Consider the following 55,476-nt stretch of genomic DNA (forward strand, 5'->3'; position numbering starts at 1 on the left):
CGATGGCCTGTTTGCGTTGGCCGATGCCGCCGATATCGAGCTGGTCGGCGGCGATACCACCCGCGGACCATTGACCCTGTCCATTCAGGTTGCCGGGCATGTGCCGGCCGGGCAGGCAATGCGCCGTGACGGTGCCCGGCTTGGTGACGATGTCTGGGTGTCAGGCGCGCTTGGCGCTGCGGCCATGGCGGTCAGGCATCGCGCTGGCGAGATCGAACTTGATGCGCCAATGCTGGCCGCCTGCTCGGCGCGGCTGGATTGGCCGTCGCCCCGTTTGGCGCTTGGCGAGCGTTTGCTCGGCCACGCCAGTGCCGCGCTGGACGTCTCCGATGGCCTTATTGGTGACTTGGGGCATATTTGTGAGTGTTCGGGTTTGGGGGGTGATATCGACTGGCTGCAGGTGCCGGTTGATGTGGTGATTTCGCATTTGCCCGAGTCGGTGCGCCAATCTGCGGCGCTGGCTGGTGGCGATGATTACGAGTTGTGCTTTACCGCCGCGCCATCGGAGCGCGAAGCTATTGTCTCGCTCTCGGATTCGCTTGGTCTGCCGCTTTCCCGTATCGGCCGCATGCGGGCAGGGCAAGGCGTGGCCGTGCTGGATGCCGACGGGCAAGTACTGCCGCTGGCTCGTGGCGGCTTTGATCATTTCTCGGTGCCGTGATGCATTCAACCGGCAAGACCGTGCCCAGCATTCGCCCTGATTGGCGTTTTCTGTTGCGCCATCCGGCGCATTTCATCGCGCTGGGTTTTGGTAGCGGCCTGCCACGCCATGCGCCCGGTACTTGGGGGACGCTGGCCGGTCTACCCTTGTATGCGCTGATGCAGCTATGGCTGAACCCGATGCAAATCCTGCTGCTGTGTATTCCGGTCTTTGTGCTCGGCACCTGGGCGGCGGGGGTGGCCGGAAAGGCGTTGGGCGTGCACGATCATGGCGGTATCGTGATCGACGAGATCGTGGCGATCTGGATGGTGCTGGCCGTGTTGCCACAAACCTTGAGTGGCTTTGCCGCTGCGTTCGTGGTGTTCCGCTTCTTCGATATCGTCAAGCCATGGCCAATTCGTGTGCTGGATGCCCATGTGCCGGGTGGCTTTGGCGTGATGCTCGATGATGTGCTCGCGGCTGTTTTTTCGATCTGCTTGCTGCAGGCGCTGCTGTATTTCTGGCCGGGCCTGTTGAGTTTCTGATCCGGCGGAGCCGATTGAGCGCTGCGCTGAAATAAAAAGGCGACCCGAAGGTCGCCTTTTTCATGCTTGTGGTAGGGCTTGCTGCGTTTAGCGCAACTGGCCGAGCAGGGCAGACAGCAGCTTGTTGCGGCTGTCGGCATCCAGTGCGGCATTGTCCTTGCCGGTGAGGGTAAGGGTCGTTTGATTGACGCCTTCCTGCAGATGCACCTCGTAATCCTTCGACGGAGCGGCCTTTTTCTTCTCGTCTTTCTGCCAGAATGCCATCGACGAGAAGAAGCTGGTGGTTTCCTCCGCACCGATATCCTCGGCTGCGCGGCGAACGTAATAGACGCCCTTGCTGCGATCGCGATCGGTCACCACATAGCCGATACGATCAAGCGCCAGCCCGACACGGCGCCATGCACGGTCGTAGTTGTCGTTGATTTTCAGTGCCGTTGCGTCGTCGTTCAGCGATGCAAACACGGCGGCATTGGCCGGTTTCTTGACGACGGTGGCGGCCTGCTCCGGCGTCATGCCAAAGCGTTGCAGCATGAGTGCCAGCATCTCGGCCTCAAGCTCCGGATCGGCCTTGCGCGGCACCCAGATGGTCTTGCTGTCCGATGTTTCGTTGCCAAGGCGGCTGGTGTCGGTGCTGCCGTTGTCTTTGTAGACTTCCTGCATGCCGCGGTGCGACAGGTAGATTTCGGTCGTGCCCGGCTGGCTGCCGTTTTCGATGCGGGTGCGGAACTTGTCGAGTTCACCGGTCGAAATGAAGCTGTCCGCGACTTTGCGCAAGAGCTTGGTGACCCAGTCTGCCGGCAGGTTGGCGCGGTTTTCCAGCCAGTCGGTTTCCATGATGCCGAGCTGCGGGTTATCGATTTTCAGCAGGAAACCGTTGTCGAGCCAGAATTGGTGGATTTCGGGCCACAGCTTTTTTGCGTCGCCCTGAACAACCAGCCAGCGCTGGCCGCCGGCTTCGACCATCTTGGCCTTGGTCGACGCAGGCAGAATGCCGGTCGTTGCCGTGTTGGGCACCGGGGCGGCAACGGCTGCGGATGCGCCGCCCTTGGTTGCCGTTTGAGTGGCTAAGGAGACGGTGTTGCTGCGCTCGGGGATGACGTAGCCGGGGTTGGATGCCGGCGCGGTCAGATCCGGCGGCACTTCCAGCGTGTTGTTGGAGACATTGTCGCTACCCGAACGGTAGTCAACCTTGCGTTGCAGCATCATTTGATCGCTGCTGCAGCCGGCAAGGCCAACGGCAACGGCGATCGGGATCAGGCGGAAAAACGGTTTCATCGGCATCTTCGCGTATGGGTTGGGCGGTCTCAGAGCGCGCCGGCAGCCTGCATGGCTTGGCGGACGACAGCGTGAGCGCTGTCCGAGAGTCGGGTCAGTGGCAAGCGGATGCCGGAAGGGATCAGGCCCATTTCTTCGAGCGCCCACTTCACCGGGATCGGATTGGCTTCAACGAACAGGTGCTTGTGCAGACCCTGAAGTGGTTTGTTTAGTTCGCGCGCGCCCTGAATGTCGCCGGCGAGCGCGGCTTTGCACATTTGGGCCATCAGGCGCGGCGCGACGTTGGCGGTGACCGAAATCACGCCGTGGCCGCCTTGCAGGATGAAGGCCATGGTTGACGCATCATCACCGCTCAAAATGGTGAAGCCTTGTGGGGCGAGGCTGACAAATTCGGCCGCGCGCTCCATATTGGCCGTCGCGTCCTTGATGCCGACGATGCCGGGTACTTCGGCCAGGCGCAGCGCCGTTTCGGTCGACAGGTCGGCAACGGTGCGGCCCGGTACGTTATACAGCAGCGTCGGCAGGCCGCTTTCGGTCGCGATGGCGCGGAAGTGCTGATAAAGGCCTTCCTGCGTCGGTTTATTGTAATAAGGCACGACCGAGAGGCCGTAGTCGGCGCCGACTTCCTTGGCGCGGCGCGACAGATAGATGGCTTCGCGAGTCGAATTGGCGCCGGTGCCGGCGATGACCGGGACACGCCCGGCGGCTTGTTCGACGATCACGCGGATGATTTCGATGTGCTCTTCAACGTCGACCGTCGGCGACTCACCGGTCGTGCCGACGGCGACGAGGCCGTTGGTACCTTCGGCAATGTGCCAGTCAACGAGCTTGCGCAAGCTCGCAAAATCAAGGCTGCCGTCTTCAAACATCGGGGTGGCCAGTGCCACCAAACTACCTGTCAACATGCCCGCTTACCCGTTCTGGTCATTGAAACGATCAGTCGGCATTCTAACCCGGTGCGGGCGCGGGCGGAAACCCGCTTGTGGACCCTCAAGCGCGCGACTTGCGCAGGCTTCTTATGCACCATGCGCTGAGATCGTCGAGCCAGGTAAACACGACCGGCACCACGACCAGGGTCAGTAGCGTCGAGGTGATCACGCCGCCGATGATGGCGTGCGCCATCGGTGCGCGCTGTTCCGAGCCTTCGCCCAGCGCAAAGGCCAGTGGCAGCATGCCGACGATCATCGCGGCAGTGGTCATCAGGATGGGCCGCAAACGCACCCGGCCAGCCTCGGCAATGGCGTCCGCACGATCCATGCCTTCGCGGCGCAGATGATTGACGAAGTCGACCAGCAGGATGGCGTTCTTGGTGACGAGGCCCATCAGCATGATGACGCCAATGATCGAAAAAATGTTCAGCGTGCTGCGCCACATCAGCAGTGCCAGCAGGACGCCCACCAGCGACAGCGGTAGCGAGGTCATGATCGCGAACGGCTGAAGGAAGTGACCAAACTGCGAGGCGAGAATCATGTAAATGAAGATGACGCCGAGCAGCAGCGCGGCGAGGGCATAGCCGGCGGATTCCTGCATGCTCTTGGTGTCGCCGCCGGCCACGAAACGGTAACCCGGCGGAAGTTTGAACTCGGCTTGCAGTTTGTCGATGTCGCGCTGAACTTCCCCGGTGGTACGGCCGGCGACGTTGGCGGTGATGTTCGACTCGCGGAACAGATTGCGCCGGTTGATCTGGACCGGGCTTTCCGATGATCGAACCGTGGCGATTTCGGTGAGCGGCACCAGTATCGGCAGGCCGTTGGCGTCACGCAGGCTGCTGGTGAAATGGATGCTCTCCAGACTGCTGCGATTTTCGCGCGCATTGGCGGCCAGGCGCACATTGACGTCATAGCTTTCACCGTCCGGTGCCAGCCAGTTGCCGCTTTCTTCGCCGGCTACCAGTGGACGCAACGCGCTGCCGATTTGCGAGATGTCGAGCCCGAGGCTGGCGGCGCGATCGCGGTTAATGTCGATATCCAGTGCCGGCCGCGCAGCTTTCATGCTGGCCTCGACGTCGACCACGCCGGGGATCTGGTTGAGGCGGGAAGTGAAGTCGCCGCTCAGGGTGCGCAAGCGCGCCAGATCGGTGCCCTGCAGCGAGATCTGGATCGCCTTGCCTTCCGGACCACCGCCGCCCAGCGGCATGATGGACCGGATCGATACGCCGGCGATCGCGGCAAGCCGGGTGCGGAACTGGGCGATCAGTTCGTTCTGGCTGCGCGCGCGGGTTTTTTTCGGTGTCAGCATGATGGTCATGCGCGCACTGTTTTTGCCTTGAGCGCCGCCGGTGTTGATTGCGGTATAGGTTTCGCGCACCTCGGGAAAGGCCTTGAGCGCTGTTTCGACCTGCCGCGTTTTTGCTGCGGTGTATTCCAGTGACGAGCCGACCGGGGTTTCGAATTGCAGTGAAACCTTGGATAAGTCGGGTTTGGGTACGAATTCGGCACCGATAAAGCGCGCAAGCATAAAAGCGGCGACCAGACTGGCCAGGGCGATGCCGATCACGGCGAGGCGATGAGCAAGGCTCCAGCGGATCAGCGCGCTGTAGCGGGTGGATAGCCAATTCATGCCGTTCTCGAAGGTGTCGAGCAGGCGGCCCAGCGGGCGCTTGCCGCCATGGGTGTGCGGATCGGCCCAGACCGACGAAAGCATCGGATCAAGCGTGAACGAGACGAACATCGAAATGAGCACCGCCGCGCAGACCGTCAGGCCGAACTGGTGGAAGAACTTGCCGATGATGCCGCCCATGAAACCGACCGGCAGGAACACCGCGACAATGGTCGACGTGGTGGCCAGTACGGCAAGGCCGATTTCCCTGGTGCCGTCCATCGCCGCTGTGTAGTGGTCCTTGCCCAGCGCCGCGTGGCGGACGATGTTTTCACGTACCACGATGGCGTCGTCGATCAGCAGGCCGATGCAGAGCGAGAGCGCCATCATCGTCATGACGTTGATGGTGAAACCGGCGATATACAGTACGAAAAAGGTGCCGATCAGCGCCACTGGCAGCGTCAGGCCGGTGATGACGGTGCTGCGCCATGAGCCAAGAAAGAGAAAGACGATGGCGATGGTCAGCAGGGCGCCTTCGATCATCGTGGTTTTGACGTCGGACAGCGAGGCACGGATGCCTTCGGCATTGTCGGTCAGGAGGGAGAGCTTGATGCCCTCGGCCGCATACTCGCGATTGAGGGTGTCCATCTCGGCGTGAATCCGGTCACTGACCTCGACGGTGTTGGCACCATTGACCTTCTTGATGTCGATCGAGATGGCCCGCTGGCCATTGACGAGCGCAAGGCTGTCTTCCTCTGCCTGCCCGTCGCGCACCGTGGCGACGTCGCCAAGATAAATCGGCGCGCCACTACGCCAGGCGACGATGACCTTGCCGAAGTCGGTCGACGTTTTCAGCAGCCCCTTGATCTGCACGACCTCTTCGCGCCCGCGCGACTGAATCGTGCCGACCGGGACTTCGGCGTTTTGCGCCCGCAGCGCATTCATCACGTCGTTGATGCCGATTTTCAGTTCGGCAAGCTTTTGCGGCCGCAATATCACTTCGATCTGGCGTGCCGTTGCACCGACGAGTTCGGCCTGGCCGACGCCCTGGATGGTTTCAAAGCGTTTCTTGAAAACCTGTTCGGCACGGCTGGTCAGTTCACGCGGACTGAGCCGGTCGGAGCGCAGGACCAGCGAGGCGATAGGGAGGTCGTCCGGGCTGTAACGACTGATCGTCGGCGTTTTGACTTCATCGCGGAAAGTCGGCGTGACGGCGGCGACCTTTTCGCGCACATCCTGAACGGCGATTTCGGGCTCGACCGAGAGATCGAATTCGGCAACGACCACCGACAAGCCCTGATAGGAGTACGAATGCAGTTGCTCAAGGCCGTTGACGGTATTGAGTGCCTCTTCGATTTTCTTGGTGACGTCGGATTCGACGATCTCCGGTGCTGCGCTCGGATACTGGGTGCTGACCACTACCACCGGGAACTTGACGTCCGGCAGCTCCTCGACCGGCAGTCGCTTGATTGAAAACAGCCCGAGAACGAGCAGCGACAGCATCATCATGGTCGCAAATACCGGGTTCTGGATGCTGACGCGGGTAAACCACATCGGTGTTGCTCCTGGTGAGTGGCTTAGCGGCGGGCGGGGAGTTTGACCATGGCGCCGGGTGCGAGCTGTACGCCGCTTGCGAGCACGACGGCATCCTGTTTCAGGCCGTCGATGATTTCGATTCGGCCGTTGTGCTCGTCGCGGGCGCCGGTGCGCACGGCATGGCGAACCAGCTTGCCCGATTCGATGGCGAGTACGTAGCTTTGGCCGTTTTCTTCGTGCAGCGCGCTCAGTGGCAGGGCGAGTACCGAGGCGTGCTTCGCGATATCGATGATGCCCTGTGCAAACAGGCCGCTACGCAGTGCGTCATCGCGATTGTCGATGCGAACATAGACCTCGACGGCCTTGGATGCGTCGTTCACGCCGGGATTGATGCGGACGATGTGGCCTGTATAGCGCGCCGGAAAGCCATCGACCTGAAAGCTGACCGTCTGTTCGAGGCGGATTTCACCGATCCGCCGGGCCGGAATGTTGGCGATCAGCTCGAGGCTGGAAAGATCGATCAGCGTGAAGAGCTTGCCGTTGACGCCCAGATGCTGGCCGGGCTCGGCAAGGCGCTCGGCAATGACGCCATCGAACGGTGCGCGGACGACGGTTTTTGCCTGCGCCTGCCGTGCCAGCCCGAGCTGCGCCTCGGCGACGTGTGCATCGGCGGCGGCGGCCTGTAGCTGGCTTTGCGTTGTATCGAAGGCGTTCTTGGAGATGAAGTTCTGTTTGAGTAGGTTCTGGTTGCGTTCGCTCAAGCGGCGGTTGTAATCAAGCAAGTCGCGGCGTTTTGCAAGCTGGGCTTGGGCGACGGTGACTTGGCGATCCAGGTCGCTGGCATCCAGTCTGGCGATAATCTGCCCGCGTTGGACGCGCTGGCCGGGACGGACTTCAATCGCGGCGATCTGGCCTTCGATCTGCGCGGTGATCGTGGTCTGCTGCTCGGCCTGCAAGGTGCCGGTGACCGCGAGGGTATGCGTTACGTCGCTGCGGCTGACGGTAACGACATCTTCCTGCGCCAACTCCACCGCTGCAGCGCGGGCTGGCGTCGATGCCGGGGCGGGTTGATGAGTGACGGCGGCAATCAGTACGCCTGCGCCAAGGAGTGTCAGTGCGGCTATCCAGAGCGTACGGGGGCGCAGTTTCATCGGGCGTTCATCCTCGGCTTGAAGCGGTATCGCACCGCATTCTATCGGGCTGCGATACGGCAAACCACTGTGTCGAAGGATGGACGCCTTCAGGCGATGGTCAGGTCGACGAGTTCGGCGACAGGGGCGGCGTCGCAATCGGGGTCGAGGATGCGACGGATGAGTGCCTGTTGCTGGTGGGGGTTCAGATGCTGCGCGGTGTTTGCCTTGAACTTGTCGATCAGGTGCGGGCGTGCTTCGGTGCGGCGCAAACGATGTCCGAGCGGCAGCTCAACCGCTTGGGTGATCTCGCGGCTACCGTCGTTGAAGTGGATGCGAATGCCATTGGCGATGCTGCGTTTTTGCGGGTCGAGGTAGTCGCGACTCCATTGCGGATTCTCGATGACGGTCATCTTGGCGCGTAGTCGCTCGACGCGTGAATCACTGCCGGCATCGTCTTCGTAGTCGCCGGCATTCAAGTCGCCGCGCAGTAGCGCCACTGCGGTCATGTATTGCAGGCAATGGTCGCGCGCGGCCGGGTTGGTCAGCGGACCATCGCGAACGATGATGCGCATGGCCGCTTCGGTGGTGCTGATTTCGATCGAGGCTATGCTGTCAAACCGGCCGATCAGTTGCGGGTGCAACTGAATCGCGGCTTCGACCGCGGTTTGGCCGTGGAACTCGGCCGGATGGGCGACCTTGAACAAAATGTGCTCCATCACGTAACTCGTCAGTGGTTGCGCGAGGGTGATGGCCTGCCCGCGAAAGAGCGCATCCTGAAATCCCCAAGTCGGTGTGGTGATGGCGGTGGGATAGCCGAGTTCGCCCTTGCGGGTGAGTAGCACCAGCCAGACTGCGCGGCTGGCCGCATCGCCGGCTGCCCAGGATTTGCGCGGGCCGGCGTTGGGCGCATGGCGATAAACGCGCAGCGGCGTGCCATCAAGCCAGGTGTGCGAAAGTGCGTTGATGACGTCGTTTCTATCGCCGCCAAGCATGTGCATGGCGATGGCGCAGCTTGCGACCTTGACGAGCAGAACGTGATCCAGCCCGACCCGGTTGAAGGCGTTACCCAGTGCGAGCACGCCCTGGATTTCGTAGGCCTGAATCATGGCGATCAAGAGCTGCCGCTGTGTAACCGGGTGATCGTTGCGGCAGCGCCAGTCGGCTATCGCCAGTAACGCGCCGAGATTGTCGGACGGGTGAGCCCATTCGGCGGCGAGCCAAGTGTCGTTGTAGTCGAGCCAGCGGATCAGCGTCGTGGCGTCGAACGTGGCCTTGACCGGGTCGAGTATCTCGCCAGTGCCGATGACCCGTGCGCCCTTGGGGGTTTTGGTGCCCGGCAGGATGGGGCCGAGCAGCCGGGTGCAGGCGGGGTGGTCGAGTGCGGCAATCGCGCAGCCCAGGCTGTCGAGCAGGCAAAGCCGGGCAGTGGCGATGGCTTCCTCGCTGGGGGCGAACGGCTGGCAGACGTAATCGGCAATCGTTTGCAAAAGCGCGTCGGCATGGCGTTGGTAGTGGTTCACGCGGTGCGTTCCTCAATGGGCGGGACCATGCGTTCTGCTGGGCCGGTATAAATGGCGGTCGGCCGGATGATCTTGCCGCTGGCGCGTTGTTCGATCACATGCGCGGCCCAGCCGCTGGTACGCGCGATGACGAACAGCGGCGTGAACAGCTCGGTCGGGATGCCGAGCATGTGATAGGCCGATGCCGAGTACCAATCCAGATTGGGAAACAGGTTTTTTCGGGTTCGCATCATCGTTTCGATCCGCTCGGAAATCTCGAAAAGGCGCGGGTTGCCTCCGGTCTGGCAGAGCCGTTGCGAAATCGCCTTGATGATCGGGCTGCGCGGGTCGGACTGTGTGTAAACAGGGTGGCCGAAACCGATGACGATTTCGTGTTGATCAAGCCGCTTCGTCATATCTGCTTCTGCTTCATCCGCCGAGTCGTAGCGGGCCAGAATGTCCATGGCGACTTCATTGGCGCCGCCGTGTCTGGGGCCCTTCAGGGCGGCAATGCCGCCGCAGATGCAGCCATACAGGTCGGTGCCGGTGCTGGCGATGACCCGGTTGGTGAAAGTCGATGCATTGAATTCGTGTTCGGCGTACAGGATGAGCGACTGGTCGAGCGCGCGAACATGCTCGGGCGAGGCGGGCTGGCCATGCAGCAAACGCAGGAAGTGGCCGGCGATGCCGCTGTCACCGGTTTCGGTATCGATGCGGCGGCCGTGCCGGCTGAAGTGATACCAGTACAGTAGTAGCGATGGCAGAGTGGCCAGAAGGCGGTCGGCGATCTCTCTGGCGCCGGTCGCGCCGTGCTCTTCCTTTTCGGGAAGGATGCAGCCGAGCGCGGAAACGCCGGTTCGCAATACATCCATCGGGTGCGTGGCGGCGGGAATGTGCTCGAGGATGGCGATGGCTTCGCGAGGGAGGCCGCGGGCGGCGATCAGTCGTTGCCGGTATTGCGCCAGCGTTGCTTCGTCCGGGAGTCGTTGGTGGATGAGCAGGTGGGCGATTTCTTCGTAGGCACAGCCTTGCGCCAACGCAAAAATCGGGTAGCCACGGTAGTGTAAATTGTCACCGTTCCTGCCGACCGTGCATATTGCCGTCTCGCCTGCGGCGACCCCTGATAGCGCAACCGATTTTTTCGGGGGCGGTGGTGTCGGGATTTCTTCCATGGCGAGTCTCCTGTCGGGAGGGGGTAATGCTGAATGGGTTAAACCGTTATTCAATAATTCGTTAGTGTATTCATCGGGATAGGTGATTTCCCTTGCTGAATGATGGCAGATTGATTGCCATGGCCCGGTGACAAGTGGAAAAATCGGTCACGCCTCGCCATAAAGTACTAATTTATTTACGTTAGCCTTTAGGTTTATGTCACTTTATTTACCGTAAAGTCAGATAGGAGGCAGAATGAGCACTGCAAGCGGGTTGCAAAAATCCGGGTAGGGAAGTGGTAGGCGCTGTGGGCGAGCCTGTTGCCGCCTGTATTGGGGCTTCGATGGTGTTGGGCAGGGTCGCTTGGTGGCGTCCTGCATGAATGCGAAAAAAGGGGGTAGGTGTGAACGTTCTAGGATATTTACAAAAAATCGGCCGTGCGCTGATGGTGCCGGTGGCAACGCTGCCGGCTGCCGCAATCTTGATGGGTATCGGCTACTGGCTGGATCCGACGGGTTGGGGTGGTAATAGCGCTGTTGCGGCGTTCCTGATTACGGCTGGTGCCGCGATCATCGATAACATGGCCGTTCTGTTTGCGGTTGGTGTTGCTTACGGTATGTCCAAGGACAAGGATGGCGCTGCCGCGCTGGCCGGTCTGGTTGGTTTCTATGTACTGACCAAGCTGCTGTCGCCAGCTGCCGTGTCGATGATTCAAGGTATTCCGCTCGCGGAAGTGCCGGCGGCCTTCGGCAAAATCAACAACCAGTTCGTCGGTATTCTGACTGGTGTGATTACGGCTGAACTCTATAACCGCTTCAGCCATGTCGAACTGCACAAGGCTTTGGCCTTCTTCAGTGGCAAGCGTCTGGTGCCGATCCTCACGTCCTTCGTGATGATTTTCGTCGCTTTCGCGATGATGCTGATCTGGCCGGTGATCTACAACGGCCTGGTTCACTTCGGTGAAACCATTCAAGGCATGGGTAGCCTCGGTGCCGGTATCTACGCCTTCTTCAACCGTCTGCTGATCCCGGTGGGCCTGCATCACGCGCTGAACTCGGTGTTCTGGTTTGACGTCGCGGGTATCAACGATATCCCGAACTTCCTCGGTGGTGCCAAGTCGATCGCTGAAGGCAAGGCTGTGCTCGGTCTTACCGGTCGTTATCAGGCTGGTTTCTTCCCGATCATGATGTTCGGCCTGCCGGGTGCTGCGCTGGCCATCTATCACACCGCCAAGCCGCAGAACAAGGCTCGCGTTGCTTCGCTGATGATTGCTGCCGCGTTTGCCGCGTTCTTCACCGGTATTACCGAGCCGCTTGAATTCTCGTTCATGTTCGTGGCGCCGCCGCTGTATCTGTTGCATGCCTTCCTGACGGGTGTTTCGGTATACATCGCCGCCAGCATGCAATGGATCTCCGGTTTCGGCTTCAGTGCCGGCCTGGTCGACATGGTGCTCTCGTCGCGTAACCCGCTGGCGCGTGAGTGGTACATGCTGATTCCGCAGGGCATCGTCTTCTTCATCATCTACTATGTCAGCTTCCGTGCTGTGATCGGTGCCTTCAATCTGAAGACCCCGGGCCGTGAGGATGATGAGTTGGCTGAAGATGGTTCGGTAGCTGTTGCTGCACCGGTATCGTCGGATAACGCGACGCTGGCTCGTGGTTACCTTGATGTGATCGGTGGCAACGCCAATCTGACGTCGATTGATGCGTGCATCACCCGTCTTCGCCTTGGTGTGAAGGATTCGGCGCTGGTTGACGAAGCTGCGGCCAAGCGTCTCGGTGCTTCGGGTATCGTTCGCCTGAACAAGGAAAACGTTCAGATCATCATCGGGCCGAAGGCCGAGCTGGTTGCCGATGTGATGCGTACCCTCAAGGGTGGCGTTGCCCCGGTTGCTGCTGCCGCTGCTGCTCCGGTTGCCGCCGCTGCTGCACCGGCCAAGGCTGCTGCAGGTGATCTGGTGCTGGTTGCGCCAATTACCGGCGATATCGTGCCGCTGGAAGAAGTGCCGGATCCGGCTTTCGCAAGCAAGGCTGTTGGTGAAGGTGTGGCAATTCGCCCGACCGGCAAGCTGGTTGTGTCGCCGGTGGCTGGTACGATCGTCAAGATCTTCAACAGCAACCACGCGTTCGCAATGCTGGCCGACAATGGTGCCGAGCTGATCGTGCACATCGGTGTTGATACCGTGAAACTGGGTGGTCAGGGCTTCAAGCGCCTGGCTGAGCAAGGTTCGCGCGTCAATGCTGGGGATCCTGTGCTCGAGCTGGATCTGGCTTACCTTGAGCAGAATGCTCAGTCGGTCATCAGCCCGGTGATCGTCAGTAACGTCGACCAGTTTGCGGGTGTTACGAATGTCGCAACCGGCTCGGTAGTTGCTGGCCAAACCAAGCTGTATACGCTGAAAGCGAAGTAATTCAGCCTGATGATGGCCGCACTTCGAGTGCGGCCATCAGTAAAAAAGCCCCGACTTTGGTCGGGGCTTTTTTATGCGCTGGATGTATGTACGCAAGATGCGCAAAGATGTCGGGCGAAAAAAACGGGCTGCTTGAGCCCGTTTTTTTTTTAAATCGCAGATGGCTTAACCAAGCAGGTGCTTGATCGCATCGCGCTCTTCCGACAGCTCTTTCGCCGATGCATCCATGCGGACGCGGCTGAATTCGCTGATCTCCAGGCCTTCGATGATGCTGTACTTGCCATCCTTGCAGGTGACCGGGTAGCCGTAGATCAGATCGCTATAGCCGTACTCGCCATTGGCTGGTACGCCCATGGTGACCCAGTCGCCTTCCGGTGTGCCCAGCACCCAGTTGCGGATGTGGTCGATGGCGGCATTGGCGGCCGACGCGGCCGACGACAGGCCGCGTGCCTTGATGATGGCTGCGCCGCGCTGTTGTACGGTCGGGATGAAGTCGCTTTCGAGCCATTTTTGATCGTTGATCAGGCTGGCGGCGTTCTGGCCCTTTACTTCGGCGTGGAAGATATCCGGATACTGGGTGGCCGAGTGGTTACCCCAGATGATCATCTTTTTCACGTCGGTGACGGCGTTGCCGGTCTTCTGGCCGATCTGCGTCAGTGCGCGATTGTGATCGAGGCGCATCATCGCGGTGAAGTTGGCCGGGTTCAGATCCGGTGCGTTCTTCATGGCGATGTAGGCATTGGTGTTGGCCGGGTTGCCGACCACGAGCACCTTCACGTCACGGCTGGCGACTTCGTTCAGTGCACGACCCTGGGTGGTGAAGATTGCGCCGTTGGCTTCGAGCAGGTCCTTGCGCTCCATGCCCGGGCCGCGCGGACGCGCGCCAACCAGCAGGGCGATGTCGGCATCCTTGAATGCGATCTTGGGGTCGTCGCTCTGGACAATGCCGTGCAGTAGCGGGAACGCACAGTCATCCAGTTCCATGACCACGCCGTTCAATGCCGGCAGGCTGGGGGTGATGTCTAGCAGTTGCAGGATGACCGGCTGGTCCGGGCCGAGCATGGCGCCGGAAGCAATGCGGAACAGCAGGCTGTAGCCGATCTGGCCGGCTGCGCCTGTTACGGCGACGCGTACGGGTTTTTTCATTGGTTCACTCCGAAACTCGGCGGTTGTCCGCCGTCTACGACTACGGCAATGCGTCACAAAAGCACACTGCGCGCATGAAAGGGGTTCTTCTTGAAGCAGGCCAAGTTTATCACGCGATTTCAGCCTGTGTGCAGGCTGTAGCGCATTTGCCGGTAAAGTGTGATTCATCTGTTGTCTTATATAAGACTGTAGTAGACTGCGCTCCGACAACATGATAAAAAGCGTCTCATACACTTATGCGCAAGCTCACAGTTCAACCTCTCTACCGCCAAGTAATGCGGGAAGTGCTGGCTTCGGTCGAGGCCGGGACTTGGCGCGAGGATGAAGCCTTGCCGAGCGAAATCGAGCTGGGTGACCGTTTTGGCGTGAGTCAGGGAACGGTGCGTAAGGCGCTCGATGCGCTGGTGGCGGAAGGGCTGCTGTACCGCCGTCAGGGTGTGGGTACTTTTGTGGAGGGTGCCAATGATTTTCTGGCACGCGGGCGTTTTACCGGCTTGTCCGGTGAGGGTGCCGAGGTGCCGAAGTTCGAGTTGCTCGGTTGCGTGAAGATCCATGCCGGCGAGCAGTTGGCCGATATTCTCGGTCTGCGGCGCGGTGCGGCGTTGTGGCAGGTTCGTCGCCATGTGCGCGTGGCCGGCGAGCTGGTCGGGATCGAGGAAATGCTGCTGCCGGAGGCTGGTTTTCCAGATCTGGATGTGCGCAAGATGCGCGAATTGAAGGGCGATGTCCGGGCGTTGTGCTGGCGCGATTTCGGGGTGCGTTTGAAAGACGCCGAAGTTCGTTACAAGGCCATGCCGGCATCACAAGCGGAAGCGCGCTTGCTGCAATGTGAATTGAATGAAGCGCTGTTACAAGTGGTGCGGCTGGCGCGGGATTTTGAAGGCCGGCCGCAAATGTGGAGCGTGGCCTGGATGAAAACCGAGCGCTGGGCGTTCGAACCGCCGGTGCTGATGCAGGCCTGAGGTGCGGTTAGTGGAAAAGGTCGGGAAAGCCGCAGTGTGCTTCCCGTCGGGGTTTGACAGAATGTCGCCTGGTTGCGGTGCCATGTGCGGCGGCAGGCTAAAAAAGACGCTGGCGAGCGGGTCGCCGGCACTCAACACTCGGAGAGAGGATAAGCGCGTATGAAAAAAACACGCCCCAAGCATTTGGCGTTGTGGCAGATCAAGTTTCCCTTGCCTGCCATTGTCTCCGGACTGCATCGCATCAGTGGTGCGCTGCTGGTTCTATCGATTCCTTTCATTCTGTACGCGCTGGAAGGGTCGCTCTCGTCGGCGGAACGTTTTGCCGCTTTCAAGTCCTGTATCGGCAATCCCTTCGTGAAGCTCGGCTTGCTGGTCGTGCTGTGGGGCTTGCTGCATCACGCCTGTGCCGGTGTTCGTTTCCTGCTGATGGATATTCATAAGGGCGTCGATCTGCCAACCGCGCGCATGAGCGCCAAGCTCGTGATGGTTGTCAGTCTTGTTCTTACTGTCGTTCTCGGGGTGGTGGCATGGTAAATCGTCAGGTTGTCGGCGCGCATTACGGTCTGCGCGATTGGCTGGTGCAGCGTGTGACCGCCGTGATCATGCTGGTTTACGGTATCGCCGTTGCCGCATTTGTGCTGTTTGCTTCGGGTGCTTCCTACGAGGCATGGCAAGCGCTTTTCGCCTGTACCTGGGTCAAGGTGCTGACCACCGTGACCGTTGTTGCGCTGCTCTGGCACGCCTGGGTCGGCATGCGCGATATCTGGATGGATTATGCCTATCACACCGGCGTGCGTTTGACGCTGCATGTGCTGACGATCCTCTGGCTTGTCGCCAGCTTTGTTTACTCGGTTAAAGTCGTGTGGGGTGCGTGATGTCGGTTCCAGTTCGTAAATTCGATGCGGTCATCGTCGGTGCGGGCGGTGCAGGCCTGCGCGCCGCGCTGCAATTGTCCGAGGCCGGTCTCAAGACCGCCGTGATCTCCAAGGTGTTCCCGACCCGTTCGCATACCGTTGCCGCGCAAGGTGGTGTATCGGCGTCGCTGGGTAACTCGGAGCCGGATCACTGGCACTGGCATATGTACGACACCGTCAAGGGTTCCGACTGGCTCGGCGACCAGGACGCGATCGAGTTCATGTGTCGCGAAGCGCCGAATGTCGTCGTCGAGCTTGAGCACTACGGCATGCCGTTCGACCGCAACGCCGATGGCACCATTTATCAGCGCCCGTTCGGCGGCCATATGTCGAACTTCGGCGAAAAGCCGGTTCGCCGCGCCTGTGCCGCCGCCGACCGTACCGGTCACGCGATGCTGCATGCGCTGTATCAGCGCAATGTGCGCGCCAATACCCAGTTCTTTGTTGAATGGATGGCGCTCGATCTGGTTCGTGATGAACAAGGTAACGTCCAGGGCGTCGTCGCCATGGAAATGGAAACGTCGGAAGTCTACGTCTTCCAGGCCAAGGCCACCCTGTTCGCCACCGGCGGCGCCGGCCGTATTTTCGCTTCGAGCACCAATGCCTTCATCAACACCGGTGACGGCCTGGGCATGGCGGCACGCGCCGGCATTCCGCTCGAAGACATGGAATTCTGGCAGTTCCATCCGACCGGCGTGGCCGGCGCCGGCGTGCTGATTACCGAAGGCGTTCGCGGCGAAGGCGGCATTCTGCGCAACTCCGAGGGCGAGCGCTTCATGGAGCGCTACGCGCCGAATGCCAAGGATCTGGCGTCGCGTGACGTGGTCTCGCGCGCGATGGTCACGGAGATCAACGAAGGTCGTGGTTGTGGTCCGAACAAGGATCACGTCCTGCTCGACATTACCCACCTGGATCCGGACGTCATCAAGTCCAAGCTGCCGGGCATTCGCGAAATTTCGATCAAGTTTGCCGGTGTCGATCCGATCAAGGCGCCGATTCCGGTCGTGCCGACCTGCCACTACCAGATGGGCGGTATTCCGACCAACTACAAGGGCGAGGTCATCGTCGACGAGCAGCCGGTCAGCGGTTTCTACGCCGCCGGCGAAGTCGCCTGCGCCTCGGTGCACGGCGCCAACCGCCTCGGTACCAACTCGCTGCTTGATTTGCTGGTGTTTGGCAAGAGCTCGGGCAACTCGATGATCGATTTCATCAGGCAGGCGCCGCACGATCTGCCGGTGCTGGCGACTCGCGATGTCGAGCGCACGCTGGCGCGTGTTGAAGCGCTCAACCAGCGCAGCAACGGTACGCAGGTGAACGATGCGCGTCTGGCGATGCAGGCAACGATGCAGAAGCACTGTGGCGTATTCCGCTTCAAGGACATGCTCAAGGAAGGCGTCGCCAAGATTCTCGAAGTCGAAAAAATGGTCGACACCATCGAGATCGGCGACAAGTCCAAGACCTTCAACACCGCACGCCTGGAAGCGCTCGAGCTGCAGAACCTGATCGAAGTCGCCAAGGCGACGATGATTTCGGCCGAGGCCCGTACCGAATCGCGTGGCGCCCACGTGCGTGATGATGCCGAAGATACCCCGGCGAATCCGAATGGCCGCGATGACGAAAACTGGCTCAAGCACACCTTGTGGTACCGCGAAGGCAATGCGCTGAACTACAAGCCGGTGAATATGAAGCCTTTGTCGGTCGAGACGATCGCACTCAAGACCCGTTCTTACTAAGGGTGTACAGAACATGACTACCCGTACCGTCAAATTCAGCATTTACCGCTTCGATCCGGAAAAGGACGCGAAGCCGTACATGAAGGACTATTCCGTCGAACTCGATTCCACCGAGCACAAACTGCTCGATGCGCTGGTCAAGCTCAAGGTCGTCGATGACTCCGTCTCGTTCCGTCGTTCGTGCCGCGAAGGTGTTTGTGGCTCGGATGCGATGAACATCAACGGCCGCAACGGTCTGGCTTGCGTGACCGATGTCGATTCGCTCAAGCAGCCGATCCAGATCCGCCCGCTGCCGGGCCTGCCGGTGGTGCGCGACCTGATCGTCGACATGACCCAGTTCTTCAAGCAGTACCACTCGATCAAGCCGTACGTGATCAACGACACGCCGGCGCCGGATCGCGAACGCCTGCAGTCGCAGGAAGACCGCGAAGAGCTGAACGGCCTGTACGAATGCATCCTGTGCGCGTGCTGCTCGACGTCCTGTCCTTCTTTCTGGTGGAACCCGGACAAGTTCGTCGGCCCGGCCGGTCTGCTCGCCGCTTATCGCTTCATTGCCGATACCCGCGATACCGCCACCAACGAGCGTCTGGATAATCTCGAAGATCCGTACCGGCTGTTCCGCTGCCATTCGATCATGAACTGCGTCGATGTGTGCCCGAAGGAACTCAATCCGACTAAGGCCATCGGCAAGATCAAGGATCTGATGGTCAAGCGCATCGCCTGATTGGCGGTGGACGTATCAAAAGGGAAGCAAGAGATGGACGAAGTGGAACTGAAGCGCATCCTGTGGCGCTCGCGTCGCGGCCTGCTGGAGCTGGATTTGCAGCTGGAATGTTTCGTCGCCCAGGTTTTGCCCACGCTGTCGGACGCCGAACTGGCGCTCTACGGCGAGGTACTCCTGCTTCCCGACCAGGATTTCCTGGCCTACGTGAACGGTGCGAGCGCATGTCCCGATGCGCAGCTCGTGCCGATGATCGAGCGCATTCGCGCTGCACAACGATAACGGTAGCGGGCTCGATCCCGCACCCAACCTGGAGCCTATAGAGATGGAAAACAAGGTCACCCTGACTTACAAGAACGGCGAGCAGTCGATCGACTTGCCGATTTTGCCAGCCACGCTGGGGCCGAGCGTCGTCGATATCCGTGCATTTTCGAAGACCGGCATGTTCACGTTCGACCCGGGCTTTCTGGCCACGTCGGCGTGCGAATCCAAAATCACCTTCATCGACGGTGACCTGGGCCAGCTCTATTACCGCGGCTACCCGATCGAGCAACTGGCCGAGCATTCGGACTACCTCGAATCGTGCTACCTGCTGATCTACGGCGAACTGCCGAGCAAGACGCAGAAAGAAGAATTCGTTCGCGTCGTCACCAAGCACACCATGGTGCACGACCAGATGACCCGTTTCTTCCAGGGCTTCCGTCGTGACGCGCACCCGATGGCGATGATGGTCGGCGTGGTCGGTGCCTTGTCGGCGTTCTATCAGGACAGCCTCGACATCAACGATCCGGAACACCGTCGCGTTGCAATCTATCGTCTGATCTCGAAGATCCCGACCATTGCCGCGATGTGCTATCGCTACAACCAGGGCCTGCCATTCGAGTATCCGCGCAACGATCTGGGCTACACCGCCAATTTCCTGCACATGATGTTCTCGACCCCGTGCGAGCCGTACGAGCCGAACCCGGTGCTGGTGAAGGCGCTTGATCGCATCCTGATCCTGCACGCCGATCACGAACAGAACGCCTCGACCTCGACCGTGCGTCTGGCCGGTTCGTCCGGTGCCAACCCGTTTGCATGTATCGCCGCCGGCATCGCCTGCCTGTGGGGGCCGTCGCATGGCGGCGCCAACGAAGCCGTGCTGAAAATGCTCGACGAAATCGGCTCGGTCGAGAATGTTCCGGCGTTCATGGAAGGCGTGAAGAACAAGACCCACAAGCTGATGGGCTTCGGTCACCGCGTTTACAAGAACATGGACCCGCGTGCATCGATCATGCGCGAGACCTGCTACGAAGTGCTGAAGGAACTCGGCCTCGAAAACGATCCGAAGCTGAAGCTGGCGATGGCGCTCGAGAAGATCGCGCTGGAAGACCCGTACTTCATCGAACGCAAGCTCTACCCGAATGTCGACTTCTACTCGGGCATCGTGCTGACCGCGCTGGGTATCCCGGTGTCGATGTTCACGGTGATCTTCGCGCTGGCGCGCACCGTGGGCTGGATCAGCCACTGGAACGAAATGATCGCCGATCCGGGTATGAAGATCGGTCGCCCGCGTCAGCTGTACACCGGCTCGCCGCGTCGCGATTACGTTGATATTAAAGATCGCGGTTAAACCGCGTGGATGCGCCGCCTTTTCGGGCGGCGCAATACCATGGCAGTCAGGCAAAGACCTGCTGCATCTGGCTAGATAGACAGGACAGAACCACACATGATGACCGAGTATCAGGTTAGTTCCCATCTCTTTGGAGGGAATGCGCCGTTTATCGAGGAACTGTACGAACAGTACCTCGCCGACCCAGCATCGGTAGACGGCAAGTGGCGTGAATACTTCGACCGGCTGCAGCAAACCGCCGGTGCGAGCGAACGCGATGTGCCCCGTGCGCCGATCGAGGAGTCGTTCCGGCAGCTGACGCGCAAGCCCCGCATGATGGCGGCGGCGGGTAGCGTTGACGAAACGGCCGTTCGCCAGCAGATCAACCTGCTGCGACTGATTTCCGCTTACCGTGTACTGGGCAGCCGCAATGCGGCGCTTGATCCGCTGCAACGGATGGATCAGGCCTATGTGCCCGAGCTCGATCAGAAGCATCACGGTTTCTCCGATGCGGATCAGGCCAAGGTGTTCGGCACCAATATCGCCGGTATGGAAAAAGCCTCACTCGCCGATGTGCTGTCCTTCCTGAAGCAGACGTATTGCGGCAGCATCGGCCTCGAATACATGCACATCACCCAGTCGGAAGAAAAACACTGGGTGCAGAGCTGGTTCGAATCGCGTCGTTCGGCCTCGCAGTACAACGCTCAGCAGAAAAAGCGCATCCTCAAGCAGGTCACCGCCGCGGAAACGCTCGAGCAGTATCTGCACAAGAAGTACGTCGGTCAGAAGCGCTTCTCGCTGGAAGGCGGCGATTCGCTGATCCCGGCCATGGATTACCTGACCCAGCTCTCCGGCGCCGCCGGCGTGCAGGAAATCATCATCGGCATGGCGCACCGCGGTCGCCTGAACATGCTGGTGAACATTCTCGGCAAGCAGCCGCGTGATCTGTTCGGCGAGTTCGAAGGTCGTTACAACACCCAGCTGGCTTCCGGCGACGTGAAGTACCACATGGGTTTCTCGAGCGACATTCCGACCGCGAACGGCCCGGTCCACCTGAGCCTCGCGTTCAACCCGTCGCACCTGGAAATCGTCAACCCGGTGGTGATTGGCTCGGTGCGCGCGCGCCAGCAGCGTCGCAACGACAAGTGCGGCGACCAGGTTCTGCCGGTGCTGATTCACGGTGACTCGGCCTTTATCGGTCTGGGTACCAACCAGGGTACCTTCAACCTGTCGCAGACGCGCGGTTACGGTACCGGCGGTACCGTGCACATCGTGATCAACAACCAGGTCGGCTTCACCACGTCGGATGTCCGCGACAACCGCTCGACGTTGTACTGTACCGACATCGCCAAGATGGTCGAAGCGCCGGTATTCCACGTCAACGGCGATGATCCGGAGGCCGTGTGCCTGGTGATGGAAGCCGCGATGGAATATCGCAAGACCTTCCACAAGGATGTCGTGGTTGACATCGTCTGCTTCCGTCGCTGGGGCCACAACGAGGCGGATGATCCCTTCGTGACCCAACCGATGATGTACAAGAAGATCGGCCAGCATCCGGGCGTGCGCCGCAAGTACGCGGATCGCCTGATCGCTGAGGGCATCGTTTCAGAGGCCGAAGCCAATGAAATGATCGATACCTATCGCGCAGCGCTGGATCGCGGCGAGCACGTCGAACAGACGACGCTGACCGATTACAAGCGCAATTTCGCGATCGACTTCGGCAAGTACATGGGCAACCACTGGCGCCACCCGGTCGATACCGCCGTGCGTCTGGGCGGTCTGCAGCGGCTGGCCGAGAAGTTCAACGCGGTGCCGGAAAACTTCAAGCTGCGCGCCAACGTCGAGAAGATCCTGCGTGAACGCGGCGAAATGGCTGCCGGTAATGCACCGGTCGACTTTGGCATGGCCGAACTGCTGGCCTACGCCACGCTGGTAACCGAAGGTTATGCGGTACGGATTTCGGGTGAAGACTCGGGTCGAGGCACCTTTAACCATAGGCACGCGGTCTTGCACGACCAGAATCGCGAGAAGTGGGACCAGGGCGCCTGCATTCCACTGCAACACCTGTCGGACAATCAGGCGCACTTCACGGTGATCGATTCGATCCTCAACGAAGAGGCGGTGCTGGCGTTCGAGTACGGCTATGCCTCGTCGGCACCGGATGAGCTGGTGATCTGGGAAGCGCAGTTCGGCGACTTCGCCAACGGTGCGCAAGTGGTGATCGACCAGTTCATTACCTCGGGCGAAACCAAGTGGGGTCGTCTGTGCGGCCTGACGATGATGTTGCCGCACGGCTACGACGGTCAGGGTCCGGAGCACAGTTCGGCGCGGGTCGAGCGTTATCTGCAGATGTGCGCCGAGCACAATGTCCAGGTGGTGCAGCCGTCCGAAGCCGGCCAGATTTTCCACGTGCTGCGTCGCCAGATGCTGCGCCCGGTTCGCAAGCCCTTGATCATCATCATGAGCAAGCGCTTGCTCAAGGCGAAGTACGCGGCCAGCCCGATCGAACAATTCAGCAATGGCGCCTTCCGCAACGTGATCGGCGATACCGCCGAACTCGATGCCAAGAAGGTCAAGCGCGTGCTGGTTTGCGCCGGTCAGGTGTACTACGACCTCGCCACCGCGCGTGCCGAACGCGAGATCAAGGAAGTGGCGATCGTTCGTGTCGAGCAGCTGTATCCGTTCCCGACCGAGGAACTGCAGGCCGAGTTCGAGAAGTATCCGAACGCGCGTGAAGTGGTCTGGGTTCAGGAAGAACCGCGCAATCAGGGGGCCTGGCACCAGATCCGCCACCGCCTCGAAGGCGCGACGCTGCCGAAGCAGGAACTCAAGTACGCAGGTCGTCCGTCGTCGGCATCGCCGGCCGTCGGCTACATGAGCAAGCACACCGCGCAGCTCAAGGCCTTCGTCGACGAGGCGCTGACGCTTTAATTTCCGCGGGGCGGCGAGGCCGCCCCGAATCGCCGCAAGCCGGAACCCATTGGAGAAACAATCATGATTATCGAAGTCAAAGTGCCACAGCTGCCGGAATCCGTTGCCGAAGCAACCCTGCTGACCTGGAAGAAAAAGGTCGGCGAAGCCGTTGCGCGTGACGAAAACCTGATCGACATCGAAACCGACAAGGTCGTACTGGAAATCCCGGCACCGCAAGCCGGTGTGCTCACGTCCATCGTGCTGGAAGAAGGGGCTACCGTCGGCAGCCTTGATCTGATCGCAACGATTGATACCGAGGCGCAAGCCGCAGTCGCTGCGCCGGCCGTCTCGAACCCGAGCGCCGCAATCGCCGAACAGCAGCAACGCATTGAATCGATCGCCGCCTCGGCCGGTGTGCCCGCTTCGGCGCTGGGCTTTGGCACCGCGGTGATGCCGGCGGCCAAGAAGCTGGCAGCGGATGCCGGTCTGGATGCGTCCACGGTGGCGGGTTCGGGTCGTGGTGGTCGCGTGCTCAAGGAAGATGTACAGGCTGCGCTGGCCAAGCCTGCCGCGACGCCGGCAGCCGCAGCTGCGCCGGCCGTTGCTCTGGGTGAGCGTGCCGAGCAGCGCGTGCCGATGAGCCGCCTGCGTGCCCGTGTTGCCGAGCGTCTGCTTGAGTCGCAGCATACCAACGCCATCCTGACGACCTTCAACGAAATCAATATGAAGCCGTTGATGGATCTGCGTAACAAGTACAAGGATCGTTTTGAGAAAGAACACGGCGTGAAGCTCGGCTTCATGGGTTTCTTCGTCAAGGCGGCCGTGCATGCGCTGAAGAAGTACCCGATCGTTAACGCTTCGGTCGACGGTAAAGACATCGTTTATCACGGCTACTTCGACATCGGCGTCGCCGTTGGCAGCCCGCGCGGTCTCGTCGTGCCGGTGATCCGCAATGCCGACCAGCTGAGCCTGGCCGACATCGAGAAGACCATCGCCGACTTCGGCAAGCGTGCGCAGGAAGGCAAGCTCGGCATCGAAGAGCTGACCGGTGGCACCTACACGATCTCGAACGGCGGCACCTTCGGTTCGATGATGTCGACCCCGATCATCAACCCGCCGCAGTCGGCCATCCTCGGTATGCACGCCACCAAGGAGCGTGCGGTGGTCGAGAACGGTGAGATCGTCGTTCGCCCGATGATGTATCTGGCGCAATCGTACGACCACCGCATCATCGATGGCCGCGAAGCGGTGCTGTCGCTGGTGGCGATCAAGGACGCGATCGAAGACCCGGCCCGTCTGCTGCTGGATCTGTAATTCCGGAACGGGCGGGGCAAGCCGCCCGGACTCGCGAGTGCGACTCGCATCTGCTTAGGAAAACATCATGTCTCAACAATTCGACGTCGTCGTCATCGGCGCCGGCCCCGGCGGCTACGTTGCGGCGATCCGCGCGGCGCAACTCGGTTTCAATACCGCCTGCATCGACGAATTCAAGAACAAGGAAGGCAAGGCCAGCCTCGGCGGCACCTGCCTCAACGTTGGTTGCATCCCGTCCAAGGCCTTGCTGGAATCGTCGGAAAACTGGGAGCGTATCGAGCACAAGTTCGCCGCTCACGGTATTTCGGTTGAAGGCGCCAAGTTCGACGTGGGCACCATGCTGTCGCGCAAGGACGGCATCGTTTCCAAGCTGACTCAGGGTATCGGCTATCTGTTCAAGAAGAACAAGGTCGCCAGCCTGCACGGCCACGGCCGCATTCTCGGTCGCAACGGTGATCGCTGGCAGCTTGAAGTCGCCGATGGCGACAAGATCGAAGTGGTCGAAACCACGCATGTGATCATCGCTACCGGTTCGACCCCGCGTGCTTTCCCTGGCGTGCCGTTCGACAACCAGCTCGTGCTCGATAACGAAGGCGCGTTGGCGATTCCGGAAGTGCCGAAGAAACTCGGCGTGATCGGCGCTGGCGTGATCGGTCTGGAAATGGGTTCGGTCTGGAAGCGCCTTGGCGCCGACGTCACCGTGCTCGAAGCCGCACCGGGTTTCTTGCTGGCCGCCGACGAAGCCATTGCCAAAGAAGCGCAAAAAATCTTCACCAAGGATCTGGGCCTGAAGATCAGCACCAGCGTGAAGATCGCCAAGGTCGAGCCGGGCAAGAAGGGCGTCAAGGTCGACTACGCCGATGCTGACGGTAAAGACCACAGCATTACCTTCGACAAGCTGGTCGTCGCGATCGGCCGTGTCCCGAATACCTGGAATCTGGCTGCCGAAGCGGTTGGCCTGCCGCTGGACGAGCGTGGCTTCGTGGTCGTCGACGGCGAATGCCGCACCAGCCTGCCGAATATCTGGGCAGTGGGCGACGTGGTTCGTGGCCCGATGCTGGCGCACAAGGCGTCGGAAGAAGGCGTGGCCGTGGCCGAGCGTATCGCCGGCCAGCATCCGCATATCGATTTCAACACCGTGCCGTGGGTGATCTACACCAGCCCGGAAATGGCTTGGGTCGGCAAGACCGAGCAGCAGTTGAAGGCAGAAGGCGTTGATTACAAGAAGGGCCAATTCCCGTTCGGCCCGAATGGTCGCGCACTGGGTCTGGGTGAAACTGCCGGCTTCGTGAAGATGCTTGCGGATGCCAAAACCGACCGCATTCTCGGCGTGCACATCATCGGGCCGTTTGCGTCCGAGTTGATCACCGAGGCCGTGGTGGCGATGGAATTCAACGCATCCAGCGAAGATATCGCCCGCATCGTTCACGCCCACCCGTCGCTGTCCGAAGCGCTGCACGAAGCGGCACTCGGCGTCGACAAGCGCGGTTTGCACAGCTGATTTGAGAAACCTGCAGGCCGGCAACGACCGGCCTGCAATTTTTCCTGACTGAGGAATACACGAAATGAATCTGCACGAGTATCAAGCCAAGGAACTCCTGGCAAAATATGGTCTGCCAGTCCAGCGCGGCATTCTGGCCAACAGCGGCGAAGAAGCGGCTGCAGCTTATGACAGCCTCGGTGGCAAGTTCGCCGTGGTCAAGGCCCAGGTTCACGCCGGTGGCCGTGGCAAGGCCGGTGGCGTCAAGGTGGTGAAGAGCCGCGAAGAAGCCGCTGCCGAAGCAACCCGCCTGATCGGCACCAATCTGGTGACGTATCAGACCGATGCAGCCGGCCAGCCGGTGCATTCGGTACTGGTGTGCGAAGACATGTACCCGGTGCAGCGCGAGCTGTATCTGGGCGCCGTGGTCGATCGTTCGAGTCAGCGCGTGGTGTTCATGGTGTCGACCGAAGGTGGTGTCGAGATCGAGAAGGTTGCCGAAGAAACCCCGGAAAAGATCATCAAGATCGAGATCGATCCGCTGGTCGGCGCCCAGCCGTTCCAGGGCCGTGACGCAGCGTTCGCGCTGGGTCTGCAAGGCGCGCAAGTCGCTGCCTTCACCAAGCTGTTCCTCGGCGCGGCACAAGCCTTCATCGAAAACGATTTCGCCCTGTTCGAAGTGAACCCGCTGGCGCTGCGTGAAAACGGCGAACTGGCTTGCGTCGACGGCAAGATCAACCTCGATTCGAACGCGCTCTATCGTCACCCTGAGCTGCTGGCTCAGCGCGACAAGTCGCAAGAGAACGAGCGTGAAGTGAAGGCATCCGAGTTCGAACTGAACTATGTGGCCCTCGAAGGCAACATCGGCTGCATGGTCAACGGCGCCGGTCTGGCGATGGCCACCATGGACATCATCAAGCTGAAGGGTGGCCAACCGGCCAACTTCCTTGACGTTGGTGGCGGTGCAACCAAGGATCGCGTGATCGAAGCGTTCAAGCTGATCCTGGCCGACGATTCGGTCAAGGGCGTGCTGATCAACATCTTCGGCGGCATCGTCCGCTGCGACATGATTGCAGAAGCGATCATCGCCGCCGTGAAGGAAGTGAACGTGACCGTGCCGGTCGTGGTTCGCCTCGAAGGCAACAACGCCGAACTCGGCGCCAAGCTGCTGAACGAGTCCGGCCTCAAGCTGACTTCGGCCCAAGGCCTGAACGACGCTGCCGAGAAGATCGTCGCCGCACTGGCCTGATCACCTGCATACGGATAAGGAATAAACCAATGAGCGTTTTGGTCAACAAAGATACAAAAGTGCTGGTGCAAGGCTTCACCGGCAAGAACGGTACTTTCCACGCCGAACAGGCGTTGAAGGTCGGCACCAAGGTCGTCGGTGGCGTGACTCCGGGCAAGGGCGGTGCGGAGCACCTCGGCCTGCCGGTGTTCAACACCATGAAGGACGCCGTGCGCCAGACCCAGGCCGATGCATCGGTGATCTATGTGCCGGCACCGTTCGCCAAGGATTCGATCCTCGAAGCGATCGACAGCGGCGTGAAGCTGATCGTCTGCATCACCGAAGGCGTGCCGACCCTGGACATGCTGTACGTGAAGAAAGCCGTCGACGAAGCCGGCATCCGCCTGATCGGCCCGAACTGCCCCGGCATCATTACCCCGGGCGAGTGCAAGATCGGCATCATGCCGTGGCACATTCACCAGCCGGGCCGCATCGGCATCGTGTCGCGTTCGGGCACGCTGACCTATGAAGCCGTGGCGCAAACCACCGCGCTGGGTCTGGGGCAGTCGACCTGCATCGGTATCGGTGGCGATCCGATCCCGGGTACCTCGCACATCGACGCGCTGAAGCTGTTCCAGGACGATCCGGATACCGACGCAATCATCATGATCGGTGAAATCGGTGGCTCGGCCGAAGAAGAAGCGGCCGAGTTCGCCAAGTCCTACGTGACCAAGCCGGTGGTCGGCTACATCGCCGGTGTCACCGCACCGAAGGGCAAGCGCATGGGCCACGCCGGCGCGATCATCTCCGGTGGCAAGGGCACGGCGGAAGAGAAGTTCGCCGCGTTCGAGCGTGCAGGCATTGCCTACACCCGCAGCCCGGCCGAGCTGGGCAAGACCATGTATGAGCTGCTCAAAAGCAAGAACATGATCTGATCGCGATTCCGCGAATAAAAAAACGCCACTTTCGAGTGGCGCTTTTTTATGGCTATGTATTCATTAGCTGTTGTACCCCCAATGCCTCGGCCAAACACAGCTGCGGCGTGATGCCCGAGCGGTAACGCTCCAGCATCCGCCGCCAGCCCAAATAATTCACCAAGTATCGCGTCGCCACACCGTGAAACCGCCGCATCCACTGCTTCAGCCTGCTGTCGTAGGCGTTAACGTTCTGGATATGAAACACCCCATCGACCCGCTGGCCGCGGCGCACATTGATCGCGCGGTGACGCAATCCGCTCGCCTTGGCGAAGGCGGCATACACCCCGGCACTGTCGGTGCACAGCATCGCGTCGGCATCGACCAACGGGCCGAGCACGGCGGCGATGTGTGCCGTATCCAATCGTGCCAGCTGGAAGTCGGCCGTCTGGCCACTGCGATCCCGCACCACCAACACCGGAATCTGCTCGGCATTGATGCCGCGCTTTTGCGCTACACCGCCACGTTGACGGCTGGGGCGATTGAGGTGGCGCTGGCCCTTGAACGATTCGAGGAAGAAGGTTTCGTCGGCTTCGACAATGCCGCCAAGATGCTCGGCTCGATGGTCAGCGACGGTGGCCAGGAAGCGCTGGCGCCAGCGCCAGGCGATGTTCTTGCCGATAGCGCATTGTGCTGCCGCCGCCTGCACTGACAGGCCATCGATTAGCGTTTGCGCGAAGCGCGCCCATTGTTCGCGCTGGCGCAGCCGCGCCAGCGGCGTGCCGGTGAGTGCATTGCAGGTCTTGCCACAGTGGCGGCAGCGAGAACGGGGCAAGCCATCGCTACTGCCCCAAGGGCGCAGTTCGGGCTGGTGGCAATGCGGACAATCGGACTGCGGATGCAGTTGTTGGATCAGGTTGGCCATGGCCTGGCGCGGGTCGCCGTGCTCGAGCTGCTGCTGCAACTGCTGGCGTTGGTACGGGTTTAGCCGAGCAAGCTTGGCTATCGATGGTACGCATGGCGTCGCCCTCAAACACGCTACAGTGCTTGGGCTACGAGGGGTCGCAATAGTTTATGAATACAGAGCCTTTTTTATTGCTGACTTCAGTGCCGAGATTGCCTAGGCGCGTAACTAGTCCCGGTGTCCCGTGTCGAGCCGGCATGGCCGCGAGTTCGCAAGGATGAAATAATGAAATCTGGCAGACTATGTAGCTGCAACCTCAATTTAGGAACCGTAAAGGCCCAGGCATGCCGGTGCTGCAAGCAGAAAATCAAAAGCAAGACCCGGATGCGGTACCCCGGCCTATCTACGCTTTGCTCATTTCCATTCTGTCTGCCCGCTGGGAGCTACCCCGGCATCGCCACCGGAAAGCGCAACTGTTATTCCCTGTCGCCGGCGTGCTCACTTGTGAGACCGACGATGGGCTTTGGATGGCTCCACCGCATTGCGCGGTGTGGATACCCGGCGATACCTTTCATAGCGTACTAGGACTTGAGCAGGCCAAAGGCTATTGCCTGTTTGTGGAACCCGAGCATGCGCGCAGCTTGCCAACGACCTGTTGTACCCTGGCGGTTTCCCCGCTGCTGCAAGAGCTGTTACAGCGGACGGTGGAGTGCCCGAGCGCTATGCCATCCATGGGCCGGATGCGCGCAGGGTCGCCGTCTTGCTTGATGAACTGGCCGCAGCGCCACGCGAGCAGATTCATTTACCAATGCCACAACATGCTCGGCTGCGTGATATCGCCGCCAACATGATGGCCAATCCTGGCGCACGAAGTAGCGTGAGCGAATGGGGCGCACGCGTTGGCATGAGTGAGCGCACCCTGAGCCGTCTGGTGCGCAACGAGACAGGCATCAGCTTCGGACAGTGGCAACGGCAGTTGCATATTCTGCTGGGTTTGCAGCGACTGGCGCAGGGCGAATCCGTAGAAGCCGTGGCCTTGGCTTTAGGCTACGAAAGCGCCAGCGCCTTTATCCGCATGTTCAAAAAAGCCGTTGGGCAATCACCGGGGCGTTTCCTCGCTGAGCGGCGAATGCCGCTGGCCGTCGTCCCGGCCGGCTAAGGCATCACACCGCATGGCGCGGGTCGCGGGGAGGCGGGTTTCCTGGCCCGTGGCCGCCGAGCGTTCGCGTATGGCGCACACAGCTTGCCCCGGATCATCCCTGGCTCTGCCTGATGTGCTGTCTGGCCGCGAGAGGGCGTTGGGCTGGTTGGGCATTTTTGTCGCGACTGGTGAGGGGTAACGGCTCAGGGCAGGGGTGTGGGCGGGCAGAGGGGGGCTTCGGCAGTCTGTTATGTCAGTTTGTCTGGAATGGTCAATCAAGTGTCCATATTGGCCAATGCGGACACTGTGTAAGGCGATTATGATAATGATTCTTATTTGATGACGTCTTGCGAGATATGACCATGCACTTTGATTCCACCCATTTCCCCATTGTCTGGATGCAGCAGCAAGCTTCCGCCACCACAAGCACGATCGAACCGTTCGAACATCTTGACCAGCTGCTCAGCCGCCAACAGGCCTTCGTGTTTGTCACCACCGATATGCCGGGCGCGCCTGAAGCAGACTCTGAGCAAGGTCGTGCCTCGCTTAAACAGGCTTCCTTGTGGATGAAACAGAACAAGCCAGCCATCCGCAAATGGATCAAGGCCTCCATCGTGATCGTGCCGGATAGCACACGACGCGTCGAAGTGGATGCATTTTCCGAAACGTTCGAGAAGTTCTGGGGCTATCCGCTACTCAGCCGCGCTTCGCAGCAAGAAGCCTTGGTCTTGGCTGAATCCTTGCTGGTGGTTTCGACTGCCGGCGTAGCTTGAAACGGCAGCGCTTGATGAAGCACGGGACTGAAATCCCGGGTGATTTACCGGTGGCTTAGGTACGGGAGCAGGCATTGCCAAGCATCGAGTTTGTTTGCCAGCGGCATCGTATGCGCAGGGCTGGACGACGGCAGTGCCAGGCTGGCTAGTCCGGATGGGATCAGCCTGGCCCCTAGCCGGTAAGCGGTCTGGCCGTTGAATGCCACCGCTTCGAGCCTTGGCAGCGTTTCGATCAGGGTGACAAGCGGGTTGGCTTCGATCTCGCGCAGCGCCTGATCAAGACTGCCGCGGCGCGTGGCGCTGCCGATCACATCCCATAGCCCGACACCGTGCCGTAACAAGGCCGCCAATCGCTCGTCGTAGGGCAGGGTGTCGAGTGTTACGCCGGTCAGTTTGGCCATGATCGGCCAGAACGCATTGCGAGGGTGAGCGTAGTAGGCCTGGGCGGCGAGCGAGGCATCGCCGGGCAGGCTGCCGAGGATCAGGAGGCGGGTATCGGTCGCGGTGACGGGGGCGAGACTGGTTTTTAGCATGCCGTTGTAAGAAGGTGGTGAAGATAAGTGTGATTTGTTCTGTAGTTTTACGCTCTATTTTTTGCAAAAATATAGGTAATAAAACTACGGATCAAAGGGCAAATCATGCGCAAGCTACTCAAGAAAATCGAACGCAAGGCTCAAAACATGCTGGAGCAACACTACAGCCATCTGTTCCGCTGAACCAGCCGATGACACGTAAAAAAGCCACCGAAACCGTTCGGTGGCTTTTTTATTGCGCGGTGCTGATCCGATCAGGTCTTGATCAGCTCGCTGGCATCAAAGCCCAGCCGTAGCCCGCCCCAATGGCGGCCGCCTACGTGAATCGGCAGATCGAGTTCGGTCATGATTTCACCGGTATCGCGTACATAGGTTTGCAGCAGGAAGCGTTGGGTATTGCGCGCCGCACGCAAACCGGCCGGATCGTTGAAGATCCGTTTGTCACGGCTATTGAGCAGGTCCACCGCCAAGTCGCCGGTGGCGGGTTTGGAATACCAGCTGTTGTGCGTGGCGCCGTAGCCGTTGGTGTCGGTCGCCAGCGAGAACTTGCCGCCGCTGGTTTCGCGTACCAGTGCGTCATACAAGGGCTGGATTTCGGTCTCGAAGATCGTATCGTAGCTGGTGCGGAATTTGGGCGGTTTGGTGCCGGCGATCGGCTGATAATGCTGGTCGAATATGTCGATACCGCGCTGGCCAAAGGTTTCCAGCTTGGCCGCGATCTGGTCGCGATAGCGGCCGGCGCGCTGGATGGCGGCATCGAGTTCGCCTTGGCCGACGATAAAGCGGCCTATCATTTCCTGCACTTTTTCGGTGGCGCTCGACAGGTCTTGCGAGGATTGCGCCGAGCGCGTCATCCGCTCGTTCACCGCCAGTGAAAGCTGATGAATTTCCGAGACATTGGCATTGACGGTGTTGTTGGCCTCGGTGAACTCCTCCAGTGTCGCTGCGATACCGATCAGCGCATCGCTGGTGGCCTCGAAATCGCTCATCATCTTGGCGAACTGCCCCGATGCCTTGGAGACCACCGAGTGGGTGAGTTTGGCATCGTGGGTGATTTGCGTTGTCTCGGCCTGCGTTTCAGCGACCTGGCTCAGCATGCTGTCGATATCGTGCGAGATATTGTCGGTGGCAACGTGGACTTTCTCGGCCAGCTTGCGCACCTCGTCGGCGACGACCGCGAAACCGCGTCCCGCCTCACCGGCGCGGGCGGCTTCGATCGCGGCATTGAGCGCCAGCAGATTGGTCTGCCCCGAGATTTCCTTGATCAGGTCAACAATGGTCTTGATGCTGGCCGAGCGCTGATTCAGCCCGTCGACGGTGTTGTTGAAGTTTTCGATCTTGGCGGTGATCGCGTTGATGCGCTCGGTCACATCCTGCAGCTCGGCGTATGAGGCGTGTGCCAGCACCAGATTCTGGCTGGTGGTTTCGGCGATGGCCTGGGTGCGTTGCGAGACGTGATTGATGCCGCTGGTCGTGGCGTTGCTGGCCTCGACGACGCCTTGTGCCAACTGATCCTGCTGCTTGGTCGATGTCGCCGAATCCTTGATGTTTTTCATGGATTTGGCCGCGTCCAGTGCAATGCCGACCGTCATCGATTGCACGCTGGCGATGGTGTCTCGCTGTCGCGCCAGAAAGCGGTTGCAGGTGGTGGCGAGTGTGCCGATTTCATCACAGGTGATGACCGGGATATCGACCGACAGATCGCCTTCGCCGCTGGAAACCTCGGTAAATACCGTGGTGATGCGCTGAATCGGCCGAACGATCCAGTAGTTGAAATAGAAAAACTGCACGGTGACCAGCAACAGCATGAGCGCCAACATGATCCAGCTGACCATCTGGATCGTATCGAACGGGGCCAGCAAGGCATTGCTGGCGGCCGCATCGAGGCGCAGGTCGCCGGCGACATCGACAAACTGGCGCTCTGCGCCGTAGGCAACCAGCAGCGTTACCAAGGGCAGCAAGGCAAACAGATACAGGAAAGCAAATTTGCGCCCCAGCGTCGGCAAGACGTGGCGCTCCAGCGCGGTATGAAACCCGGTCGTACCACTCATCTTCTCGATCCCCTCAGTGAAACACACAAGCGTGGCACTCACGTTAGCGTGTGACTGTTTTCTTATATTTATATCGACCCTCGCGGGCCGAACTTGAGTGATGGTTAGGCGGACAGCGCGGCTTGCAGGTGTTCGAGCGACAGATGCCAGCGTGCCAGCATATGGCGGAACACGGCGAGTTCGACGGCGCTGAAATCATCGTCAGCCTTGGCGATGTCGAGCGCGATGGCGGCGACCAGAACGCGTTTCTTCGGGTCGTCGACGGTATCGAGCAGGTCGTCGATGCGTTCGCGATCAATCAGCTTGATCGTGCCATTTTCGTCGGCCTCGTCGGAGATGTCGTTACAGTAGTCCTGAACGACGTCGATAAAGCGCTTGCGGGTGATGCCGAGCACTTCATAAACGCGCAGATGTTCCAGCTCATCGAGCTCTTCCGGGTCGAAGTTGCCGTCACACATCATCTGCAGAACCAGCAAACGCGCCATCGCCTCTGGGCTGTTGGTCGAATATTTTTTCATTTTTTCATCCTTTGTAAGGTCAGTGCCTCGTGAAACGCATCGGGCACTGGAACTGCTTTTCGTATGCCGTAATCGAAAAATGCCAGATTGGTCTTCGCTTGGGCAACCAATCTCTCATCTGTGCACACTTCGTAATACAGATCGAAGCTGGTTCGCTCGAAATCCGTAGCTGTAAGCTTGATCGTTAAAATGTCACCGACAAACGCTTCGCTGCGAAATGCAATCAAAGCATCACTCTGGATCAGCCCTGGACGATCGGCGCTGCCAAGCTCGTCAAAACCCAAAAACTGCAAGAACTGCAGGCGTGCTTCGTGCAGTAACCCGAGCAAGGCCTGATTGGCCAGGTGGCCGCCATAGTTGATGTCGGTGATCCGCACCGTGAGCCGGGTTTGAAAATCGACGTGTGCCGGCAGGCTCAATTTCAGACGGGGCATGGTGCCGCGGGTTCCGCAGAAGTAGTGGCGTTCCAGTGTATGCGTGCCCTCCGGGGGCCGCAATGGGGGCTGTTCTGCTAGACTTGCTACAGGCTCACACGGAAGGGAGACTGCCATGTACGAACGCATTTTGGTGCCGGTTGACGATAGCGAAACCAGCGCTGCCGCATTGCTTGAAGTGGTGAAGGTGGCCTGCAGCCAGCAGTCGAAGGTGAAGATCGTGCATGTGATCGATCTTGCCCAGTTTGCCTGGAGTGCCAACGAGTTCCTGGACGTGCCGCAATTGCAGGAGGCGCTGCGCCGCTCGGGTCAGCGTGTGCTGGATCAGCAGAGCGAAACCCTCAAGGCCGCCGGTGTCGATGTCGAGGCCGAATTGCTGGAGGCCTGGGGCGGTAACCTCGCGCGCGCCATCGTCGACGACGCGACCAAGTGGCAAGCGGAGCTGATCGTGATGGGGACGCACGGTTACGGTGGTTTGACACATATGTTGCTCGGCAGTGTGGCCGAAGGCGTGATGCATGTGACGCCGGTGCCGGTGCTGCTGGTGCGGGCCAAGGCTGAATGAGTATGGCGGACAGCCGGTTGCGCGTTGACGATCATGCTCGTGACGCGGCTGGCCTGACCTACGTCTATCCGGTGGTGTCACGCCGGGCTGGCGGCGTCTCGGTCGGGATCAACCTGAATCCGAACAACGCCTGCAACTGGCGCTGCGTTTATTGCCAGGTGCCGGATCTGCAGCGTGGCGGCCCGCCCGCCATTGATCTGGATCGGCTTGAGACCGAACTCGGCGGCTTGCTTGAGGATGTCGTTCACGGCGACTTCATGCTCAAGCGGGTGCCAGAAGGCGCGCGGCGACTGAATGATGTTGCTTTCTCCGGCAACGGCGAGCCCACGATGAGCCCGGAGTTCGCCGCCGCCATCGCGCGGGTCGGGGCAGTGCTGGCGCGGTTTGACCTCATCGGCAAAATCAAGCTGGTGTTGATCACCAACGGCAGCCAGCTCTACAAGCCGGCGGTGCAAGATGCCGTGGCGGCGATGGCGACGCTGGGTGGTGAGATCTGGTTCAAGCTCGATCGCGCCCCGCAGGATGGATTCAGCGCGGTTAATCAGGTGCAGCTTAAAGCCGCATCGGTGCGCGCGCATCTGGCGGCGGCCGCCAGCCTTTGTCCGACGTGGGTGCAAACCTGCATGTTCGCCACCGATGGCATCTTGCCGGACGAGGCGAACGTGAGCGCTTATCTGGACTACCTGGCAACGTTACGCACCGAAGGCATTCCGTTGCAGGGGGTGCTGCTTTACGGCTTGGCGCGACCCTCCATGCAGCTGGAGGCGCCGAGGCTTTCCGCTGCCCCGGCCGAGTGGATGCAGGCGCTGGCGGCAAGAATCGAAGCGATGGGGCTGCCGGTGCGACTCAGTCTTTGAGTTGCAAGCAGATGTGGTGATTTCATTTGCCGCCCCACTTTTGCCTGAGCCGGACATCCAAACAAAAAGCCCCGCTGCGGGGCTTTTTGTTGAGCATTTGATCGATCAGTGTGGCTCAGCGTGCGGCGTGCATCGCTACCGCTGCGTGAGCCGGCTCTCGATCACGCATTGCAGCAAGGCGTAGCGTTTCGTACAGCTCGGGTTTCATTTCTTTCAGGTACTCGAGGATCTGGAAATCCTCGTTATTGATCTTGCTCAGATCGACCTGCTCGACATGAACGGCGCGCAAGAGTTCGCGCACCGGGCGTGGCATGTTTCGACCGCTTTCATAGCGCGATCCGCCACTTTGCGTCACGCCAATCCTGCTCCAGAATTCCTGCTGGTTCAGGCCCAAGCGGCGACGAATCTCGCGCGGGTTCAGGGTGGATTCTTTCATTTTCAAGGGCTCCTCAACACAACTGGATAACGGCATAAACCTTGACGTCATCATAAAGTCGGGGCCGAGTTCCATACACGTAAGTATTTCCTGATGAACTTGTGATTTCTTTACGGTGCGACAGATTGAATAATTTCCATGGTGATGATTTCAATAAGCAACTAATGGCCTATCGGGCGCTGATGGCGACGAGCCCGTCACAAAAACTTGCGCATGTGATTGAATTATTTGATGAACCCGTTGCGTCGGATGAGGTGATGCAGATCCGGCGTATCCCGGTGCCCGGGCGCCCGGATCGGCCCGTACTTGTTGCACCTGATGCGCTGACGCTTCGTGCCATTGCGACCGAAGCCGGTCGTGCGGCGCTACTGCATGCGATTGCCCATATCGAGTTCAATGCGATCAATCTGGCGCTGGATGCGATTTACCGCTTTCCCGGGATGCCCGAGGCTTACTACGCCGACTGGGCGCAGGTTGCTCGCGAAGAGGCGCTGCACTTCAGCTTGCTGCGCGATCACCTGCAAACGCTCGGCTATGCCTACGGCGATTTCCCGGCGCATAACGGTTTGTGGGATATGGCGGTCAAGACCGATGACGATGTGATGGCGCGCATGGCCTTGGTGCCGCGCATTCTTGAAGCGCGCGGTCTGGATGTGACGCCGGGGATACGTGAAAAGCTCAAGCAGAGCGGCGACCTGCGCGCTTGCGAGATCCTGGATGTGATCCTGCAGGACGAGATCGGCCATGTGCAGATCGGCAACCGCTGGTTTCACTGGTGCTGCGCCGAGCGCGGACTGGAGCCGGTCGCGACCTTTGTCCGCCTGCTGCGGGATTACGATGCGGTACTGCCGCGTGGCCGGCTCAACTATTCGGCGCGGCGTGCCGCGGGCTTCAGCGATGAGGAGCTGGCGCTGATCGAGTCGATCAAGCTGTCGTGAGCGCCGCGATCCGTCGCGTGACCCTAACCGAGCTTGAGCTCCAGATCGTCGCGTTCGTTGGCGGCGTCGCGCAAGGTTGCAAGTAGCGCCGCATGCCGTTCCTGGCCGAGGTGAACCAGGGCGTCGGCGACATCGGGCCAGCGCAGCGTCAATGATCCTTCAACGTCGGCCGAAAGCAGGTCGAACAGCGCATCGAGATTGCGGCCGAAATGCACCGGCAGCGGCAGTTGCCGGGCCAACTGGTCGTAGACGTCGTCAAGGCTGTGGATATCGTGCAGTAGTACATTGGTGTGCGAGGTCATCGACGTGTCCCTTACGGCTGGCAAGCCGGTAGCTCGGTGAAGGTTTGATAATGGTCGACCGTGACGAAGCGACGACCCTGCGGCTCGAACACCAGCCGCTTGGCGCCACGCTTGCCGCCCTTGTAGTCGAGATCGGCTTCGCGGTACTGACCGCGTGGCAGCCGCTGTTCGCGATTGCCGAAGCGATCGCCGCCAATTGAATGGCCGGGCAGTGTTTGCCACAGGTTGCGCCCGGGCTTCCAGCCGGCCGCTTGGGCATCCCGCTTGGTGACATAACGCTCGGGCAGGGCGCCGCTCTTGGCGAGGCTGGAGAGCGCGGTGGCGAGTTCGCTGCGGTCCAGTCCTTGCGATGCGGCGAAGGTGTTGGCGACGTCGTCGCAGCGCGGTGCGGCCCAGGCGGGCAGGGCCGCCGCCAGCAGAAGGCCCAGTAACATCAGACGCATGAGGGTTCCGTTGCGGGTTTACGGGGATGGCTCAGGTGGATTCGGCGTTCAGCGGTGTCAATAGCACCAGTTTGAGTGCTTCATGATCGATCAGCTTGAACGACAGTTGATGATAGACGAGCAGGCCATCGTCCGGGTGCGCAAAGGCACGTTCGCCTCCCTGGCGTTCGAGCACATCATGGCGACGCCAGTACTCGGCAAATTCGGCACTGGCCTGTGATAGCCGGGCGATCAGTTCGAGCAGCTGGCCATCGTCGACGATGGCGCGGGTATCGGCGCGGAACTCGGCGGCAAGGCGGCGCGCGCGGATTTCCCAATCGACCACCAGGGTTTTCGCCGCAGGATCGAGGAAAACGAACGCCAGCAAATTGGGGGGTGCACCTTCGCTTGGTGTCGCACTCAACCATTCGCCAAAAAGATGGGCGGCCGGGGTGTTCCAGGCGAGCACATCCCAGCGCCGCCCCAATACATAGGCTGGCCCGGCAAAGCCGCGCAGCGCGGCTTCGAGTACGCCGGGGGAAACATCGTGCTCGGCGCGCAGTTGCTGCGGATCGTGTCGCTCGGCGAGTTCGAACAGATAGGCGCGCTGCGATCGGTCCATGCGCAGCGCGATGGCCAATCGATCAAGCGCATCGGCCGAGACGCTGATCTCCCGGCCTTGCTCGATCCAGGTGTACCAGGTCGGGCTGATGCCGCAGAGTTGGGCGACTTCTTCGCGCCGCAGCCCGGCGGTGCGACGGCGTGCGCCGGCGGGGAAGCCGAACGCCGCCGGCTCGCATTGCTGGCGCAAACTCATCAGGAAGTCGCCGAGTTCCTTGCGGCGAATCGACGCGCTGGTGGACATGTTCGGCCTTTGGCTGTTACTGGTTATACCAGTATAAATGCTAAACTTGTTCCAGTATCAAAACGCCTCTAACCTAGCCTCAATCAGGAACGGGGCTGCGATGCTGGCCTCAGCCTGCGGTGGCTGCCGTAGCGTGATCCAGGTCACGCTGCATCTTGGGTGGCGCGGTATTATCATGCCGTGAATTCACGGTTTTCTTCTGGAACGAACATGGCCGCACAGACGCTTTACGACAAACTCTGGCATTCGCACGTAGTCAGCGAGGAAGCCGACGGTACCTGTCTGCTCTATATCGATCGCCACCTGGTCCACGAAGTGACCAGCCCGCAGGCGTTCGAAGGACTCAAGCTCGCCGGCCGCAAGCCGTGGCGCATTCATTCGGTGGTCGCGACCGCCGACCACAACACGCCGACCGATCATTGGGAACTGGGCATCACCGATCCGATTTCGCGCCAGCAGGTTGAAACGCTGGATGCCAACATCAAGGAATTCGGCGCGCTTGCCTATTTCCCGTTCAAGGACAAGCGTCAGGGCATCGTCCACGTGGTCGGCCCGGAAAGTGGTGCAACGCTGCCGGGGATGACCGTCGTCTGTGGCGACAGCCATACCTCGACGCACGGTGCCTTTGGTGCCTTGGCGCACGGCATCGGCACGTCCGAGGTCGAGCATGTGATGGCGACGCAGTGCCTGGTGGCGAAGAAATCCAAGGCAATGCTGGTACGCGTTGACGGCCAGTTGGGTCGCGGCGTGACCGCCAAGGATGTCGCCTTGGCCATCATCGGCAAGATCGGCACCGCTGGCGGTACCGGCTATGCGATCGAGTTTGGCGGCAGTGCGATTCGCGGTCTCTCGATGGAAGGCCGGATGACCTTGTGCAATATGGCGATCGAAGGCGGCGCCCGTGCCGGCATGGTTGCGGTCGATCAAACGACGATCGACTACGTCAAAGGCCGGCCGTTCGCACCGACGCCGGCGCAGTGGGATGCCGCCGTCGCCAACTGGCGCACCTTGGTGTCCGATGATGGCGCCGTGTTCGATGCCGTGGTCGAGTTGAAGGCCGAAGAGATTGATCCGCAAGTGACTTGGGGTACTTCGCCCGAGCAGGTGTTGTCGGTGAATGGCCGCGTGCCGGATCCGGCCGAGCAGACCGATGCGGTGAAGAAGGACAGCTACGAGCGCGCACTGGCCTATATGGGCTTGTCGGCCAACATGCCGATTACCGATATTCCGGTCGACAAGGTGTTTATCGGCTCCTGTACCAATTCGCGGATCGAAGACTTGCGCGCCGCCGCTTCGGTGGTCAAGGGCAAGAAGAAGGCCGATTCGGTCAAACTGGTGCTGATCGTCCCGGGCTCGGGTCTGGTGAAGGCACAAGCCGAGGCCGAAGGATTGGACAAAATCTTCATCGATGCCGGTTTTGAGTGGCGCGAGCCGGGTTGCTCGATGTGTCTGGCGATGAATGCCGACCGGCTGGCGCCAGGCGAGCGTTGCGCCTCGACCAGCAACCGCAACTTTGAAGGCCGTCAGGGGCAAGGGGGGCGTACCCATCTGGTCAGCCCGGAAATGGCCGCCGCTGCGGCGATCGCCGGTCATTTCGTCGATGTACGCACTTTTGCGTAAGTCGGCGCTCTAACCCTTTTTAAGATTTGCTGGAGTTTGCAATCATGAAATCGATTTTCCTTATCGCCGTCGTTGCCGCATTGACCCTGTCGGGCTGTAACACCATGAAAGGGTTTGGCCAGGACGTGCAGAAGGTCGGTGGCAAGATCGAAAACGCCGGTAGCAAATAATTCGGTTGCCACGGCCGGCATGCGTGCCGCCGTGGCCGCGAGGAATCCGCAATGAAAGCCTTTACCCAATTGAATGGTCTGGTTTGTCCGCTCGATCGCGCCAATGTCGATACCGATGCGATCATCCCGAAGCAGTTTTTGAAGTCGATCAAACGCTCGGGCTTTGGCCCGAATCTGTTTGATGAATGGCGTTATCTCGACCACGGTGAGCCGGGCATGGATAACAGCCAGCGCGCGATCAATCCGGAGTTCGTGCTCAACTTCCCGCGTTTCTCCGGCGCGCAAGTGCTGCTGGCACGTGACAACTTCGGCTGTGGTTCGAGCCGGGAGCATGCGCCGTGGGCAATTGATGACTACGGTTTCCGCGTGGTGATCGCGCCGAGCTTCGCCGACATCTTCTTCAACAACTGCTACAAGAACGCCTTGCTGCCGATCGTGCTGCCGGCGGGGATTGTCGATCAGCTTTTCGCCGAGTGCGAGGCGCAGGAAGGCTATCGCCTGAATGTGGATCTGGAAACGCAAACCGTGACCACGCCGTCGGGGCAGTCGTTCGGTTTTGAGATCACCGCGCACCGCAAGCATTGTCTGTTGAACGGGCTCGACGAAATTGGCTTGACGCTGGCCCATGCCGACGAAATTCGCAGCTTTGAAGAAAAGCATCGCGAAGCGAAGCCCTGGCTGTTTGTCTAGCCGGTTTGGGTTGCGAAAAATTGGGGGAGGTCAATACGGCCTCCACCTGATTTGTCGTATAGTTATATGTTTTCTTGCCTACCCGGAAAGAGTAAAACCATGATCCTGCATAAATTCAAAAATCAAGCCGATCTCGACCGCGCTGCCGCCGACCTGTTCATCTCCGTTGTTCGCGCCAAGCCGAATGCCGTGCTCGGCATGGCTACTGGCGGTACGCCGGTTGGCCTGTATAAAGAGATCGTCAAGACCTACCAGCAGGGCCTGGTCAGCTTCAAGGAAGTCACGACCTTCAACCTCGACGAATACGTCGGCCTGCCGGTGACGCATCCGGAATCGTATCGCAGCTTCATGCAGACGAATCTGTTCGATCACATCGACATTCAGTCGCAAAACACCCACGTGCCGAACGGCAATGCCGACGATATCGATGGCGAAGGCCGCCGTTACGACGAAGCGATTTACCAGCAAGGTTCGGTCGACATGCAGCTGCTGGGTATCGGCGGCAACGGCCATATCGGTTTCAACGAGCCGGACGACGAACTCTCGCGCTTCACCCACAAGGTCACGCTGAAGCAAGCTACGCGTGAAGCCAACAAGCGCTTCTTCAATTCGATCGACGAAGTCCCGACGCACGCGATCACCATGGGCATGGGCTCGATCCTGCATGCCAAGGCGATCCTGCTGGTCGTGAAGGGCCAGGAAAAGGCCGAGATTCTTGATCGCACGCTGAACGGCCCGATCACCACCCAGGTGCCGGCATCGTTGCTGCAAACGCACCCGCGCGTGATCGTGATGACCGACTGCGATGTGACCTACAAGGTTTCGCACTCGTAATCGACTGCGCAAACAAAAAGCGGGAGCGATCCCGCTTTTTATTTGCCCGCTATTCGTAAATATACAATATCAATATAAAAACAGACTCATTGGATTTGCTGTATGGCACTGAATAAACAGGCATCGGCGATTGTGCTCGCCGCTACACTATTTCCCGCACCGGCCGTATTGGCCGCAGGTACGCAGGCTGATGCTGGCAAGGTCGCGACCAAGGCCAGCGGCTCTGAAGAAGCACAAATGCTTTTCTGGAGCAGTATCAAGGACAGCAAGGACTCGGCCGAATTTCAGGCGTACCTGGATCAGTACCCGAACGGTGTGTACACCAAGCTGGCCGAGATTAAGCTTGCCAAACTAAAAAAACAGCCGAGCGTTGTTGCGGCGGCTAGAGTGTCAACCGCATCGCTTGGTACGACTGCGGCTCCGGGTGGCGCGGGTGAGCTCAAATATCGGGTTAGCTACGGTAGTGGCCGGGTGCAGGCGCTGATCTTGCGCTTTGATGGCAAGGCGTGGGTCAGCAATGATCCGGTCGACCGGCATGGATGTCTGTTAGGGGCGATTACCGACATTGCTTCCGGTTTGGGCGTGCTTGATGCGCAGCAGTTGCTCGACGAGGCCGCGAAGGGATTGGGTGTTGTCTATAAGCGTAAGGTCTTCAACTATAGCGGTATTCAGGCGCAGAGCTGGTACAAGTACACGCAGGCGGTGGACGATGGCGGCCTGACTCGGTTGAAAATCGAAGGGAATGAGCGTGGCGTGGCGCGCAGCTATACGCGCTATGGGAGTGAATTCGTCATCAGTGTGGCGATTGATTCGCGACGCGGCGTATTAACGTCGATTCAGTCCCTCTTTACGGAGGGCGGTCTTCGTGCTTCGTGTGACGTGATGCTCGCCGACTAGGTATTCCAATTGCGCCGCTTGGCGGTGTACGTTTCAACACTAAGAGTGAGCAAGACTATGAAAGTACTGATTCTGCCCGGTGACGGCATTGGCCCCGAGATCGTTGCGCAAGCCAAAAAAGTGCTCAACGCACTGCAAAAAGACGGCCTGAATGTTGAGCTGAGCGAAGCGCCGCTCGGTGGTGCCGCCTACGACGCCTACGGTGCGCCGTATCCCGAGTTCACCCAGAAGCTGGCGCGCGAAGCCGATGCGATCTTGCTCGGTGCCGTTGGCGGCCCGCAATACGATCAGCTTGATCGCCCGCTGCGCCCGGAGCGTGGCCTTCTGGGGATTCGCAAGGATCTGGGCCTGTTCGCCAATCTGCGTCCGGCCATTCTGTACCCGGAACTCGCCAACGCCTCGACCTTGAAGCCCGAAGTCGTATCGGGCCTCGATATCCTGATCGTGCGCGAGCTGACCGGTGACATCTATTTCGGCCAGCCGCGCGGTATCCGCATCAACGAAGCCGGCGAGCGCGAAGGTTTCAACACCATGCTGTACGCCGAGTCGGAAATCCGCCGGATCGCCCACGTCGCGTTCCGCGCGGCGCAAAAGCGCGGCAAGAAGCTGTGTTCGGTCGACAAGGCCAATGTGCTCGAGACGACCGAGTTCTGGAAAGAAATCATGACCGACGTCGCCAAGGAGTATCCGGACGTCGAGCTCAGCCATATGTACGTCGACAACGCGGCGATGCAGCTGGTGCGCGCGCCGAAGCAGTTCGATGTGATGGTCACCGGCAATATCTTCGGCGACATCCTCTCGGATCAGGCGTCGATGCTGACCGGTTCGATCGGCATGCTGCCGTCGGCGTCGCTCGACCAGAACGGCAAGGGCCTGTACGAACCGAGCCATGGTTCGGCGCCGGACATCGCCGGCAAGGACATCGCCAATCCGCTGGCGACAATTTTGTCGCTGGCGATGATGTTGCGCTATAGCCTGAACGCCGAAGCCGCTGCGGTTCGCGTCGAGAACGCCGTCAAGGCCGTGCTCGCCAAGGGGCTGCGCACCGCCGATATCTATGAAGCGGGCACCGAGAAGGTGAGCTGCTCGCAGATGGGCGATGCGGTGGTTGCGGCACTGTAAAACGCGCGACGCGTGTAAAAAGGCGCCGCCTGGCGGTGCCTTTTTCATTTTCATGACCGGGGCTTCCGTTGCCGGGCTGTTCCGGGGGGCGAAGTGCCGATAGTCACCGGGATAGTCCACGAGCCAAAAAAAAGGCGACCGAAGTCGCCTTTCAAGTTCTCGTATCTAGGTAAAGCGTTAAAACCCGGTCCAAGTCCCGAACAGCAGACGGTAGCTGTCAGCATCGACCGCATTACCGTATGACGTTCCGTAGTTGGCACCGATACTGCCGTTTTTGCCGTTCATCGCGTAGCGACCCTGGACATAAGCGACGGTATTGTTGGACAGCGTGTAGTTCCATTGGCCGTAAAGCACATTGGTGTCGCTGTCGTCGATGGTGTTACCGGCGGCGTTCTCCGCCTCGGTGAAGTAGTTGTACGTCAGGCCGACCGTGTGCTTGCCGGCCGAATAGATGCCCTGCAGCCAGTACTGTTCCTGTTGCGGGCCGGCAAAGGAGTTGCAGCCGGCGCCGGCCTGGCAATCCCACGACTTGTAGCCGCCTTTCACCGTGAACGTGCCGAAGTTGTAGCCGCCGGCGACCATATACATCTTGTCTTTCGCGTCGCCGCCGTCGTTACGGGTTTCCTGGTACGAGGCGTCGACCATGAAGCCGGCGTTGTTGTAGCCGGCGGTGACGTCGTAGAAATACTCGCTCGAACGCCCGTCGACCTGGTTGTTCTGGCCGCGGAACGAATACTGGCCCGAGAAGGTGAAGCCGCCCCAGTTCGGCGAATCGTAGTTGATCGCGTTGTCCGGGTTGAAGCCGATCACGCCGATTTCGGCCACGTGCATGGCGCCGCCGAGATTGCCGTACGGCCAGTCGAGCTTCAGATACGTTGGCGAATAGATCTTGCCGAAGCGCAGCGTACCCCAGTCACCCTGCCAGCCGCCCCAGGCTTCGCGGTTGCCCCAGGTGCGGGCCGAGCTGCCGGTATTGAGTTCGCCGCCAGCGGCGGTGTTGTCGCGATAGTTTTCGACACCGGTCCAGATCTTCCAGATGACCTTGGAGCCATTGTCGAGTTTGTCGCTGCCGCTGAAGAAGATGCGGGGCTCGACGTCGAGTTCGATTTCGCCCTTATAGCCCTTGGCCTGCGAATCAACGTAGTAGACGTCGGATTCGATCGAGCCACCGATGGTGACCTCGGCAAAAGCTTGTGCGCTGAAGGCTGCGGATACCGCCGCAGCGAGCAAGATACGCGTGAACATGACAATCATCCTTGTTTGCAAAACGTCTCATTTTTTCGGGAACCGCCTGGCTACCGTTCTGGTCTTCTGAACTGGTGCAAGCCAACGGTATATGACGACATCATTGAGCGAAAAGGATGTTGTTAGTTTTTTGCTATCAAAACAACATTTATGATTTAGAAAGACAATTTAAGCAAAGTGGGGCCGAAGCCCCGGTCTCGGGTGAGTTCAGTAGTTTGGGAGGTCAGGCGCGACCGCGCCCGCGCCCGGCGCGAGGCACTAGCGTTGCGTCAGCGCCCGTTCGACAAAGCGCCTTGGCACGGTCGATTTGGGTACGCGGGTTTCGAACCAGCTGCGCACGTCTTCCTCCAGCCCGATCCCGTGCATGAAGTTGTACAGCGCCTTGTTCAGCGCGCGGCCCAGTGCATCGTGATCGACGCCGCTCGGGTCGACAAAGCCGACGTCGTTTCGGGCGAAGTTGCCCGGCGGCAGCGGTTCGAGCGTGACGCCGTATTCCTCCGGATTCTTGCCCACCGGCGAGTGCACGGTGCAGGCGAAGCGGTGGAAGAAGCCCGATTGAATGCAGCCGGCTTCGAACAGCTGGCGCACGTACTCAAGCGCATCGACAGTATCCTGCACGCTCTGGGTCGGGAAGCCGTACATCAGGTACGCGTGCACCAGAATGCCGGCCTCGGTGAAGCCGGCGGTAACGCGCGCGACCTGATCGACCGAGACGCCTTTTTTCATCAGCTTCAGCAGCCGATCCGACGCGACTTCAAGCCCGCCCGAAATCGCGATGCAGCCGCTGTCGGCGAGCAGCTGGCACAGCTCGGGCGAGAACGATTTCTCGAAGCGGATATTGCCCCACCACGAAATCGCCACCTTGCGCCGCAACAGCTCTTCGGCCAGCGCCTTGAGCATTTTCGGCGGCGCGGCCTCGTCGACGAAATGGAAACCGGTCTGGCCGGTTTCGGCGATGATGGCCTCGATCCGGTCGACGAGTTCCTTGGCCGATGCGGTTTCGTAGCGCGAGATGTAGTCGAGCGTCACATCGCAGAAGCTGCACTTCTTCCAGTAACAGCCGTGCGCCACGGTGAGCTTGTTCCAGCGGCCGTCCGACCACAGCCGGTGCATCGGATTGAGCATGTCGAGCAGGGAGAGGTAGCGATCCAGTGGCAGCCCGTCCCACGTCGGCGTGCCCCAGTCTTCGAACGGCACGTCGGGTTCGGGGAAGTTGACGTAGCGCACCTTGCCGTCAAGGCGCACGAAAGTGCGCACCAGCCGCTCGCGCGAGCGCTGGCCGGCCAGATGATCGAGCAGCGCCAGCAGCGGGCGTTCGCCCGAGTCGAGCGTGACGTAATCGAAGTAATCGAACACACGCGGTTCGGCCAGTTCGCGCAGCTCGGTATTGGCGAAGCCGCCACCGAGGCCGATTCTGATGTGCGGGTGATGCGCCTTGATCGTTTGCGCAATCCGGAACGCCGCGTACACCGCACCGGGGAAGGGCACCGAAATCAGTACCAGCGCGGGCTGGTGCCGTTCGATCGCCGCCAGTGTCAGCGCATGCAGTGTGTCGTCGACCAGGTTGGCCGGTGCCGCCAGCGCCTTGGCCAGCGGTTCGAAGGTCGGCTGGCTCATCGCCAGCGATTCGGCGTAGCGGACGAACTCGAAACGCGGATCGACCGCCTCGCGCAGCACGTCGGCGATATCGTTCAGATACAGCGTCGCCAGATGGCGGGCGCGGTCCTGCATGCCGAGTGCGCCGAAGGCCCACGCCAGCGGATCACCGCCTTCGTCATCGACATACACGTCAAGCGAGCCGAAGCGCGGGCCTTCCGGCAGGAAGTTGCGACTGCAGATCCGATGGCCGACGGTCGAATCACGACCCTGCAAAAAAGCGATCGTTGCCGAAATCGTCGCGTCGTAACGATCGAATTGGTCGTGGAACGACGCGACGGCGGGCGAGCGCTTGCGCGGCGGGATGGTGTCGATGTGATCGCGCAGCTTGGCGAGACCATGGCGCGACAGCAATTCGAGCACCAGCGCGAGCGCCAGATCTTCCTGCACCGCATCGACGCTATGCTTGCGCAGAAATCCGCTCAGATAGGCCGTTGACGGGTAGGGCGTATTGAGTTGCGTCATCGGCGGGATGAGTGACAGCACGCGGATCGGCTGATTCACTGCGCGGGTTTCAGCCTGTGGGGATTTGTTCATGTACAACGCCTTGCCTGTGACCGGTATGGCGCCCGCATCGACGCGGGCGCAGTGGTGTATTTTGCCAGACTCGGCGCCCCGGCATGGCGGCTTGCGCCGGCCGGCCTGTTCGCTAGCGGTTCACAAGGCGGTTTCGAGTAGCTCGATAAACCCTTGCACCTTCAGTGGCACAAAGCGGTTGCGCGGGTAATTGGCCCAGATGCCGTCGGTCATCGTGTAAGCGCCGAGCAGGCTGCGCAGCCGGCCGCTGGCGAGGTGCGCATGTACGTAGTAATCGGGCAGCTGCACCAGCCCGAGCCCGCACAGTGCGGCATCGACCAGCGCCGCGCCGCTGTTGCAGCGCAGGCGGCCGGCAACGGCGACCTCGTGCGTGCGGCCATCGGCATCCTTGAAGCGCCAGGCATTCAGCGTGCCGACCAGACACTGATGGTGCTTGAGCTCGGCCAGCGTATGCGGCTCGCCGAATTGCGCCAGATAGTCGGGCGAGGCGCAGACGTGGTGGGTGCGGCTGCCGAGCTGTTTGACCATCAACGATGATTCGTCCATCGGGCCAAGCCGGATGCCCAGGTCGTAACCGTCGGCAACAAGGTCTACCTTGCGGTTGTCGAGATTCAGTTCGGCGCTGACAGCTGGCTGGGCTTGCAGGTAGCGGTGCAGCAGCGGCGCGATCACCTGTTCGCCGTAGTACACCGGCGCGGTGATGCGCAGGTGGCCGCTCGGCCGGTCCTGCGCCTGCGAAAGCGCCTGCTCGGCTTCGCGCAGGCCATCGAGCAAAGGGCGGCAGTGGCGGTAATACAGCTGGCCGGCTTCGGTGACGCTGACCTTGCGGGTGGTGCGGTATAGCAACCGTGTCGCCAGTCTTTGTTCCAGTGCCGAGATCTGCCGGCTGATTTGCGCCACCGACACGCCCAGTCTGCTAGCCGCGGCGGTGAAGCTGTGTGTTTCGACCACGGCAACGAATTCGGTTACGCCTTCCCAGTTCATGATTGTTTCACTGCTGCAAAAATATCTTTCCATTTAGCCAGATTATCGAACGATCCGTAATAAATAGAATGAAGCCCATCCCTGAGTCCACCCACCGAGATGCCCCATGTCAACGATTCAAACGATGAAAACCCGCGCCGCCGTTGCCTGGGGCCCGAACCAGCCTTTAAGCATTGAAGAAGTCGACCTGCAACTGCCGCAAAAGGGCGAGGTGCTGGTGCGCATCGTCGCCAGCGGCGTCTGCCATACCGACGCGTACACGCTGTCGGGCATGGATTCGGAAGGTGTATTTCCGTCTATCCTCGGCCATGAAGGCGCCGGCATTGTCGAAGCGCTGGGTGAAGGCGTGACCAGTGTCGCCATCGGCGATCACGTGATTCCGCTGTACACGCCCGAATGCGGCGAGTGCAAGTTCTGCAAGTCGGGCAAGACCAATCTCTGTCAGGCGATTCGCGCGACGCAGGGCAAGGGTCTGATGCCCGACGGCACTACGCGCTTCTCCAAGGACGGCAAGCCGATTTACCACTACATGGGTACGTCGACGTTCTCCGAATACACCGTGCTGCCGGAAATTGCGCTCGCCAAGATCAACAAGGCCGCGCCGCTCGAGGAGGTCTGCCTGCTCGGTTGCGGCGTCACCACCGGCATGGGCGCGGTGATGAATACCGCCAAGGTGAAAGAGGGCGATACCGTGGCGATCTTCGGCCTCGGCGGCATCGGCCTGTCGGCGGTGATCGGCGCCAAGATGGCCGGTGCGTCGCGCATCATCGGCATCGACATCAATACCAGCAAGTTCGAACTGGCCCGCCAGCTCGGCGCGACCGACCTGATCAATCCGGCCGATTTCGACAAGCCGATTCAGGACGTGATCGTCGAGATGACCGACGGCGGCGTCGATTTCTCGTTCGAATGCATCGGCAACGTCAAGGTGATGCGCTCGGCGCTCGAGTGCTGCCACAAGGGCTGGGGCGAGTCGGTGATCATCGGCGTCGCCGGCGCCGGCGAGGAAATCAGCACCCGGCCGTTCCAGCTCGTCACCGGGCGCGTCTGGCGCGGTTCGGCCTTTGGCGGTGTGCGCGGTCGCAGCGAGCTGCCCGACTACGTCGAACGCTATCTGAAGGGCGAATTCCGCCTCGACGATTTCATCACCCATACCATGCCGCTCGATGACATCAACACCGCGTTCGAGCTGATGCACGAGGGCAAGTCGATCCGCTCCGTCATCCACTACGCAAAGTAATCGCCATGGCCGATACCCTGGAACTGATCTCGAGCAACTGCGTGTTTGGCGGCTGGCACAAGCGCTATCGTCATCAATCGTCCGCAACCGGCACGGCGATGACCTTTGCGATTTATCTGCCGCCGCAGGCACAGGGCGGCACTGTGCCGGTGCTGTACTGGTTGTCCGGCTTGACGTGCACCGACGAAAACTTCGCCACCAAGGCCGGCGCGCAGCGCGTGGCGGCCGAGCTGGGGATGGCGCTGGTGATGCCCGATACCAGTCCGCGCGGCGAAGGCGTTGCCGACGATGACGGCTACGATCTGGGTCAGGGCGCGGGGTTCTACGTCAACGCGACGCAGGCACCATGGGCGGCGCATTACCGGATGTACGACTATGTGGTCGACGAGTTGCCGGCGCTGGTGGAGACCCATTTCCCGGTGACGCAGCAGCGCGCGATCAGCGGCCATTCGATGGGCGGCCACGGTGCGCTGATGATTGCCTTGCGCAATCCGGGGCGCTACAGCTCGGTGTCGGCGTTCGCGCCCATCGTCAATCCGAGTCAGGTGCCGTGGGGGCAGAAGGCCTTCGCGCATTATCTGGGCGAGGATCGCAGCAGCTGGCTCGCGTATGACAGTTGCCACCAGCTCGGCGTGGCGCTGGAACGGCTGCCGATGCTCGTCGATCAGGGCGAACAGGACGGCTTCATGCCGCTGCAGTTGCAGCCCGATGCGCTCGCCGTGGTCGCGCGCCGGAACGACTGGCCGTTGACGCTGCGCCGCCAGCCCGGCTACGACCACAGCTATTACTTCATCGCCAGCTTCATCGAGGATCACCTGCGCTTTCATGCGCGGTTCTTTGCCTGACCGCAACGCGCCCCGGGCCCGGAATCAGCATCCCCTAGCCCCGGCGCCGCGGTCGGGGTGCGCGCTTCACCGCTCGGCCGACTCCGGATTGCCCGAGGCGGGGATGCCGTGCTCCCCCTTGTGCTTCACCCATAGCCGCTGCGGGCCGGGACCCTTGTTGCCTAGCTCGTCATATGGATTGCGGAGCCGGCAACGATCAATCGACAGGCAGCCGCAGCCGATGCAGTCGTCCAGACTGTCGCGCAGTTTTTGCAGTTGGGTGATGCGTTCATCCAGGTCGGATCGCCAAAGCGCGGACATCCGTTCCCAGTCCGCCCGGCTTGGCGCCGATGCCGGCGGCAGGCTGGCCAGCGCCGCCTCGATATCGGCCAGCGCAATGCCGACCCGCTGGGCGACGCGGATCACCGCAACGCGGCGCAATACATCCCGGGCGTAGCGGCGCTGGTTGCCGGCGGTGCGGCTGCTGCTGATCAGGCCTTTGCTTTCATAAAAGTGCAGCGCCGACACCGACACGCCGCTGCGGCGTGCGACTTCACCAACGGAGAGCGTGGGCTGGATGCCCGCATGCTCGAGTGACATTTTTTGTCGACTCCTCTTGACCTCAACTTAGCTTGAGATTCTACGCTGGGTACGGATTCATCCCCTACGCACGTTTCAGGAGATTCTCGACATGACGATCGAACCGACTACCCTGGCTTCTTCCTCCGTCTTTCGCATCGACCGGTTTGCGGTTCCCGCCGATGCGCTCGCGCGATTCGTTGCCCAGTTGCACAGCATCGACCGCTTGCTGGCCGATATGCCCGGGTGCAAGCAACATCAGGTGTTGAGCCGGGCCGACGAGGCCGAGGCGTTCAATGTGATGACCATCGTCGAATGGGCCAGCGAGGAGGCGATGCGCTCGGCCAAGGCCGTCGTGCAGCAGCACTATGCCGAGGCGGGGTTCGATCCTGCTGCGTTCATGCGCGAACTGGGTGTCCGGCCCGATTTTGCCAACTACAAAGCCATTTGAGCTGAGGGTGGACAATGATTTTCGAGTTGCCCGGCATTATCCTGTTTACCGAAAATTACGCCGAATGCGTTGCTTTTTATCGTGATGCCTTGGGACTGCCCGACGTCTTTTCCAAGCCCGGACTGACTGCGCTGAATTTTGGTGGCGCCTATTTGATGATCGAAACCGGCGGCGTGGGCGGGGCAGGTCAGAAGAGCGTGGGCGAGAACCCGACGATCCTGCGTTTCAATGTCCGCGATGTCGGCGAGGCGGCGTCAACGTTGCGGCGTCAAGGCGTGGCCGTTGAGATCAATCACTTTGACTGGGGTGTGGTTGGATGTTTTTGCGATCCGGATGGCAATCGTTGCGAGCTCAAGGATCACTCCGCCAATTTTCATGCGTTGACTCGGTAAGTGCTGAAACGCCACGGCCGCGCCCGCTGTCTGCTCTGGCGTGACTGGGGAAAGGAAAAAATATGAATGGCCCGTAACGGTCAGGACGATGCGGCAAGTCGCATTATTTGCGATGTCGCCGCGCGCCTGCACGCGGCACAATCGCGTCTCCGGCCGGATCTGGTGCCGCTGTCGACGTGGTTCGCATCGCTGACGCAGGCCGCCGAGGCGCGCGGCGGGGTTTTCCGCGAGGCCGGTGCGGTTGTCGCCGATCTGCTCGCCGCGCCGCAGGACACCGTTGTCCTTCATGGCGATCTCCATCACGGCAACGTACTGGATGCCGGTGCGCGCGGCTGGCTGGCGATCGACCCCAAGGGGCTGATCGGCGAGCGCGGTTTCGATTTCGCCAACATCCTTTGCAATCCCGATCATGTGCTGGCGACTTCGCCGGGCCGGCTGAACCGGCAGGTCGCGGTGATCGCCGAGGTCGCCGGTCTGGAGCGCCAGCGCCTGCTCGCGTGGGTTGCCGCGTGGGCCGGCTTGTCTGCGGCGTGGCACCTCGAAGACGGCGGCGAGGCGAAGACCGCACTGACAGTGGCTAAACTTGCGCTGGACGCGACACGCATCGGCTGACCGTTCCGGATGGCCTGCTGGCATTTAACAGGAACACACATGGCACAGAACATTTATGACACCCCGGCCTTCTTCGAGGGTTACAGCCGGCTTGGCCGCTCGGTCGACGGTCTGGCCGGTGCGGCGGAGTGGCCGTCGCTGCAGGCGCTGATCCCCGATCTGCGCGGGCTGCGCGTTGTCGATCTCGGTTGCGGCTTTGGCTGGTTCTGCCGCTGGGCTGCCGGGCAGGGCGCGGCGCAGGTGCTGGGACTCGATGTGTCGGAGAACATGCTGGCGCGGGCGAGATCGGCCACCACCGAGGCGGCGGTGGCCTATATGCGGGCCGATCTGGACGATCTGACCCTGCCGGATGCGGCGTTCGATTTTGCCTACAGCTCGCTGGCGCTGCACTACGTTGCGGACATCGCCGGCTTGCTGGCCCGGCTGCATCGCGCGCTCGTGCCCGGCGCACGGGTGGTGTTTTCGGTCGAGCACCCGATCTATATGGCGCCGGGCGCGCCGGGCTGGGTGGTCGATGCTGAAGGGCACAAGACCTGGCCGGTGGACGGCTATTCGGTCGAGGGAGTGCGCACGACGAACTGGCTGGCGGACGGTGTGATCAAGCATCACCGCAGCATCGGCACCTGGATCAATACCTTGCTGGCTCAGGGTTTCACGATTAGCCATATCGAGGAGTGGTCACCGACCGATGCGCAGATCGCCGCGCTGCCGGCGCTGGCGGAAGAGCGCGAGCGGCCGATGTTCCTGTTGCTGGCCGCGCAACGCTCGGACTGAACTGTCCATTGGTGCCGCTGGCCCGGCGCGGGCCCGCCGGGCCGGATGCTCAGGGGGCGAGCGCAAAGACCTCGTTCTCGGCCTCGTTGACCGCCCTGGTGTCCATGCGCTGGCGCAGCATGTCGCACAGCGTCCGGCGTATCCACGCGTGGCGCAGGTCGTGATGATGGCGGGCGTGCCAGAACAGCGTGTAGTCGAGTTCGGGTAGCCCGATATCCGGCGTCGGCAGGATGGTGAAGGGGGTGATCAGCCGGTAGTGGTGCAGCAGGTGGGCGGGCGCCGTCATGATCAGGTCGCTGCGCGACACGACCTCCAGCGATGCCCAGAAATGCGGCGTCAACAGGCCAAGCCGGCGCTGCCGGCCGTGCGCGGCCAGCGCGGCATCAACGACGCTGCGCATGTCGCTGCCGAGCGAAAGTTCGGTGTGCGGCCAAGCGCAGTAATTCTCGATGCTCATTCCGCCTTGTTTGAGCAGCGGGTGGCCGTCGCGGACCGCGCAGAGGAAATCGTCGCAAAACACCCGGCGCTGGTAAATCTCGGCTGGTGCGCTGCGGGCGACGCCAAACGCCAGATCAACGCCGCCATCGGCGATCGTGCCCAGCGTGTCGTCGTTCCAGCCGCAGACCTCCAGCATCAGCCCCGGCGCTTGCTGGCCCAGATGGACGAGGACATCCGGCAGCAGCGAGCAGATGACATTGCTGGTGATTGCCAGCCGGAACGTGCCCGATGCCTGGGCCGGATCGAAGCTCACCGGCGCGATCAGCGCCGACATCTGCTCCAGGATGCGTTGCAGCGGCTCGCGCAGCCGTTCGGTGCGCGCCGTCGGAATCATGCGGTTGCCGTTCCGGACGAACAGCGGGTCGTTGAAGATGGCCCGCAGTCGTGCCAGCGACCGGCTCATTGCCGATTGGGTCACGCCGCAGGCATCGGCCGCCGCCGTCACGCTGCCGTGGCGCAACAGCTGGTCGAGCGTGGCCAGAAGATTGAAATCGACCTGATGCAGTTCCGGTATCGACATGCGACCTTCCCGAGTGTTGTTTCATTCTGAATGGGTGTGGCATGCATTGGTCATGCGTCGCGCGCATGACCTGTATCGCGGCAACGGCATGGCCTGTATGCCATTGGCTTATTAGAGTGCATCGTACCCGGTTCGCCCCTGCGAGCCGAATGAGGGGAGACGATGAAAACGGTATTGATGGTGATGGCACTGACGGGCTTGAGCCTGGCTCTGCCGGCGCACGCCGGCCGGAGCGATGACGAAGCCGCCATCCGGCAGGTGGCTAGCGACTATCTGGCGAGCTGGTACGCCGGCGATGGCAAGAAAATGGCGACGACGCTGCACCCGAAGCTGGTCAAGCGCACCCTGCCGGCGGCACCCGGTGCCGCAGTTGTCGACACGAACGCCGACGCGCTGGTCGCGGCGACCAAGGCCGGTGACGGCAAGCCTGCGGCGGGAGAAAAACCGCAGCCGGAAGTGAACGTGCTCGACGTGTACGGCAATGCCGCGGTCGCCAAAGTGACCGGGACGCAGTGGATCGAATACCTGCAGCTGGGGCGCATCCAGGGCCAATGGAAAATCATCAACGTGATGTATGGAGCGCGCCAATGAACCGGCTGAATGCGATAGGTCTGGCGCTGATCATGGGCACGGCCAGTCTCGGGGCCAATGCGGTGCCGTGCGAGCCCGCAACCTGTGCGGCGCTCAAGGCGGTGGCGCTGGACTACATCGATGGCTGGTATGACGGCAATGCGGCCAGAATGAAGCAGGCGCTGCATCCGCAGTTGGTCAAGCGCGCGCTCGGCCCTGCGGGCAACGAGGACAACCTGAACGAGATGGGCGCCGACGGGCTGGTTTTTTATACCGGCAAGGGCATCGGCGCTACGACCGTTCCCGCGCTGCGCCGCGCCGAGGTGACCGTGCTGGACGTCAGCGGCAACATGGCAGCGGTCAAGGTGGTCGCCACAGACTGGGTCGATTATCTGCAGCTGGGCCGTGTCGGCGAGAACTGGAAAATCGTCAATGTGGTGTGGGAGCGGCATCCGGCAGCGAAGTAGCCGAACGGCGCCCTGCAAAGCCCCGGCCAGGCCGGGGCTTTCTTCTTCAAGGGTGGCGGGGCCGATCAGTCCCAGTGCGGGGCGAAATCCGGATTGGCGAGCCGTTCGCCACGGTCGAGTGCCGCAATCGCCGCCATATCGTCGTCGCTCAGCCGCAGCGATCCGGCTTGCAGATTGGCTTCGAGGTTGGCGCGCCGCGTCGACGATGGAATCACCGCGTAGCCCTGCTGCAGCGACCACGCCAGCGCCACCTGCGCCGCGCTGGTGCCGTGACGTTCGGCGATGCCGGCGATCACCGGATCGTGCATCACCCTGCCGTAGGCGAGCGGCATGTAGGCGGTCAGGTGGATGCCGTTGGCGCGGGCGAAGTCGACGACCTTGCGGTTTTGCAGGAAGGGGTGGATTTCGATC

General features: G+C 60.9%; 56 protein-coding genes (2 of these 56 only partly in view). 34 read left to right on the plus strand and 22 right to left on the minus strand.

The window, feature by feature from the left end; translation table 11 throughout:
• Together thiL and JLC71_RS03995 are read left to right on the plus strand one after the other, a co-directional pair.
• Nucleotides 1-661, plus strand: partial view of a thiamine-phosphate kinase gene (thiL, locus tag JLC71_RS03990; protein WP_200917382.1) — the 3' portion only. Its footprint begins 299 nt before the window's first position; 661 of the gene's 960 nt are visible here — the last part of the coding sequence; its start codon lies beyond the left edge, outside the window; it ends in the stop codon at nt 659-661.
• Nucleotides 661-1,185, plus strand: a complete 525-nt coding sequence (locus tag JLC71_RS03995) for a phosphatidylglycerophosphatase A family protein (protein ID WP_200917383.1) — start codon at nt 661-663, stop codon at nt 1,183-1,185. The genes thiL and JLC71_RS03995 overlap by 1 nt, the downstream gene beginning before the upstream one ends.
• A gap of 87 nt (nt 1,186-1,272) precedes the next feature.
• On the opposite strand, the gene bamC is transcribed toward JLC71_RS03995, so the two are convergent.
• From bamC to prpC, 6 genes are all read right to left on the minus strand, one after another.
• A complete protein-coding gene (gene bamC, locus JLC71_RS04000; protein ID WP_200917384.1) occupies nt 1,273-2,460 on the minus strand; it encodes an NlpB/DapX family lipoprotein in 1,188 nt (395 codons plus the stop codon).
• Nucleotides 2,461-2,489: 29 nt separating this feature from the next.
• Entirely contained in the window at nt 2,490-3,365 is an 876-nt protein-coding gene (gene dapA / locus JLC71_RS04005; RefSeq protein WP_200917385.1) for a 4-hydroxy-tetrahydrodipicolinate synthase, read from the minus strand.
• Nucleotides 3,366-3,450: 85 nt separating this feature from the next.
• On the minus strand, nt 3,451-6,552 hold the full coding sequence (locus tag JLC71_RS04010; protein WP_200917386.1) for an efflux RND transporter permease subunit: 3,102 nt from the start codon (nt 6,550-6,552) through the stop codon (nt 3,451-3,453).
• Nucleotides 6,553-6,575: 23 nt separating this feature from the next.
• Nucleotides 6,576-7,685, minus strand: a complete 1,110-nt coding sequence (locus JLC71_RS04015; protein ID WP_200917387.1) for an efflux RND transporter periplasmic adaptor subunit — start codon at nt 7,683-7,685, stop codon at nt 6,576-6,578.
• 89 nt (nt 7,686-7,774) lie between these two features.
• Nucleotides 7,775-9,187: a bifunctional 2-methylcitrate dehydratase/aconitate hydratase gene (locus tag JLC71_RS04020; RefSeq protein WP_200917388.1), complete on the minus strand. Its 1,413-nt coding sequence runs from the start codon at nt 9,185-9,187 to the stop codon at nt 7,775-7,777.
• Nucleotides 9,184-10,338 (minus strand): bifunctional 2-methylcitrate synthase/citrate synthase, encoded by a 1,155-nt coding sequence (gene prpC / locus JLC71_RS04025; protein WP_200917389.1) that lies wholly within the window; start codon nt 10,336-10,338, stop codon nt 9,184-9,186. Before prpC ends, JLC71_RS04020 begins: the two co-directional genes overlap by 4 nt.
• Nucleotides 10,339-10,721: 383 nt before the next feature.
• On the opposite strand from prpC, the gene nagE reads away from it, so the two are divergent.
• The gene (nagE, locus tag JLC71_RS04030) at nt 10,722-12,728 is read left to right on the plus strand and encodes an N-acetylglucosamine-specific PTS transporter subunit IIBC (RefSeq protein WP_200917390.1); all 2,007 of its coding nucleotides are present in this window, start codon (nt 10,722-10,724) and stop codon (nt 12,726-12,728) included.
• Nucleotides 12,729-12,893: 165 nt separating this feature from the next.
• Here the strand turns inward: nagE and JLC71_RS04035 are convergent, their stop codons facing one another.
• Nucleotides 12,894-13,874 carry a malate dehydrogenase gene (locus JLC71_RS04035; RefSeq protein ID WP_200917391.1) on the minus strand — a complete coding sequence of 327 codons (981 nt, stop codon included), beginning with the start codon at nt 13,872-13,874 and terminating at the stop codon, nt 12,894-12,896.
• Nucleotides 13,875-14,110: 236 nt separating this feature from the next.
• On the opposite strand from JLC71_RS04035, the gene JLC71_RS04040 reads away from it, so the two are divergent.
• The 12 genes from JLC71_RS04040 (at nt 14,111) to sucD (ending at nt 27,665) form a co-directional block, all read left to right on the plus strand.
• Entirely contained in the window at nt 14,111-14,836 is a 726-nt protein-coding gene (locus JLC71_RS04040; RefSeq protein WP_374757617.1) for a GntR family transcriptional regulator, read from the plus strand.
• A gap of 159 nt (nt 14,837-14,995) precedes the next feature.
• Entirely contained in the window at nt 14,996-15,370 is a 375-nt protein-coding gene (sdhC, locus tag JLC71_RS04045; protein WP_200917393.1) for a succinate dehydrogenase, cytochrome b556 subunit, read from the plus strand.
• On the plus strand, nt 15,364-15,711 hold the full coding sequence (gene sdhD / locus JLC71_RS04050) for a succinate dehydrogenase, hydrophobic membrane anchor protein (protein WP_200917394.1): 348 nt from the start codon (nt 15,364-15,366) through the stop codon (nt 15,709-15,711). The genes sdhC and sdhD overlap by 7 nt, the downstream gene beginning before the upstream one ends.
• Nucleotides 15,711-17,483 carry a succinate dehydrogenase flavoprotein subunit gene (gene sdhA / locus JLC71_RS04055; protein ID WP_200917395.1) on the plus strand — a complete coding sequence of 591 codons (1,773 nt, stop codon included), beginning with the start codon at nt 15,711-15,713 and terminating at the stop codon, nt 17,481-17,483. The genes sdhD and sdhA overlap by 1 nt, the downstream gene beginning before the upstream one ends.
• Before the next feature lie 13 nt (nt 17,484-17,496).
• Nucleotides 17,497-18,207 carry a succinate dehydrogenase iron-sulfur subunit gene (locus tag JLC71_RS04060; protein ID WP_200917396.1) on the plus strand — a complete coding sequence of 237 codons (711 nt, stop codon included), beginning with the start codon at nt 17,497-17,499 and terminating at the stop codon, nt 18,205-18,207.
• Nucleotides 18,208-18,240: 33 nt separating this feature from the next.
• The gene (locus JLC71_RS04065) at nt 18,241-18,486 is read left to right on the plus strand and encodes an FAD assembly factor SdhE (protein WP_200917397.1); all 246 of its coding nucleotides are present in this window, start codon (nt 18,241-18,243) and stop codon (nt 18,484-18,486) included.
• A 43-nt stretch (nt 18,487-18,529) separates the two neighbouring features.
• The gene (gltA, locus tag JLC71_RS04070) at nt 18,530-19,816 is read left to right on the plus strand and encodes a citrate synthase (RefSeq protein ID WP_200917398.1); all 1,287 of its coding nucleotides are present in this window, start codon (nt 18,530-18,532) and stop codon (nt 19,814-19,816) included.
• 96 nt (nt 19,817-19,912) lie between these two features.
• Nucleotides 19,913-22,726 (plus strand): 2-oxoglutarate dehydrogenase E1 component, encoded by a 2,814-nt coding sequence (locus JLC71_RS04075; RefSeq protein ID WP_200917399.1) that lies wholly within the window; start codon nt 19,913-19,915, stop codon nt 22,724-22,726.
• Nucleotides 22,727-22,789: 63 nt separating this feature from the next.
• A complete protein-coding gene (odhB, locus tag JLC71_RS04080; protein ID WP_200917400.1) occupies nt 22,790-24,022 on the plus strand; it encodes a 2-oxoglutarate dehydrogenase complex dihydrolipoyllysine-residue succinyltransferase in 1,233 nt (410 codons plus the stop codon).
• Between the two features lie 67 nt (nt 24,023-24,089).
• Nucleotides 24,090-25,523 (plus strand): dihydrolipoyl dehydrogenase, encoded by a 1,434-nt coding sequence (lpdA, locus tag JLC71_RS04085; protein ID WP_200917401.1) that lies wholly within the window; start codon nt 24,090-24,092, stop codon nt 25,521-25,523.
• A 64-nt stretch (nt 25,524-25,587) separates the two neighbouring features.
• Nucleotides 25,588-26,751 carry an ADP-forming succinate--CoA ligase subunit beta gene (gene sucC / locus JLC71_RS04090; RefSeq protein WP_200917402.1) on the plus strand — a complete coding sequence of 388 codons (1,164 nt, stop codon included), beginning with the start codon at nt 25,588-25,590 and terminating at the stop codon, nt 26,749-26,751.
• Nucleotides 26,752-26,780: 29 nt separating this feature from the next.
• On the plus strand, nt 26,781-27,665 hold the full coding sequence (sucD, locus tag JLC71_RS04095; RefSeq protein WP_200917403.1) for a succinate--CoA ligase subunit alpha: 885 nt from the start codon (nt 26,781-26,783) through the stop codon (nt 27,663-27,665).
• A gap of 52 nt (nt 27,666-27,717) precedes the next feature.
• Here the strand turns inward: sucD and JLC71_RS04100 are convergent, their stop codons facing one another.
• Nucleotides 27,718-28,677 carry an IS1595 family transposase gene (locus JLC71_RS04100; protein ID WP_200917404.1) on the minus strand — a complete coding sequence of 320 codons (960 nt, stop codon included), beginning with the start codon at nt 28,675-28,677 and terminating at the stop codon, nt 27,718-27,720.
• A gap of 580 nt (nt 28,678-29,257) precedes the next feature.
• Here JLC71_RS04100 and JLC71_RS04105 point away from each other — a divergent pair.
• Together JLC71_RS04105 and JLC71_RS04110 are read left to right on the plus strand one after the other, a co-directional pair.
• A complete protein-coding gene (locus JLC71_RS04105) occupies nt 29,258-29,707 on the plus strand; it encodes a helix-turn-helix domain-containing protein (protein ID WP_200917405.1) in 450 nt (149 codons plus the stop codon).
• A 344-nt stretch (nt 29,708-30,051) separates the two neighbouring features.
• Nucleotides 30,052-30,462 carry a hypothetical protein gene (locus JLC71_RS04110; RefSeq protein WP_200917406.1) on the plus strand — a complete coding sequence of 137 codons (411 nt, stop codon included), beginning with the start codon at nt 30,052-30,054 and terminating at the stop codon, nt 30,460-30,462.
• Between the two features lie 44 nt (nt 30,463-30,506).
• Here the strand turns inward: JLC71_RS04110 and JLC71_RS04115 are convergent, their stop codons facing one another.
• From JLC71_RS04115 to JLC71_RS04130, 4 genes are all read right to left on the minus strand, one after another.
• Nucleotides 30,507-30,995, minus strand: coding sequence for a DNA-deoxyinosine glycosylase (locus JLC71_RS04115; protein WP_200917407.1), 489 nt, complete (start codon nt 30,993-30,995; stop codon nt 30,507-30,509).
• Nucleotides 30,996-31,249: 254 nt separating this feature from the next.
• Nucleotides 31,250-33,046 (minus strand): methyl-accepting chemotaxis protein, encoded by a 1,797-nt coding sequence (locus JLC71_RS04120; RefSeq protein ID WP_200917408.1) that lies wholly within the window; start codon nt 33,044-33,046, stop codon nt 31,250-31,252.
• Nucleotides 33,047-33,150: 104 nt separating this feature from the next.
• Entirely contained in the window at nt 33,151-33,564 is a 414-nt protein-coding gene (locus JLC71_RS04125; RefSeq protein WP_200917409.1) for a tellurite resistance TerB family protein, read from the minus strand.
• Nucleotides 33,561-33,998 carry an acyl-CoA thioesterase gene (locus JLC71_RS04130; protein ID WP_200917410.1) on the minus strand — a complete coding sequence of 146 codons (438 nt, stop codon included), beginning with the start codon at nt 33,996-33,998 and terminating at the stop codon, nt 33,561-33,563. The genes JLC71_RS04125 and JLC71_RS04130 overlap by 4 nt, the downstream gene beginning before the upstream one ends.
• A 115-nt stretch (nt 33,999-34,113) precedes the next feature.
• On the opposite strand from JLC71_RS04130, the gene JLC71_RS04135 reads away from it, so the two are divergent.
• Together JLC71_RS04135 and JLC71_RS04140 are read left to right on the plus strand one after the other, a co-directional pair.
• Nucleotides 34,114-34,563 (plus strand): universal stress protein, encoded by a 450-nt coding sequence (locus JLC71_RS04135; protein WP_200917411.1) that lies wholly within the window; start codon nt 34,114-34,116, stop codon nt 34,561-34,563.
• Nucleotides 34,560-35,420 carry a radical SAM protein gene (locus JLC71_RS04140; protein ID WP_236250971.1) on the plus strand — a complete coding sequence of 287 codons (861 nt, stop codon included), beginning with the start codon at nt 34,560-34,562 and terminating at the stop codon, nt 35,418-35,420. The genes JLC71_RS04135 and JLC71_RS04140 overlap by 4 nt, the downstream gene beginning before the upstream one ends.
• A gap of 115 nt (nt 35,421-35,535) precedes the next feature.
• Here JLC71_RS04140 and JLC71_RS04145 read toward each other — a convergent pair whose 3' ends face one another.
• Entirely contained in the window at nt 35,536-35,862 is a 327-nt protein-coding gene (locus tag JLC71_RS04145; protein WP_374757624.1) for a helix-turn-helix domain-containing protein, read from the minus strand.
• 158 nt (nt 35,863-36,020) lie between these two features.
• On the opposite strand from JLC71_RS04145, the gene JLC71_RS04150 reads away from it, so the two are divergent.
• Nucleotides 36,021-36,794: a ferritin-like domain-containing protein gene (locus tag JLC71_RS04150; protein WP_200917413.1), complete on the plus strand. Its 774-nt coding sequence runs from the start codon at nt 36,021-36,023 to the stop codon at nt 36,792-36,794.
• 23 nt (nt 36,795-36,817) lie between these two features.
• Here JLC71_RS04150 and JLC71_RS04155 read toward each other — a convergent pair whose 3' ends face one another.
• Genes JLC71_RS04155 through JLC71_RS04165 form a run of 3 tightly spaced genes read right to left on the minus strand, consistent with a single transcriptional unit; the run spans nt 36,818 to nt 38,383 of the window.
• On the minus strand, nt 36,818-37,096 hold the full coding sequence (locus JLC71_RS04155) for a barstar family protein (protein ID WP_200917414.1): 279 nt from the start codon (nt 37,094-37,096) through the stop codon (nt 36,818-36,820).
• Nucleotides 37,097-37,107: 11 nt separating this feature from the next.
• Nucleotides 37,108-37,539, minus strand: a complete 432-nt coding sequence (locus JLC71_RS04160; RefSeq protein WP_200917415.1) for a ribonuclease domain-containing protein — start codon at nt 37,537-37,539, stop codon at nt 37,108-37,110.
• Between the two features lie 31 nt (nt 37,540-37,570).
• Complete coding sequence (locus JLC71_RS04165; RefSeq protein ID WP_200917416.1) at nt 37,571-38,383, minus strand: helix-turn-helix transcriptional regulator; 813 nt, start codon at nt 38,381-38,383, stop codon at nt 37,571-37,573.
• A gap of 210 nt (nt 38,384-38,593) precedes the next feature.
• Here JLC71_RS04165 and leuC point away from each other — a divergent pair, with 210 nt between their 5' ends.
• The 6 genes from leuC to leuB all read left to right on the plus strand — a co-directional run bounded on the left by leuC (nt 38,594) and on the right by leuB (nt 43,716).
• Complete coding sequence (gene leuC, locus JLC71_RS04170; RefSeq protein WP_200917417.1) at nt 38,594-40,003, plus strand: 3-isopropylmalate dehydratase large subunit; 1,410 nt, start codon at nt 38,594-38,596, stop codon at nt 40,001-40,003.
• A 44-nt stretch (nt 40,004-40,047) separates the two neighbouring features.
• Nucleotides 40,048-40,173 (plus strand): entericidin A/B family lipoprotein, encoded by a 126-nt coding sequence (locus JLC71_RS04175; protein WP_200917418.1) that lies wholly within the window; start codon nt 40,048-40,050, stop codon nt 40,171-40,173.
• A 51-nt stretch (nt 40,174-40,224) separates the two neighbouring features.
• Nucleotides 40,225-40,863, plus strand: coding sequence for a 3-isopropylmalate dehydratase small subunit (gene leuD / locus JLC71_RS04180; protein WP_200917419.1), 639 nt, complete (start codon nt 40,225-40,227; stop codon nt 40,861-40,863).
• A gap of 99 nt (nt 40,864-40,962) precedes the next feature.
• Nucleotides 40,963-41,697, plus strand: coding sequence for a glucosamine-6-phosphate deaminase (nagB, locus tag JLC71_RS04185; RefSeq protein WP_200917420.1), 735 nt, complete (start codon nt 40,963-40,965; stop codon nt 41,695-41,697).
• Nucleotides 41,698-41,799: 102 nt separating this feature from the next.
• A complete protein-coding gene (locus JLC71_RS04190; RefSeq protein WP_200917421.1) occupies nt 41,800-42,594 on the plus strand; it encodes a hypothetical protein in 795 nt (264 codons plus the stop codon).
• Between the two features lie 57 nt (nt 42,595-42,651).
• Entirely contained in the window at nt 42,652-43,716 is a 1,065-nt protein-coding gene (gene leuB, locus JLC71_RS04195) for a 3-isopropylmalate dehydrogenase (protein ID WP_200917422.1), read from the plus strand.
• 177 nt (nt 43,717-43,893) lie between these two features.
• On the opposite strand, the gene JLC71_RS04200 is transcribed toward leuB, so the two are convergent.
• From JLC71_RS04200 to JLC71_RS04210, 3 genes are all read right to left on the minus strand, one after another.
• Nucleotides 43,894-44,961 (minus strand): porin, encoded by a 1,068-nt coding sequence (locus JLC71_RS04200; protein ID WP_200917423.1) that lies wholly within the window; start codon nt 44,959-44,961, stop codon nt 43,894-43,896.
• Nucleotides 44,962-45,219: 258 nt separating this feature from the next.
• A complete protein-coding gene (locus JLC71_RS04205; RefSeq protein WP_236250972.1) occupies nt 45,220-47,154 on the minus strand; it encodes a B12-binding domain-containing radical SAM protein in 1,935 nt (644 codons plus the stop codon).
• Nucleotides 47,155-47,274: 120 nt separating this feature from the next.
• On the minus strand, nt 47,275-48,138 hold the full coding sequence (locus JLC71_RS04210) for a LysR family transcriptional regulator (RefSeq protein ID WP_236250973.1): 864 nt from the start codon (nt 48,136-48,138) through the stop codon (nt 47,275-47,277).
• A 106-nt stretch (nt 48,139-48,244) separates the two neighbouring features.
• On the opposite strand from JLC71_RS04210, the gene JLC71_RS04215 reads away from it, so the two are divergent.
• Both JLC71_RS04215 and fghA read left to right on the plus strand, forming a co-directional pair.
• Nucleotides 48,245-49,378 carry an S-(hydroxymethyl)glutathione dehydrogenase/class III alcohol dehydrogenase gene (locus JLC71_RS04215; protein WP_491523248.1) on the plus strand — a complete coding sequence of 378 codons (1,134 nt, stop codon included), beginning with the start codon at nt 48,245-48,247 and terminating at the stop codon, nt 49,376-49,378.
• 17 nt (nt 49,379-49,395) lie between these two features.
• Nucleotides 49,396-50,223, plus strand: coding sequence for an S-formylglutathione hydrolase (gene fghA / locus JLC71_RS04220; RefSeq protein ID WP_200918252.1), 828 nt, complete (start codon nt 49,396-49,398; stop codon nt 50,221-50,223).
• A 66-nt stretch (nt 50,224-50,289) separates the two neighbouring features.
• Here the strand turns inward: fghA and soxR are convergent, their stop codons facing one another.
• Nucleotides 50,290-50,802, minus strand: a complete 513-nt coding sequence (soxR, locus tag JLC71_RS04225) for a redox-sensitive transcriptional activator SoxR (protein ID WP_200917424.1) — start codon at nt 50,800-50,802, stop codon at nt 50,290-50,292.
• Between the two features lie 91 nt (nt 50,803-50,893).
• Here soxR and JLC71_RS04230 point away from each other — a divergent pair, with 91 nt between their 5' ends.
• The 4 genes from JLC71_RS04230 (at nt 50,894) to JLC71_RS04245 (ending at nt 53,010) form a co-directional block, all read left to right on the plus strand.
• On the plus strand, nt 50,894-51,232 hold the full coding sequence (locus JLC71_RS04230) for an antibiotic biosynthesis monooxygenase family protein (protein ID WP_200917425.1): 339 nt from the start codon (nt 50,894-50,896) through the stop codon (nt 51,230-51,232).
• Between the two features lie 14 nt (nt 51,233-51,246).
• Nucleotides 51,247-51,624, plus strand: a complete 378-nt coding sequence (locus JLC71_RS04235; protein ID WP_200917426.1) for a VOC family protein — start codon at nt 51,247-51,249, stop codon at nt 51,622-51,624.
• Nucleotides 51,625-51,690: 66 nt separating this feature from the next.
• Nucleotides 51,691-52,236, plus strand: coding sequence for an aminoglycoside phosphotransferase family protein (locus tag JLC71_RS04240; RefSeq protein WP_200917427.1), 546 nt, complete (start codon nt 51,691-51,693; stop codon nt 52,234-52,236).
• Nucleotides 52,237-52,275: 39 nt separating this feature from the next.
• Nucleotides 52,276-53,010, plus strand: coding sequence for a class I SAM-dependent methyltransferase (locus tag JLC71_RS04245; protein WP_200917428.1), 735 nt, complete (start codon nt 52,276-52,278; stop codon nt 53,008-53,010).
• Between the two features lie 49 nt (nt 53,011-53,059).
• Here the strand turns inward: JLC71_RS04245 and JLC71_RS04250 are convergent, their stop codons facing one another.
• Entirely contained in the window at nt 53,060-54,028 is a 969-nt protein-coding gene (locus tag JLC71_RS04250) for a LysR family transcriptional regulator (RefSeq protein WP_200917429.1), read from the minus strand.
• Nucleotides 54,029-54,190: 162 nt separating this feature from the next.
• On the opposite strand from JLC71_RS04250, the gene JLC71_RS04255 reads away from it, so the two are divergent.
• Entirely contained in the window at nt 54,191-54,619 is a 429-nt protein-coding gene (locus JLC71_RS04255; protein WP_200917430.1) for a nuclear transport factor 2 family protein, read from the plus strand.
• Nucleotides 54,616-55,065 carry a nuclear transport factor 2 family protein gene (locus JLC71_RS04260; protein ID WP_200917431.1) on the plus strand — a complete coding sequence of 150 codons (450 nt, stop codon included), beginning with the start codon at nt 54,616-54,618 and terminating at the stop codon, nt 55,063-55,065. The genes JLC71_RS04255 and JLC71_RS04260 overlap by 4 nt, the downstream gene beginning before the upstream one ends.
• A 65-nt stretch (nt 55,066-55,130) precedes the next feature.
• Here JLC71_RS04260 and dkgB read toward each other — a convergent pair whose 3' ends face one another.
• Nucleotides 55,131-55,476 carry the end of a 2,5-didehydrogluconate reductase DkgB gene (gene dkgB, locus JLC71_RS04265; protein WP_200917432.1) on the minus strand. It continues 458 nt past the right edge of the window, so only the last 346 of its 804 coding nucleotides appear in the window; its start codon lies beyond the right edge, outside the window; the stop codon is at nt 55,131-55,133.

The organism is Jeongeupia sp. HS-3, from assembly GCF_015140455.1.
In the GTDB taxonomy this organism is placed as follows: domain Bacteria; phylum Pseudomonadota; class Gammaproteobacteria; order Burkholderiales; family Chitinibacteraceae; genus Jeongeupia.

What these genes read in the sequence shown, in the direction of transcription:
- sucD (WP_200917403.1), top strand. Translation starts at nt 26,781, where the DNA reads ATGAGCGTTTTGGTCAACAAAGATACAAAAGTGCTGGTGCAAGGCTTC.
- JLC71_RS04035 (WP_200917391.1), bottom strand. Translation starts at nt 13,874, where the DNA reads ATGAAAAAACCCGTACGCGTCGCCGTAACAGGCGCAGCCGGCCAGATC.
- JLC71_RS04255 (WP_200917430.1), top strand. Translation starts at nt 54,191, where the DNA reads ATGAAAACGGTATTGATGGTGATGGCACTGACGGGCTTGAGCCTGGCT.
- JLC71_RS04040 (WP_374757617.1), top strand. Translation starts at nt 14,111, where the DNA reads ATGCGCAAGCTCACAGTTCAACCTCTCTACCGCCAAGTAATGCGGGAA.
- prpC (WP_200917389.1), bottom strand. Translation starts at nt 10,338, where the DNA reads ATGGAAGAAATCCCGACACCACCGCCCCCGAAAAAATCGGTTGCGCTA.
- JLC71_RS04165 (WP_200917416.1), bottom strand. Translation starts at nt 38,383, where the DNA reads ATGTCCACCAGCGCGTCGATTCGCCGCAAGGAACTCGGCGACTTCCTG.
- sdhA (WP_200917395.1), top strand. Translation starts at nt 15,711, where the DNA reads ATGTCGGTTCCAGTTCGTAAATTCGATGCGGTCATCGTCGGTGCGGGC.
- JLC71_RS04140 (WP_236250971.1), top strand. Translation starts at nt 34,560, where the DNA reads ATGAGTATGGCGGACAGCCGGTTGCGCGTTGACGATCATGCTCGTGAC.
- leuC (WP_200917417.1), top strand. Translation starts at nt 38,594, where the DNA reads ATGGCCGCACAGACGCTTTACGACAAACTCTGGCATTCGCACGTAGTC.
- JLC71_RS04075 (WP_200917399.1), top strand. Translation starts at nt 19,913, where the DNA reads ATGATGACCGAGTATCAGGTTAGTTCCCATCTCTTTGGAGGGAATGCG.
- JLC71_RS04115 (WP_200917407.1), bottom strand. Translation starts at nt 30,995, where the DNA reads ATGCTAAAAACCAGTCTCGCCCCCGTCACCGCGACCGATACCCGCCTC.
- odhB (WP_200917400.1), top strand. Translation starts at nt 22,790, where the DNA reads ATGATTATCGAAGTCAAAGTGCCACAGCTGCCGGAATCCGTTGCCGAA.
- JLC71_RS04260 (WP_200917431.1), top strand. Translation starts at nt 54,616, where the DNA reads ATGAACCGGCTGAATGCGATAGGTCTGGCGCTGATCATGGGCACGGCC.
- JLC71_RS04060 (WP_200917396.1), top strand. Translation starts at nt 17,497, where the DNA reads ATGACTACCCGTACCGTCAAATTCAGCATTTACCGCTTCGATCCGGAA.
- JLC71_RS04015 (WP_200917387.1), bottom strand. Translation starts at nt 7,685, where the DNA reads ATGAAACTGCGCCCCCGTACGCTCTGGATAGCCGCACTGACACTCCTT.
- JLC71_RS04210 (WP_236250973.1), bottom strand. Translation starts at nt 48,138, where the DNA reads ATGAACTGGGAAGGCGTAACCGAATTCGTTGCCGTGGTCGAAACACAC.
- JLC71_RS04065 (WP_200917397.1), top strand. Translation starts at nt 18,241, where the DNA reads ATGGACGAAGTGGAACTGAAGCGCATCCTGTGGCGCTCGCGTCGCGGC.
- leuD (WP_200917419.1), top strand. Translation starts at nt 40,225, where the DNA reads ATGAAAGCCTTTACCCAATTGAATGGTCTGGTTTGTCCGCTCGATCGC.
- JLC71_RS04200 (WP_200917423.1), bottom strand. Translation starts at nt 44,961, where the DNA reads ATGTTCACGCGTATCTTGCTCGCTGCGGCGGTATCCGCAGCCTTCAGC.
- JLC71_RS04205 (WP_236250972.1), bottom strand. Translation starts at nt 47,154, where the DNA reads ATGAACAAATCCCCACAGGCTGAAACCCGCGCAGTGAATCAGCCGATC.
- JLC71_RS04130 (WP_200917410.1), bottom strand. Translation starts at nt 33,998, where the DNA reads ATGCCCCGTCTGAAATTGAGCCTGCCGGCACACGTCGATTTTCAAACC.
- JLC71_RS03995 (WP_200917383.1), top strand. Translation starts at nt 661, where the DNA reads ATGCATTCAACCGGCAAGACCGTGCCCAGCATTCGCCCTGATTGGCGT.
- sdhC (WP_200917393.1), top strand. Translation starts at nt 14,996, where the DNA reads ATGAAAAAAACACGCCCCAAGCATTTGGCGTTGTGGCAGATCAAGTTT.
- JLC71_RS04160 (WP_200917415.1), bottom strand. Translation starts at nt 37,539, where the DNA reads ATGCGTCTGATGTTACTGGGCCTTCTGCTGGCGGCGGCCCTGCCCGCC.
- JLC71_RS04150 (WP_200917413.1), top strand. Translation starts at nt 36,021, where the DNA reads ATGGCCTATCGGGCGCTGATGGCGACGAGCCCGTCACAAAAACTTGCG.
- sdhD (WP_200917394.1), top strand. Translation starts at nt 15,364, where the DNA reads ATGGTAAATCGTCAGGTTGTCGGCGCGCATTACGGTCTGCGCGATTGG.
- JLC71_RS04245 (WP_200917428.1), top strand. Translation starts at nt 52,276, where the DNA reads ATGGCACAGAACATTTATGACACCCCGGCCTTCTTCGAGGGTTACAGC.
- JLC71_RS04190 (WP_200917421.1), top strand. Translation starts at nt 41,800, where the DNA reads ATGGCACTGAATAAACAGGCATCGGCGATTGTGCTCGCCGCTACACTA.
- JLC71_RS04135 (WP_200917411.1), top strand. Translation starts at nt 34,114, where the DNA reads ATGTACGAACGCATTTTGGTGCCGGTTGACGATAGCGAAACCAGCGCT.
- JLC71_RS04230 (WP_200917425.1), top strand. Translation starts at nt 50,894, where the DNA reads ATGACGATCGAACCGACTACCCTGGCTTCTTCCTCCGTCTTTCGCATC.
- nagB (WP_200917420.1), top strand. Translation starts at nt 40,963, where the DNA reads ATGATCCTGCATAAATTCAAAAATCAAGCCGATCTCGACCGCGCTGCC.
- sucC (WP_200917402.1), top strand. Translation starts at nt 25,588, where the DNA reads ATGAATCTGCACGAGTATCAAGCCAAGGAACTCCTGGCAAAATATGGT.
- JLC71_RS04235 (WP_200917426.1), top strand. Translation starts at nt 51,247, where the DNA reads ATGATTTTCGAGTTGCCCGGCATTATCCTGTTTACCGAAAATTACGCC.
- JLC71_RS04250 (WP_200917429.1), bottom strand. Translation starts at nt 54,028, where the DNA reads ATGTCGATACCGGAACTGCATCAGGTCGATTTCAATCTTCTGGCCACG.
- leuB (WP_200917422.1), top strand. Translation starts at nt 42,652, where the DNA reads ATGAAAGTACTGATTCTGCCCGGTGACGGCATTGGCCCCGAGATCGTT.
- soxR (WP_200917424.1), bottom strand. Translation starts at nt 50,802, where the DNA reads ATGTCACTCGAGCATGCGGGCATCCAGCCCACGCTCTCCGTTGGTGAA.
- JLC71_RS04110 (WP_200917406.1), top strand. Translation starts at nt 30,052, where the DNA reads ATGCACTTTGATTCCACCCATTTCCCCATTGTCTGGATGCAGCAGCAA.
- JLC71_RS04010 (WP_200917386.1), bottom strand. Translation starts at nt 6,552, where the DNA reads ATGTGGTTTACCCGCGTCAGCATCCAGAACCCGGTATTTGCGACCATG.
- dapA (WP_200917385.1), bottom strand. Translation starts at nt 3,365, where the DNA reads ATGTTGACAGGTAGTTTGGTGGCACTGGCCACCCCGATGTTTGAAGAC.
- lpdA (WP_200917401.1), top strand. Translation starts at nt 24,090, where the DNA reads ATGTCTCAACAATTCGACGTCGTCGTCATCGGCGCCGGCCCCGGCGGC.
- JLC71_RS04155 (WP_200917414.1), bottom strand. Translation starts at nt 37,096, where the DNA reads ATGACCTCGCACACCAATGTACTACTGCACGATATCCACAGCCTTGAC.
- JLC71_RS04120 (WP_200917408.1), bottom strand. Translation starts at nt 33,046, where the DNA reads ATGAGTGGTACGACCGGGTTTCATACCGCGCTGGAGCGCCACGTCTTG.
- JLC71_RS04175 (WP_200917418.1), top strand. Translation starts at nt 40,048, where the DNA reads ATGAAATCGATTTTCCTTATCGCCGTCGTTGCCGCATTGACCCTGTCG.
- bamC (WP_200917384.1), bottom strand. Translation starts at nt 2,460, where the DNA reads ATGAAACCGTTTTTCCGCCTGATCCCGATCGCCGTTGCCGTTGGCCTT.
- gltA (WP_200917398.1), top strand. Translation starts at nt 18,530, where the DNA reads ATGGAAAACAAGGTCACCCTGACTTACAAGAACGGCGAGCAGTCGATC.
- JLC71_RS04240 (WP_200917427.1), top strand. Translation starts at nt 51,691, where the DNA reads ATGGCCCGTAACGGTCAGGACGATGCGGCAAGTCGCATTATTTGCGAT.
- JLC71_RS04215 (WP_491523248.1), top strand. Translation starts at nt 48,245, where the DNA reads ATGTCAACGATTCAAACGATGAAAACCCGCGCCGCCGTTGCCTGGGGC.
- JLC71_RS04125 (WP_200917409.1), bottom strand. Translation starts at nt 33,564, where the DNA reads ATGAAAAAATATTCGACCAACAGCCCAGAGGCGATGGCGCGTTTGCTG.